Annotated in this window: 30 protein-coding genes (2 of these 30 only partly in view); 8 read left to right on the top strand and 22 right to left on the bottom strand. The window is 71.2% G+C overall.

Annotated elements, in window-relative coordinates:
- A protein-coding gene (locus HNR30_RS33870) for a poly(ethylene terephthalate) hydrolase family protein (protein WP_181614188.1) crosses the window boundary here: on the bottom strand, window positions 1-601 show its 5' portion. 260 nt of this gene lie to the left of the window's left edge; only the first 601 of its 861 coding nucleotides appear in the window; its start codon is at window positions 599-601; its stop codon lies beyond the left edge, outside the window.
- A 130-nt stretch (window positions 602-731) separates the two neighbouring features.
- Between HNR30_RS33870 and HNR30_RS33865 the strand changes: the two genes are divergently transcribed.
- Window positions 732-1,301 (top strand): TetR/AcrR family transcriptional regulator, encoded by a 570-nt coding sequence (locus HNR30_RS33865; RefSeq protein ID WP_181614187.1) that lies wholly within the window; start codon window positions 732-734, stop codon window positions 1,299-1,301.
- On the opposite strand, the gene HNR30_RS33860 is transcribed toward HNR30_RS33865, so the two are convergent.
- The 3 genes from HNR30_RS33860 to HNR30_RS33850 form a co-directional block, all read right to left on the bottom strand.
- On the bottom strand, window positions 1,288-3,183 hold the full coding sequence (locus tag HNR30_RS33860) for a hypothetical protein (RefSeq protein WP_181614186.1): 1,896 nt from the start codon (window positions 3,181-3,183) through the stop codon (window positions 1,288-1,290). The two genes, HNR30_RS33865 and HNR30_RS33860, sit on opposite strands and share 14 nt — an antisense overlap.
- On the bottom strand, window positions 3,180-4,748 hold the full coding sequence (locus HNR30_RS33855) for a hypothetical protein (protein WP_181614185.1): 1,569 nt from the start codon (window positions 4,746-4,748) through the stop codon (window positions 3,180-3,182). The genes HNR30_RS33860 and HNR30_RS33855 overlap by 4 nt, the downstream gene beginning before the upstream one ends.
- 63 nt (window positions 4,749-4,811) lie before the next feature.
- Window positions 4,812-5,816 (bottom strand): LacI family DNA-binding transcriptional regulator, encoded by a 1,005-nt coding sequence (locus HNR30_RS33850; RefSeq protein ID WP_181614184.1) that lies wholly within the window; start codon window positions 5,814-5,816, stop codon window positions 4,812-4,814.
- Between the two features lie 113 nt (window positions 5,817-5,929).
- Between HNR30_RS33850 and HNR30_RS33845 the strand changes: the two genes are divergently transcribed.
- Genes HNR30_RS33845 through HNR30_RS33820 form a run of 6 tightly spaced genes read left to right on the top strand, consistent with a single transcriptional unit; the run spans window position 5,930 to window position 13,164 of the window.
- Window positions 5,930-7,177 carry an ABC transporter substrate-binding protein gene (locus HNR30_RS33845; RefSeq protein WP_312894821.1) on the top strand — a complete coding sequence of 416 codons (1,248 nt, stop codon included), beginning with the start codon at window positions 5,930-5,932 and terminating at the stop codon, window positions 7,175-7,177.
- Entirely contained in the window at window positions 7,177-8,037 is an 861-nt protein-coding gene (locus HNR30_RS33840) for a carbohydrate ABC transporter permease (RefSeq protein ID WP_181614183.1), read from the top strand. Before HNR30_RS33845 ends, HNR30_RS33840 begins: the two co-directional genes overlap by 1 nt.
- Window positions 8,034-8,852: a carbohydrate ABC transporter permease gene (locus tag HNR30_RS33835; protein ID WP_181614182.1), complete on the top strand. Its 819-nt coding sequence runs from the start codon at window positions 8,034-8,036 to the stop codon at window positions 8,850-8,852. The genes HNR30_RS33840 and HNR30_RS33835 overlap by 4 nt, the downstream gene beginning before the upstream one ends.
- Window positions 8,849-9,838 carry a serine hydrolase domain-containing protein gene (locus tag HNR30_RS33830; RefSeq protein ID WP_181614181.1) on the top strand — a complete coding sequence of 330 codons (990 nt, stop codon included), beginning with the start codon at window positions 8,849-8,851 and terminating at the stop codon, window positions 9,836-9,838. The genes HNR30_RS33835 and HNR30_RS33830 overlap by 4 nt, the downstream gene beginning before the upstream one ends.
- Window positions 9,835-12,408 carry a family 78 glycoside hydrolase catalytic domain gene (locus tag HNR30_RS33825; protein WP_181614180.1) on the top strand — a complete coding sequence of 858 codons (2,574 nt, stop codon included), beginning with the start codon at window positions 9,835-9,837 and terminating at the stop codon, window positions 12,406-12,408. Before HNR30_RS33830 ends, HNR30_RS33825 begins: the two co-directional genes overlap by 4 nt.
- Before the next feature lie 39 nt (window positions 12,409-12,447).
- A complete protein-coding gene (locus HNR30_RS33820) occupies window positions 12,448-13,164 on the top strand; it encodes a PIG-L deacetylase family protein (protein ID WP_181614179.1) in 717 nt (238 codons plus the stop codon).
- A gap of 8 nt (window positions 13,165-13,172) precedes the next feature.
- Here HNR30_RS33820 and HNR30_RS33815 read toward each other — a convergent pair whose 3' ends face one another.
- The 7 genes from HNR30_RS33815 to HNR30_RS33785 form a co-directional block, all read right to left on the bottom strand.
- A complete protein-coding gene (locus tag HNR30_RS33815; protein ID WP_181614178.1) occupies window positions 13,173-13,853 on the bottom strand; it encodes a Crp/Fnr family transcriptional regulator in 681 nt (226 codons plus the stop codon).
- A 100-nt stretch (window positions 13,854-13,953) separates the two neighbouring features.
- Window positions 13,954-15,096 carry an alpha/beta fold hydrolase gene (locus HNR30_RS33810; protein WP_181614177.1) on the bottom strand — a complete coding sequence of 381 codons (1,143 nt, stop codon included), beginning with the start codon at window positions 15,094-15,096 and terminating at the stop codon, window positions 13,954-13,956.
- A gap of 5 nt (window positions 15,097-15,101) precedes the next feature.
- Entirely contained in the window at window positions 15,102-16,016 is a 915-nt protein-coding gene (locus tag HNR30_RS33805; protein ID WP_220134297.1) for a chlorinating enzyme, read from the bottom strand.
- A gap of 42 nt (window positions 16,017-16,058) precedes the next feature.
- Window positions 16,059-17,816 (bottom strand): amino acid adenylation domain-containing protein, encoded by a 1,758-nt coding sequence (locus tag HNR30_RS33800; protein WP_181614175.1) that lies wholly within the window; start codon window positions 17,814-17,816, stop codon window positions 16,059-16,061.
- The gene (locus tag HNR30_RS33795; RefSeq protein ID WP_181614174.1) at window positions 17,813-18,739 is read right to left on the bottom strand and encodes a DUF6039 family protein; all 927 of its coding nucleotides are present in this window, start codon (window positions 18,737-18,739) and stop codon (window positions 17,813-17,815) included. Before HNR30_RS33795 ends, HNR30_RS33800 begins: the two co-directional genes overlap by 4 nt.
- An 87-nt stretch (window positions 18,740-18,826) precedes the next feature.
- Entirely contained in the window at window positions 18,827-20,011 is a 1,185-nt protein-coding gene (locus tag HNR30_RS50395; protein WP_220134296.1) for a cytochrome P450, read from the bottom strand.
- A gap of 10 nt (window positions 20,012-20,021) precedes the next feature.
- Window positions 20,022-21,530, bottom strand: coding sequence for an MFS transporter (locus tag HNR30_RS33785; RefSeq protein ID WP_181614172.1), 1,509 nt, complete (start codon window positions 21,528-21,530; stop codon window positions 20,022-20,024).
- A gap of 128 nt (window positions 21,531-21,658) precedes the next feature.
- Here HNR30_RS33785 and HNR30_RS33780 point away from each other — a divergent pair, with 128 nt between their 5' ends.
- Entirely contained in the window at window positions 21,659-23,059 is a 1,401-nt protein-coding gene (locus tag HNR30_RS33780) for a class I adenylate-forming enzyme family protein (protein WP_181614171.1), read from the top strand.
- Here the strand turns inward: HNR30_RS33780 and HNR30_RS33775 are convergent.
- The 11 genes from HNR30_RS33775 to HNR30_RS46995 all read right to left on the bottom strand — a co-directional run.
- Window positions 23,045-23,581 carry a DUF1697 domain-containing protein gene (locus tag HNR30_RS33775; RefSeq protein ID WP_181614170.1) on the bottom strand — a complete coding sequence of 179 codons (537 nt, stop codon included), beginning with the start codon at window positions 23,579-23,581 and terminating at the stop codon, window positions 23,045-23,047. The two genes, HNR30_RS33780 and HNR30_RS33775, sit on opposite strands and share 15 nt — an antisense overlap.
- Window positions 23,582-23,587: 6 nt before the next feature.
- Window positions 23,588-24,661 carry a flavin-containing monooxygenase gene (locus HNR30_RS33770; protein WP_181614169.1) on the bottom strand — a complete coding sequence of 358 codons (1,074 nt, stop codon included), beginning with the start codon at window positions 24,659-24,661 and terminating at the stop codon, window positions 23,588-23,590.
- Between the two features lie 102 nt (window positions 24,662-24,763).
- A complete protein-coding gene (locus HNR30_RS33765) occupies window positions 24,764-25,162 on the bottom strand; it encodes a DUF3224 domain-containing protein (RefSeq protein WP_181614168.1) in 399 nt (132 codons plus the stop codon).
- A gap of 44 nt (window positions 25,163-25,206) precedes the next feature.
- Window positions 25,207-25,869, bottom strand: coding sequence for a 4'-phosphopantetheinyl transferase family protein (locus HNR30_RS33760; RefSeq protein ID WP_181614167.1), 663 nt, complete (start codon window positions 25,867-25,869; stop codon window positions 25,207-25,209).
- Entirely contained in the window at window positions 25,862-27,109 is a 1,248-nt protein-coding gene (locus HNR30_RS33755) for a beta-ketoacyl synthase N-terminal-like domain-containing protein (RefSeq protein WP_181614166.1), read from the bottom strand. Before HNR30_RS33755 ends, HNR30_RS33760 begins: the two co-directional genes overlap by 8 nt.
- Window positions 27,106-27,357, bottom strand: a complete 252-nt coding sequence (locus HNR30_RS33750) for a phosphopantetheine-binding protein (RefSeq protein WP_181614165.1) — start codon at window positions 27,355-27,357, stop codon at window positions 27,106-27,108. The genes HNR30_RS33755 and HNR30_RS33750 overlap by 4 nt, the downstream gene beginning before the upstream one ends.
- Window positions 27,342-28,574, bottom strand: coding sequence for a hydroxymethylglutaryl-CoA synthase family protein (locus tag HNR30_RS33745; RefSeq protein WP_181614164.1), 1,233 nt, complete (start codon window positions 28,572-28,574; stop codon window positions 27,342-27,344). The genes HNR30_RS33750 and HNR30_RS33745 overlap by 16 nt, the downstream gene beginning before the upstream one ends.
- Window positions 28,571-28,807, bottom strand: coding sequence for a phosphopantetheine-binding protein (locus tag HNR30_RS33740; protein ID WP_181614163.1), 237 nt, complete (start codon window positions 28,805-28,807; stop codon window positions 28,571-28,573). The genes HNR30_RS33745 and HNR30_RS33740 overlap by 4 nt, the downstream gene beginning before the upstream one ends.
- Complete coding sequence (locus HNR30_RS33735) at window positions 28,794-29,711, bottom strand: LnmK family bifunctional acyltransferase/decarboxylase (RefSeq protein ID WP_181614162.1); 918 nt, start codon at window positions 29,709-29,711, stop codon at window positions 28,794-28,796. Before HNR30_RS33735 ends, HNR30_RS33740 begins: the two co-directional genes overlap by 14 nt.
- Window positions 29,708-50,746 carry an SDR family NAD(P)-dependent oxidoreductase gene (locus HNR30_RS33730; RefSeq protein ID WP_220134295.1) on the bottom strand — a complete coding sequence of 7,013 codons (21,039 nt, stop codon included), beginning with the start codon at window positions 50,744-50,746 and terminating at the stop codon, window positions 29,708-29,710. The genes HNR30_RS33735 and HNR30_RS33730 overlap by 4 nt, the downstream gene beginning before the upstream one ends.
- 4 nt (window positions 50,747-50,750) lie before the next feature.
- A protein-coding gene (locus HNR30_RS46995) for a non-ribosomal peptide synthetase (protein ID WP_220134294.1) crosses the window boundary here: on the bottom strand, window positions 50,751-57,671 show its 3' portion. Its footprint extends 5,331 nt past the window's final position; only the last 6,921 of its 12,252 coding nucleotides appear in the window; its start codon lies off the right edge, out of view; the stop codon is at window positions 50,751-50,753.

The raw sequence follows: 57,671 nt of genomic DNA, 5'->3' as shown, positions 1-57,671 counted from the left end.
TGGCACCGCTGAGGAAGAGCACGGGGACGGTCAGGTCGGCGACGGAGAACTCGTCGCCCTGGCTCGCCATCCAGGCGGCGGGCGTGGCGATCGGGACGACGGTCTTGATCAGCCCGGCGGAGTCGTTGGCGGCGTTGATGGATCCGCCCGCGCCCTGGGAGTGGCCGACGGCGGCGACCTGGGCGGTGTTCAGCTTGCCGTGGAAGGCGCTGGCGGGCTCCCCGTTGAGGCCGGCCAGGTGCTGGGCGGCTGCGAGGATCTCGGCGCCGGTGCCCGTGGTGGTGTCGGTGGAGGCGACCACGGCGAAGCCCCACGAGGCGAGGTGGTTGAGCAGGCCGGGGTAGTTGTCGGGGGTGGCCCACGAGCCGTTGCCCCAGGTGACGATCGGATGCGTGACGCCGCCCGAGCCGAGGGCGGCGGGGTGGTAGAGCCGGTGGCCGCCCGAGGTGCCGGTGGCGACCGCCCACGGCCCGGGGGCCTTGTAGATCGTCTCGATGGTGGAGGCCGCGTGGGCCTCGGTGGTGGTCAGCGACAGGAATCCGGCGGACGCGAGGCCGAGGGCCCCTGCTCGCAGTGCCTGCCTGCGGGTGATGTTCTCCATGGTCACACCTCGTAGGTTATTTGGAGACGTGAACGTCTCCAAGAGAGAGAAGTACGATCGGTGAGCGATGTCAAGAGATGAAGAAGTCCGTCCGCTTCCGAGGGGAAAACATGGTCTCTCCCCCGACACCGTGCGCAATTCGCAGCGGGAGCGCCTGGTGGAGGCCATGCTGCGGCTCGTCGCCAGGCGCGGCTACGCCGCCACGAGCGTGCCGGACGTGATCGCCGCCGCGCGGGTCTCGCGCAACGCCTTCTACGCCCAGTTCGCCGACAAGGAGGCGTGCTTCCTGGCCGGATGCGAGCGCGACCTGCCCGACATGATCGACACGATCTACGCCGCCGCCTCGGAGGCGGGCGACGACTGGACCGAGGCGCTCCGGCTGGGGCTCCTGGCCTATCTGCGCTGGTGGCAGGAGCGGCCGGAGTACGCGCAGGCGTACTTCGTGGAACTCCCGAGGGCCGGCGAACGTGCCGCCGCCCAGCGTGACGCCGCCTACCGCCCCTTCCTCGACATGCTCGCGGCCCTGGCCGGCCGGGCCAGGCCGGAGAGCCGGCCGCTGGGTGACGCGGTGCCCCGCCTGATCGTCTACGGGGCCACCGAGTTCATCGCCTCGGAGGTGCGGGCGGGCCGCGCGACCACCCTGGAGTCGTCGGCCGGCGACCTGTTCCACTACACGGTCACCCTGCTCACGGCATCGTGACCACCCCCTCCGCCTGGACCCGCCAGCCGTCGGGGAAGCACCGCGAGGCCGCCAGGTGGGCGACGGCCGCCAGCAGGCCGCCGTTGCCCGGCAGGTAGAGGGGCAGCAGGCCGGGCCACTGGTGGTTGTGGCCGCTGGCCAGGTAGGTGTTCTTCGGCGCCTCCATCATCAGCGCGTCCACGGCGGTGCCGGGCTCGCCGAGCCTGGCCGCGCACATCGCGAGCATCGGATAGTCCCAGCCCCAGGTGCTCTCCAGGTCCCAGTCGGCGAGCACGTCGTGCAGGGTGCGCCGCATGGTCTCGGGGTCGATCAGCGGGGTCGGCGGCACGAACCCGAGCGCGCCGGTCATCGAGGGATGGTCGGTCCTGATCGTGTACGGCTCCACGCCGATGGCCGCGTAGACGCCGTCGCGCACCAGCGGCCTTTCCAGGCCGTCCATGACCCGCGCCCATTCCGGTTCCGGCGCCAGGCCGAGCAGGGCACGCCAGCGCTGGGCCGTCTCCAGCCCCCACCACCAGTACGCCAGCTCGAAGGTGGGATCGCGCACCGTCCGCCTGGACTCGTGGTACGACTCCTGCGCCGGGACCAGCGGCGGCCCGAGATGCCCTCCCGCCGCGAACGACGCCATGAACTCGGCCGTCTCGAACACCAGGTCCCGGTAGTCCTCCAGCGCTCCCGGGCGAGCTCTGCGCAGCAGCTCGGCGAAGTAGATCAGGTGCGGCTGCTGCCACACGATGAAGGCGCCGATCTCGCTCGGGCTCTCCCTGCCCTCCGGACCCACCTGCTTGGGCCAGCGGGCGCCGCGGAACCCCTGCCGCCTGGCGGTCTCCCTGGCCCGCGGCAGGATCGAGCGGTACCACGGTAGGCTGCGCTCCAGCAGCTCGGGCCTGCCCCACAGGACGAAGTGGGCGGCGTGCCACCAGTGCATCTCCAGGTGGAACTTGCCGCTCCAGGAGTTGACGACCAGCCCGGTCTCCTGCGGAGGGGTGGAGCCCGCGCAGTTGACCGCGGTGAGGTACTGCGAGAGCACGACCCGGCGTTCGAGCTCGGGGGCTCGCGGGTCGCCGCTGCCCTCGAAGCTCACCGCTCCCCCGCTCGTCCAGAACCGCTCCCAGTGGGCGGCGGCAGCCGTACGGACCCGGGAGAAGGACGGGAGCGGGCCGGGGGGCCGGCGGCAGAACTCGACGACGAGTTCCAGCTCGTCGCCCTGGATCACGTATTCGTGCGCGCCGGGCGAGGTGAAGCGTGCCTGCCCCGTCCATTCGGCGGCCACGTAGTAGTGGTCGGCGTCCAGGACGCGGATGAAGTCGCACCGCGAGCCGTTCAGCGCGTGCGTGGTGGTGTGCCGGTCGGGTCTGCCCCAGTCGGCGGTGGTGTGCCAGCCGTCGCTGGCGTAGGGGAAGGTGATCCTGATCCCGGCGCCGCCCGCGACGCGCACGGCCAGCAGGTCGCGCTCCGGGTGGCAGACCGTCTCCACCTCGTACGGCACGCCGTCGAGCTCGAAGGAGCTGGACAGCAGGCCGGTCCACAGGTCGAGGATCTGCTTCGACCGGCCGATCGCGGCGCCCGGGGCGACGTCGAGGCCGATCCGGCCGAGATGCAGGCGGTGCGGGTTCACGTGCAGCCAGCCGCCGGCCTCCGTGGCCGGGTACAGGTCGGGGTATGTGACGCCGTCGTAGTCGGTGAGCGCGTCGTCCAGCACGTGGTCCTTGGGGTTGGGCATGGTGTGCCAGCCCCACTGCGCCTGGGTGCCGAGCGGTGCGAAGGTCTGCAGTCCGGTGGCGTCGGCGGTGAAGGCGAACTCGCCGTTGCCGACGGTGAGCGGGCACCCGGCGTCGGTCACGGTGTGCCGGCGCACGAGCGCCTCGCGGTCGATGCTCACACGCACCCCGGCGTGCCGGAGGCGCGCATCTGGCGCATGGAGGTCACATCCCCCGCCACGGCCGACTGGGCCATCGGGCCGAGGTCGAGCACGACGTCGGTGAAGGCGAGCGAGGCCTTGCGCATCGCCGCCACATCGATCGCCTCCGCGCCGAACTGCGGCGAGAACAGCGTCTTGGGCGCGGCGATGGGGGCGATGACGGGCAGCAGGTGCTGGTTGTACGGCGTGCCCTCGCCGCCGAAGGAGCAGTGCCGCGGCACCTTGGTGAGGTCGGCGGCCGACAGGCCCTTCAGGACCGCGGTGCGCCGCACGTCCCAGTGCTGGATGTGGCCCTTGACCAGCTCGCGCAGCTGCGTGCTCTCGCTGACGGGGACCATCAGCAGCTCGGTGAGGGTGGTGTTGGCCACGAGCTGCTTGCCGGGCAGGCCGCCCGGCCGGGCGACCGCGTCGTAGCGCCTGGCGCCGAGGTGCTCCAGCACCACGACGGAGGAGACGAGGCCCTGGTCGTATTCGGCGTCGAGCTGGGCGGCGAGCTGTCCGGCGCCGCCCTCGCGCACGTCCGGGCCGGTCAGGTGCTGGTAGAGGTGGCCGGTCACGAAGGCGAACTGCACGGTGCGCGGACGGCACGCCACCGGCAGCGACGACAGGTAGCGCGCCATCTCGATCATGGTGAGCGGCCCGTTGTCCCACACCGGGCTCATGCCGTCGGTGTGACTCTCGACGACGATCTTCTGCGCGCTCCCGCCGGGCAGGGTCGCCAGCAGGGTGCGGGTCGTCGTCGGCGTCCATGCGGCGTCGACGGACAGCGTGGCCTGGACCTGCTGCCCGGAGGCGAGCGCGTCCTTGATCTGCTTGCCCTGGTCGGCGCCGACGTAGGCGCCCGGCAGGCCGTACGGCAGGCCCTCGTAGGGCGCGTACATGCCCTCGATCTGCGCGTGCGGCAGCTGGCTGACCTCGATCACGCCCAGCGCGCCCGCCGCGGCGGCTGCCTTGAGGTCGGCGTCGGCGGCGGCCGGGGCCTCCATCGACTCCGAGCCGAGCAGGTTGATCGTCAGGCCGGGGTCGTACATGGAGTAGCCGAGGCCGCCGAGCGGATAGAACAGCAGGTTCGGCACGTTCGTCCACGGCAGGTCCCGCACGACGATCTTGCCTGCGGCGTTGGCCGCGGTGATGTTCGTGCCGGCCGCCAGGTGGACGAGCGGCGCGGTGACGTTGGCGGGGGCGGAGAACGGCACGGGCGCCGCGACCTGCACCGCCGTACCTCCGACGGTCAGGGAGGTGCCGAGGCTGTCCCAGCGGTCGATGGCGTAGGGCAGAGAGGAGAACTGGAGGCCGGGGATGGCCGCCAGCTCGTCCTCCAGCCAGTCGATGTAGCCGGCGTGCGCGGTGGAGCCCGTCGGCCTGGGGCCGAACGCCTCCTGCTGCTCGGCCAGGGTGGTCAGGCGGGTCTCGGAGGCGAAGGCGGCGGGATCGACCCGCACCGGGCAGGTCGTCGCCTGGGCGAGCGCGGGCTGGGCTGGAGTGATCAGAGGCAGGAGAAGGGCGAGGAGAGCGAGTCGTCTCACGAGGGGGTCCTTCGATCGAATCGTTTTAATGAATGGCCCGCAACAGTCCCCCGACATGCGGTCTCAGAGTGGTCCCGTGCTCCCGCGGACGATCAGCGTCGGCGACACCGACGACGTCACGGAACGGGTGCGTCCTTCGATGCGCTCGACGAGCAGGCGCGCGGCGGTCGCCCCGATGACCTGGCCGTCCTGGTCGACGCTGGTGAGCGAGATGCGCTTGAGCGAGGCGATGCCGATGTTGTCGTACCCGGCGACGGACAGGTCCTCCGGCACCGACAGGCCCGCCTCGTCGGCGGCGCGCAGCACGCCGAGCGCGGCGATGTCGGCGCCGGCGAAGATCGCGGTGGGCCGGTTCTCGCGCGCGAGCAGTTCCCGCGCGCCTTCGTAGCCGCCCTCCTCGGTGAAGGAGGTGGCCACCATGTCGTCGGCCAGCCCGTGGGCGCGCATCGCCTGGCGGTAGCCTTCGGCGCGCACGGTGTGGGGCAGGCCCTGGGCACGGGCGCGCTCCAGGTGGGTGATGTGCGCGATCCGGGTGTGCCCGAGCCCGACCAGGTGGTCGACCACGAGCCGCGCGCCCATCACGTCGTCGTCGACGACCGAGTCGTAGGCCGGGGCGCCGCCGTGACGGCCGATCACGACGACCGGGGTGCCCGCCGCGATGGCCGCGAGTTCGGCGTCCGTCGTGACCGGCGAGATCAGGATGAGGCCGTCCATGCTCCGGTCGATCATGGCGTCGGTCATCCTGGCCTGCGTCTTGGGCTCGATGCCGCCGGGCCCGAGCAACACTTGGTACTCGGTGTCGCGCAGGTGCCCGGTGACGCCCTCGATGATGTCGGGGAAGAACGGGTTGCGGGTGTCGGAGAGCATGACGCCGAGGGTGTAGGTGCGTCCACGCATGGCGCGGGCCGCGGCATGCGGGCGGTAGCCCAGCTCGTCGATGGCCTGCGACACCTTGGCCTGCATCTCCGCGCTCACGCCGTAGGCGCCGCGCACCACCTTGGACACGGCGGCCGTGGACACACCGGCCCGCCTGGCCACATCGGCGATGGTCACCCGTCCGCTCGTCACAGGCCGTCCTTCTCGTAGAACGTTTTCTGATTGGTGAGGTTAGTCGACCTCTTGACATCTGGCTAGATAGTGGAGAACGTTCTACACAAATTTCCACGAACAGGAGCACGAGTGTGAGAGCTCTGCTTGGTGTCGCCATCGCCCTGTCCCTCGCCGGCTGTGCGGCGTCCGCTCCGGAAGAGGTGAAACTGACCCTCTGGCACAACAGCGCGGACCCGGCCCCGCTGCTGGAGATGTACAAGAAGTTCGAGAAGCAGTCCGGCCACCGGATCGAGCTCGTGTCGATCCCCTCCGACGGCTTCGAGGACACCACCCAGACCAAGTGGGCCACCGGCGAGCGCCCGGACATCCTGGAGTACCACGCGACGGTCAGCGGCCTTCTCGCCCTCAACCCGGCCGAGAACCTGCGCGATCTGACCGGCGAGGCGTACATCGCCAGGTCCGGCGACCTCTACCAGGCCGCCGGGTCGGTCAACGGCAAGGTCTACGCCGCCATCACCGGCTTTCCCCAGGTCTTCGGCCTCTACTACAACAAGAAGCTGCTGCCCGAACCGCCCAAGAGCTTCGCCGACCTCTCGACGGCGTGCGCGACACTCAAGTCGTCGGGAGTGACGCCCGTCTTCGAGGCCGGCGGCTCGATCTGGCCCACGCAGATCCTGCCCATCCTCTACCTGGCCGACGCCAACCAGGCCAACGCCTACGGCAAGGCCATCGCCGGCCACAGCAGCACCCTGGCCGACTCCGGATCCCCCTTCGTCGCGGGCCTTTCCGCCTACGCCAAGCTGAAGGCCGACGGCTGCTTCAACAAGGACATCGTCACCGCCAAGTTCGAGGACTCCATGAAGGCCCTCGTCACCGGCAAGGCGGCGATGGTCGCCCAGCACTCCGACATGCTCCCCGCCCTCCTGGCGGCCGCGGGCGGCGATCAGAAGATCGTCGACGAGAACGTCGGCTTCGTCGGCCTGTCGAGCGGCAAGCCGCTCGTGACCTACGCGCCCGGCCCGATCGGCACGTTCTACCTGCCCAAGACCGGTGACGCCGCGCGGGAGAAGGCGGCGCTCGACTTCGTTCGCTTCATGACGGGACCGGCCTACGCCGAGTACATCGCCGCCTCCAAGACTTTCCCGGTGCTCAAGGACGTGCCGGACCCCGAGGGGGTCTCGTCCGTGCTGCAGGACGTCAAGAAGGCCTACGACGGCGGCGCGGTCATCGCCTTCAACTCCGACATCCCCGGCATGGGCGGGCTGGCCCAGCTCATGTCCGAGCTGATCGCCGGGCAGAAGGACCCGCAGGCCGCGGCGACCCAGCTCCAGAGCCAGGTCGAGCAGGCTGCCAAGGCGGCGGGGCTGCCAGGATGGTGATGAGGAACAACCGGGCGGCGCCGCCGTGGGCCCACAGGTGGGCGCTGCCCGCGATGGTGCTGGTCACGGTCTTCTTCGTCGCCCCGTTCCTGCTCAACGTGCGGTTCGCGTTCTCCTCCTGGACGAGTTTCCGTGCCGAGATCACCTGGAACGGCCTGGAGAACTTCGGCACCCTGATCGACCAGGACCTGCTGGCCAACGCGGTCACCGTGACCGTGCTGTACGCGGTCCTGTGCATGGCGATCCAGAACACCGTCAGCCTCTCGCTGGCCCTGGCCCTGCAGCGCACCAGCCGGATCAACACGATCTTCCGCTCGGCGTTCTTCCTGCCCACGCTCATCTCCCCCCTGGCCGCCGGCTACATCTGGCGCGGGCTGCTGGCCCCCGACGGGGCGGTCAACTCCTTCCTCGGCATCGAGTGGGCGTGGCTGGGCGAGCCGTCCACCGCTCTGCTCGTGGTCGCGTTCATCGACGCGTGGAAGTGGAGCGGGCTGATCACCCTCGTCTACATCGCGGGGCTCAACTCGATCCCCAGGTCGTTGCTGGAGTCGGCGACCGTCGACGGGGCGGGGCCGTGGACCAGGTTCCGCCGGGTGGTCTTCCCGATGCTCGCCCCGGCGCTGACCTTCAACGTGGCGGTCACGCTGGTGGGCGCGCTCAGCGCCTACGACGTGATCGCCGCCACGACCGGCGGAGGGCCGGGCGACCACACCCGCGCGCTCAACGTGGTGATGCGCCAGCAGTGGGGCCAGGGCTTCTTCGGCTCCGCCAGCGCGCTGGGCTTCACCGTGACGCTGCTGGTGATCGCCACCGCGGTGCCGCTCGTCTGGTGGCTGCGGCGCAGGGAGGTGGCAGGGTGAGAACGTTCGTGAAATACGCGGCGCTGACGCTCTTCGCGATCCCGTGGGTGCTGGTCCCCGTCTGGCTCGTGGTCGTCAACTCCTTCAAGCCCGCGGGCGAGGCCGCCGAGCTCGGCCTGGGCCTGCCCCGCACCTGGGCGATCGCCGAGAACTACGCCACGGTGCTCGACCGGGGCGGCTACGTGGCCGGGCTGTTCAACAGCCTCAAGGTGACCGTGCCGATCGTGCTGGCGGTGGTGTTCCTCGGCGCGGCGGCGGCGTGGGCCTTCGGGCGCAGCCGGTCGCGCTGGCTGCAGGCGGCCTACTTCGTGACGGGACTGTCGATCCTGCTGCCGCCGTCGATCATCCCGACCGTCTACCTGCTGCGCGCGTTGTCGCTGGACGGCGGCACGCTCGGCTACGTGCTGACGATGACCGGCTGCCGCCTGGGCATCGTGATCTTCCTCGCGACCGGGTTCGTCAGGGCGTTCCCGCGCGACCTGGAGGACGCCGCCGCCATCGACGGCGCCTCCCGCCGGCAGATCTTCGTCCGGATCCTGCTGCCCCTGCTGCGCCCGGTGCTGTTCGTCGGCGGCGTGATCCTCGTCATCAACGTCTGGAACGACTTCTTCTTCGCCCTCTTCCTGCTCCAGGGCAGCTCCAACGCCACGCTGCCGCTGGCGCTGTTCCAGTTCGCCTCCGGCACGCTGCAGAGCCTGAACTGGAACCTCGTCTTCGCCCACGTCCTGCTCACCACGCTGCCCCTCGTGGCGGTGTACGTCGTCGCGCAGAAGCGCGTCCTGGCCGGCCTTACGGAAGGTGCTCTCAAGGGATGACCACTCACGACATCGCGCTCGACTGGGTCAGGCGCGAGATCAAGGAGGGGCGGCTGCCGTGCGCGGTGTTCGGCGCCGCCACCTCCGGCGGGATCCAGGTACTGGAGGCCTTCGGCGAGCACGACGGCCGCGCGACCAGGACCGGCGACCACTTCGCTCTGTTCTCGGTGACCAAGCCGCTGACCGGGCTGCTGGCCCTGCGGCAGGTCGAGCGCGGCCTGCTGTCGCTGCGCCGCCCGCTACGCGAGGTGCTGCCGCGCTTCCCGCGCCCCGACGTGACGCTCTGGCACCTGCTCACCCACACCGCGGGCATCGCCGAGCAGACCCTCACCCCCGACGACCTGGCGGAGCACCTCGTCACCGCGCCGTCGCTGTTCGAGGCGGGCACGCTCAGCCACTACTCCAACCTGGCCTTCGCCGGGATCGCCGCGATGGTCCGCGACGTCACCGGCCACGACCTGGCCGACCTGGTCGACGCCGACCTGAACACGCTGGTGCCCGGCGGCGGGCAGATCACCTTCGACCCGGCGTGCGAAGCGGCCGAGGTCCACCACCTCGACCTTCTCGCACCCGGCTTCGACTTCGAGAAGTTCGTCCGGCTCCGCCACCCGGCCGGCGCGCTGTTCTCCCGCGCGGAGGACCTCCTGGCGCTCGGTTCCGCGCTGCTGCGCGGCGACCGCGCGCTGATCCACCCGACCACGCTGGCCGCCATGACCACCCCGCAGACGACCGGCCTGGTCAAGCTTCAGCCGGACCCGGTCAACGCCGGGCAGGACTGGGGGCTGACCTGGAACCTGCGCCACTCGGCTCCCGGACTGCTGGAGCGGCGGCTCTACGGGCACGGAGGCGCCTCGGGATGCCAGTGGTGGATGTACCCGGAGCAGGACGCGTGCTTCGTGCTGCTGATCAACGTCATGGCTCCCAGCGTGTCCGGCGTCGACATCGACGGCCTGCACAACGCCTTCACCACCGGGCTCGATGCGTGAAGCGGCAGGTCAGCGGTGCGCAGACGCCCTACATCGGTACGGCCTCGCGCGGCCTGCTCCCGGGTCTGACGTGCGGTCTGGTGGATCCGGTGGGTGTGGAGGAGCCCCGGCTCTCCTGGGCGGCCCGGCTGCCCGAGGCGGCCGCCGTCACGGTCCACGCGGGCGGGCGTGAGGTGTGGCGGACGATCGTGCCGCCCGGAACCTCCGTCGTGGACGTGCCCGGCGATCGGCTCGATCCGCTCGTGCCGTACACCTGGCGGGTCGAGGGGTACGCGACCGGCACGTTCACCACGGGACTGCGCGGCCGGTGGGACGCGCCGTGGATCGCGGGAGACCCCGAAGCGGCGGTGAGCCTGCGCGGGCCGTTCACCGCGCGGCCCGGCCGCGCGTGGCTGGCCGTCACCGCGCTGGGCGTCTACCGGGCGCTGCTCAACGGCGTACGGCTCGGCGACGAGGAATTGGCGCCCGGCTGGACCGACTACGCGCACCGCACGCGCTACCGGCTGCTGGAGCTCACCGACCTGCTCGTTCCCGGTGAGAACGAGCTGGAGTTGTGGCTCGCACCCGGCTGGTACGCCGGGCACGTCGCCGGAGGCGGGCCGTTCCGCTACGGCGATCGGCCCGCCGCCAGCGCCCAGGTGCTCGTGCGCGACGACGACGGGGTGCGCCGCGTGGCCGCCACGGACTCCGCCTGGACGCTGCACGACCTCGGCCGCCCGCGCGCCGACCTGATCATGGGCGAGACCGTCCGGGCGCCTTCCGGGCTGTCCTGGCCCGCTTCCCGGATCACGTCACCGGAGATCGCCGTGGAGGCCGACCTCACGCCCCCGGTGCGGGTCATCGGCACGGTGCGGGCCGTCACCGTGACCGAGCCCGCACCGGGCATCCAGGTCGCCGACTTCGGACGCAACGTCGTCGGCCGGGTCCGGCTGCGCGCCGAGGGCCCCGCGACGATCGAGGTACGGCACGGCGAGGAGCTGACCGCCACGGGACGGCTCTACACCGACAACCTGCGCACCGCCGGACAGCGCGACGAGTTCGTCCTCGGCCCCGGCTCGCACGTCGTGGAGCCCGCCTTCACCCTGCACGGCTTCCGCTACGCGGAGATCACCGGCTGGCCGGGCGCGCTGACCCCGGACGATCTCGAAGCGGTGCTGCTGTCGTCCGCGCTCCCCGTCACCGGCACGCTGACCGTGAGCGACCCCGCCGTACGGCAGCTGGTCGCCAACATCGGCGCGTCGGCGGACGGCAACCTCGTCAGCGTGCCGACCGACTGCCCGCAGCGCGACGAGCGGGCCGGCTGGACCGCCGACATCTCGGTGTTCGGCTCGACGCTCAGCTTCCTGCGGCACACGCAGGCGTTCCTGTCGGGATGGGTGACGACGCTGATCGACGGGCAGCGGTCCGACGGCGCGGTCCCGCACGTCGCGCCGGTGCTGCCCGAGTACGGCTACGACTCCCCCGTGTGGTCCGACGCGCTGGTCGAGGTGCCGTGGCTGCTGTGGCGGCGCTACGGCGACGACCGCACGCTGCGCCGCGCGTACGACCCGATGCGGCGCTGGGCCGCCTACTGCCTGGCCCAGGCGGACGACGGCGTCAGGCCGGGCAGGGCCCTGGGCGACTGGCTGGCGCCCGGCATCGTCGAGACGCCCAGGAGCCTCATCGCCACCGCCGCCCTGGCCCGCAGCCTCCGGCTGATCGCGCACGCGGCCGACGTCCTGGGCGAGCCGCACGCCCAGGAGTACGGCGAGGCCTTCACCCGCGTGTCGGGCGCCTTCCAGCAGGCCTTCCTCAACGGGCCGAGGCTGCGCACCGAGACGCAGACCGGCTACGCCGTCGCCCTGGCGTGGGATCTGATCCCGCCCGAGGACCGGGCCGCGTCGGCCCAGGCCCTGGCCGACCTGGTCCGCGACGGCGGTCACCGGCTCATGACGGGCTTCGTCGGCACTCCTTTGCTGCTGCCGGTGTTGTCGGAGACCGGTCACCACGACGTGGCGTGCCGGATCTTCAACCAGGAGGGCTACCCCTCGTGGCGCTACCAGCTGCGCGCCGGGGCGACGACCATGTGGGAACGCTGGGACGCCTGGCACCACCGCAACGGCCTGCAGACGCCCGCCATGAACTCCTTCAACCACTACGCCTACGGCTGCGTGGGCGACTGGCTGTTCCGTCACGTGGCCGGACTGGGCGACGACCCGCGCGGGACGGGCGGCGGCTTCGGCGAGTTGCTGCTGCGTCCCGGCCCCGTCCCGCTGCTGCGCCAGGCGCACGCCCGCTACGAGAGCGCGGCGGGCACCGTCGAGTCGGGCTGGCGGGCCGGGCCAGACGGGGTGCAGTTCACCTTCGACGTCCCGGAGGGCGTGAGTGCTCGCGCGGTGCTGCCCGTGCGCGGCGCCTGGGACGGGATGACCGTCAACGGCACCTTCCTCATGGGGCTCAACGAACAGCTGCCGACGACCAGGCTCGCCGACGGGGGCTGCGCCCTGAGCCTGCCGCCCGGCCGCTGGTCGTTCACGGCTCCGGGACCCGCCGTCGATCACCTGCTCCAGGCCTGGGACGAGCTGGGTTGAGCCGCGTTTATCGCCAGGAGGTGTGGTCAGGGGAAAACCATGACCGAGAATCTGCAACCCATGCCCAACGACTGGACCCGGGCCCTGGCCGTGGCGGCCCACCCCGACGACATGGAGTTCGGCTGCGCCGGTGCGGTGGCGGCCTGGACGGGATCGGGGAAGCAGGTGAGCTACCTGCTCGTCACGCGAGGGGAGGCCGGCATCGACGGTATGACGCCGGCCGAGGCGGTCAAGGTCCGCGAGGAGGAGCAGCACGCGAGCGCGGCGGTCGTCGGCGTCGATGCGGTCGAGTTCCTCGACTACGCCGACGGCGCCGTGGAGTGCACGCCGGGCTTACGCCGGGACATCGCCGCCGCGATCCGCCGTCACCGGCCCGAGCTGGTCGTGACGTTCAACCACCACGACTTCACCTACACGGGGAAGTGGAACTCTCCCGACCACAGGAACACCGGGCGCGCGGCCCTGGACGCCGTGCTCGACGCGGGCAACCGGTGGATCTTCCCCGACCTCGACGCCAAGCCCTGGAACGGGGTGAAGTACGTCGCGGTGGCGGGTTCGATCCAGCCGACGCACGCGGTCGACGTTACGGGCTTCCTCGACGCCGCCGTCGCCTCCGTCGAGGCTCACCAGGCCTATCTGGCGGGGCTGGGAATTCCGCCGGGCGCCGCACGCGGCCCGCTGGAGGGCTTCGCCCAGGCCACGGGTCAGAGGTTCGGCGGCCGCCCGGCCATTCCCTTCGAACTGCTTGAATTCTAGATGCGATTCTAGAAGAACGGCCATACGTCCACGTATTCGGCCAGCCGCTTTTCGTCCACCAGCAGGAAGGGTTCGGACGTCGGCAGCACGAAGCCGGCGTCCTTGAACCTTTTGAGGAAGAAGCCGACCCGCGATCGCGTGGTGCCGACCATTCCGGAGAGTTCTTCCTGGGTGATTCGGTCCTCAATGGCGCGGAGATTATGCGCGCAGCGTTTCCCTATTTTGCGGGATAAATTTAGGAGCACGAAAGCCAGCCGCTGCTCGCTGTCCATGGTCACCATGGTCGCTATGACGTGCTGCTGCTCCGCCAGCCGCTGGGCGAGGTGGGCGATGAAGGCGTCCAGCAGGCCGCTCTCGGCGAGAGCGGCCCGAAACCGGACGGCCGGGATCTTCCTGACCCAGGAGGTCCGCATGGCGGTGGCGGTCTCGAAGCGCTCCGGGCCGAGCAGCGACTGCTCTCCGAAGATGTCACCCGCCGTGAAGATCGACAGCAGGCATTCCTTGCCGCATCGGGCGTACATCTGGGTCTTGATCTGGCCGCTCTCGACCAGGTAGATGTTCCCGTCGCGCTGACCGCAGTTGTAGATGTTGGTTCTTTTCGGCACCCGAACCGAGGAGGCCTCTACCGAATCTCGTGCGATGAAGGTTCGCAGGTCGTCCCTGAACTGTGTAACTTGTGCAGAAGTCATCCCTTGCCTCTACATCCGTCCCCGGCGTCTTTTCCCGTCCCCCTACCCTTCAACCTAACGCCAAACGTGACAAATGCGAAATCTGCACGTGAGCTATTCTTTAGCAGTTCTGGATGAAATCCCTGGCCGTCTTCATCAGATCTTTGTCGCCCTGGAACAGCGAAATATGATCGCCGTGCGGCCTGACGTGGAGCTTCGCGTCAGGAAGCGCCTCCGCCACGACCCGCGACCCGTCGGGATGGGCGGTCTCGTCGTCCTCGCTCGTGACCACCAGGACCGGCCGGTCCAGGCCCGCCAGCCAGGGCGTCACATCCGTCTTCATGATCTCCCCGTTCAGCCGGCAGTAGCGGAACAGGAGGTCCGCCGTGGCATACGGGTAGACCACCAGGTGCGCCAGGTCCGGCGGCACCGTCGAGAGCATGGTCTGGCACAACACGGGATGGATCGCCGCGGCACGGTCACGGTCGGCGGCGCCCATGTCCATCAGCGCCACCAGGTTCTGCTGATGGTGGGTCTTCTCCGCGGCCGCGACGGCCGCGAAGTCCCCGTGCCACAGGCTCAGCGACGACACCCTCGCCGGGTCCCGGTGGGCGGCCGCGAGCCCGATCACCGCGCCGCCGCACAGGCACATCAGGTGGGCCGTGCGCACGTCGAAGTGATCCATGACGGCGAACAGGTCACCGGCCTGCGCGTCGACGTCCGTGGCCGGGTCCGCGCCGTCCGTGCCGTCCGCGCCGTCCATGCCGGACCCGAAGAGACCACGGGTCTCCCAGGTCACCACGTGGTGGTCGGCGGCCAGGAAACGCACCCACTCCTCGCACAGTTTGGCCGGCATGCCGCAGGCGGCGACGATGACCACGGCGGGAGCGCCCTGCTCCCCCGCGCTGTAGACGGGCAGCGGCGGGCCGCCGCCGGGCAGGGGGATCTCGTGGCGGGCGCACAGCGCCTCGAAGCCGCCGGCGGCGGCCTCGTCGGCCGCCCTGTCGATCTCGGTCGGCGCGAAGCGCGGATCGAGACCGCGGTGCCGCAGACCGAGATGGTCGCTCACCACCCGCTCGAACGTTCCCAGGCCCTCGTGGTCGTCGGTGAGGTGGAACTCCGGTGCGCCCAGCCCAGCCGCCATTCTGTTCACCAGGGAGGCGATCTCAACCGGGCCGGCCAGGCGCACCGGGTGCTCCAGGACGTCCACCAGCGGCCGCACGGACAGCACGGCATGGGCCAGACGTGTCAGTTCCGCTGTCACGAGCATCACCGTGTCGTGAAGGGGTGACCCGTGGTCGTGGAGACCGCGATGCGGTTGTGCGGGTTGTCGTTCCTGCCCGCGACCAGCACGGCGCCGTACTTGTCGAGGCTGACCCGCCCGCCGTACTCCTCGATCTCGTCGGTGCCCGGGTAGACGTTCACCCGCGTGGGCACGTAGCGGCTGGCGAAGCCGAGCCGCATCTCGTCCGTCTTGCCGTTGTGCGGCAGCGAGGCGTGCATCAGCGTCGACCAGAACAGGATGGCCTCTCCAGGACGCATGACCATCGACACGGCCTTCGACTCGTCCGGCTTCCAGTCCGGGTCGATCTGCAGCTCGCGGTAGTCGTAGCCGAAGAAGCCGCGGCGCACGCCGTCCTTCTCCGCGCTGTTGATCTGGTTGGGGTCGTAGTGCATCCGCTTGGTCTCGTCGTAGAACATCGTCTGGTGGGTGCCGGGGATGAACTGCAGGCACCCGGTGTCCTCGTTGGCCTCGGTGAACGCGGTCCAGACGGTGACGGTGCCGCCGAACTCCTCCGCGTCGGGCCAGACGATCTGCGGCTTGCCCGAGGCGTTGGCGAAGGTGTCGGCCTGGTGCCAGTCGGTGCCCTCGTCGCCCGGGTACTTGGGGAAGAACTCGGTGCGCCAGCACAGCACGTCGGGCCCGAGCACGCTCGTGACCCTGTCGACGATCTCCGGCCGGCTGATGTGGTCGGCCAGGAACTCGGAATCGAGGTGCCGGTCGTAGTTGGCGATGTTGGTGTTGCCCGCCGCCGCGCCCTCGTCGCCGTAGGCGGCGTTGCTGCGGTCCATCAGGCGCAGCCGTTCGCGCCGCCACATCGCGCGCATCTCGTCGATCTCGTACACCTTGAACGGCCCGAAGTAGCCACGCTGGTGGAAGTCCTTGAGCTCCTCCCTGTTCATGGCGTGGGCACCTTGTACACGGCTCTGTTGCATGATCGTTCCCTACGCGGTCAGTTGGTGGTCGACACAGGAGGCCAGGCAGGCCACCGAGGCGTCCTCCTCCAGCTCGCGGCCGGTGAGTGACACCCCGAATCGCTCGTTGACCTGGGCGATGATGCGGGTGAACGCGAGCGAGGTGGCGCCGAGGTCGAACAGATCGACCTTGGGCGGGATCTCCTCGCGCTGGAGCACCTCCTCGGCTATACGCCGCACGACCTCCAGGGTCGCGCTGTCATCGGCGCTGCTCGTCACGTTGTCGACGAGGGCCGTACGGTCTGCCTTTCCCTGCGGTGTCATGGGGATCTCCGGCACGATATGGAATTCGGACGGCCGCGCGTGCGCGGGCAGCTCATCCGCCGCGCGCGCGGCAAGCTGACTTGCCAGGTCGCCGCCGGGCGAGGCGCCCGTGTCGGGCACGACGAACGCCAGCAGGCGCACGTCACCCTCGCCGTAGTCGCGTGGTGCGACCACCGCGGCGGCCACCTGCGGATGGCCCTGGAGGCACAGTTCGATCTCCCGGGGCTCGATGCGGAACCCCCGCACCTTGAGCTGCTCGTCCGCGCGCCCCCGGTAGACCAGTTCACCCTCGGGCAGCCGCGCGGCCAGGTCACCCGAGCGGTACAGGCGTTCGCCGTCCGGCCCGGTGACGAAGCGCCGGGCGGTGAGCTCGGTCCTGTTGAGGTACCCGCGGGCGAGTCCGGGACCCGAGACGTACAGCTCGCCCTCCGAGGCCGGGTAGCCCCCGGCGTCGAACAGGTGCAGCCGCAGGTCCGGGATCGGCGTGCCGATCGGGCTCAGTTCGGGGTGCTTGAGGTCCTCGTCGGTGACGCGCCGGTAGGTCACGTGGACCGTGGTCTCCGTGATGCCGTACATGTTGACGAGGTGCGGGCGCTGGTCGCCGTAGCGCGCGATCCACGGCCGCAGCGCCTCCACGTCCAGGCGCTCGCCGCCGAAGACGATGTGACGCAGCTCGTACGGCGAGGGCCCCTCTCTCCTGACGTCGGCGGTGACCAGCTGCCTGAAGGCCGACGGCGTCTGGTTGAGCACGGTGACGCCCTCGGCGATCAGCAGTTCTCGCAGCTCTTCCGGCAGGCGCGCGGTCATGCTGGGCACGATCACGAGCCGCCCGCCGTACAGCAGGGCACCCCAGATCTCCCAGACGGAGAAGTCGAAGCTCACCGAGTGGAAGAGGGTCCAGACGTCGGTCTCGTCGAAGCCGAACCAGGGGTGGGTCTGCTCGAAGAGGCGCACCACGTTGCGGTGCTCGATGAGCACGCCCTTCGGGGTGCCGGTCGAGCCCGAGGTGTAGATGACGTAGGCCAGGTCGGCGTCGGTCGCCGCGGGGAGCGGCCCGCCCGCGTCGTCGGCGTCGTCGGTGTCGTCGTCGATCCAGACGACCCGGGACGTGCAGTCCTCCAGGTGGCCGGCGACCCCGGTGGTGGCCACCACGGTCGGGACGGCGCTGTCGTGCAGGAGGAACTCGATGCGTTTGGCCGGGTAGGCCGGATCGACCGGAACGTAGGCCCCGCCGGCCTTGAGGATGCCGAGCAGGCCGACGATCATGTCGATGCCGCGCTCGGCGCAGAGCCCCACCAGGACGTCGGGGCCCACTCCCACGGCGGCCAGGCGCCGCGCGAGCCGGTCGGCGCGCCGGTCGAGCTCGCCGTAGGTGATGTGCTCACCGGAGGCCGACACGGCGATCCGATCGGGCGCGCCACGGGCGCGCTCGGCGAAGATCTCGTGCAGACACTGGCCGGTCATGTGGCGTACATCCCCCAGTGATGCGGGGTGAGCGCGACGTCCACCATGCTGCCGGGGACGAACATCCTGGCCCACGTGCCGCCGCCCCGCTCGGGGGCGATCCGCTCCTGGAAGTACAGGTCGCGGATGCGCTCGTCCTTCACGTGCAGGGCGAGCACCTTGTAGTAGGTCGTGAGCGACTTCATGTGGATCAGCCAGTGGATGCGGTCGGCGGCGCCGAACGCCTCCTCGTAGACGAAGACGGTCGCCTCGCCCGGCAGGTTCTCGTTGATGGACTCCGCGGCCTCCCTGGCGAACGTGCGCCCCTCGGACCTGAAGTCGTATTCGAGCTGGGCCGTACGGTGCAGCAGCAGCCCGCAGTTGCCGGAGTGCACGAGCTGCTCGACGGGGAGCGGCACCTGCTCCCTGGCCCCGGGAAGCCCCGTGAGCGGGCCCTGCTGCTGGTAGACCGAGGTCTGCTTCTCGCGCTCGCCGTCGACTTTGGTGCCGTACATGCCCCAGAACTGCGGCATGAGCACGGTCTCCTGCATGCTGCCGTCGACGAAGATCTTGTCCCAGCCGCCGCCGCCCTTGTCCTGCGAGACCTGCTCGGACGACACGTTGCCGCGGTACTCCTGGTCCGAGGTGCCCATGTGGACCATGGCCTCGTAGGCTTCCAGGGAGCTCAGATGGATGAGCCAGTGCAGCTTGTCCTTGATCCCGAAGGTCTCCTCGTAGACGAAGACGCTCGCCACGCCGACCTGCTTGACGTTGACGAACTCGGCCATCATGCGGGCGAACTTGCGTCCTTCCGCGTGGAAGCCGTTCCTCACCTGCGCGGTGCGTTCGACGATCACGCCGGCGGTCGAGGAGTTCAGCAGGTCTCCTGCTTCTACGGAGGTCTGCTGCTCGGCCGGCGGGATGACGATATTCGGTTGGGTCATCGCTACGCTCCGTCCATCTATCGGCTATTTCGTCACGCTAATCAGGACCGCGGAGACCGCCTGCTCAATAGTGAGCAGGCGGGGATTTCACCAGGTCACGGGCAACGCGTGCACGCCGTACACGAACATGTCGTGACGGAAGGGCACCTTCTCCACGGGAACGGCCAGTCGCAGGCCGGGGATGCGCCGGAACAGCGTCGACCACGCCGCTTCCAGCTGGGTACGGGCCAGGAGCTGGCCCATGCACTGGTGGATGCCGTAGCCGAACGAGAGATGGTCCCGTTGCTCGCGGTCGAAGTCGAGCCGGTCGGGATCGTGGAAGATCTCCTCGTCGCGGTTGGCCGAGGCGAGCACGACCACCACGCCCTCGCCCGCCTTGATCAGCTCTCCGCCGACCTCGACATCGGCCGTGGCGGCGCGGCGGGCGCCGTAGTCGATCACGGTCTGGTGGCGGATGATCTCCTCGATCGCGGCCGGCAACTTGTCGGGATCGCGTCGCAGCTCCTCCACCCGTTCCGGGTGTTCCAGCAGGACCAGGGTGCCGACGCCGATCTGGTTGGCGATCGTCTCGTAGCCCGCCACCATGAGCAGCGTGGCGATGCCGACGACCTCCTCGCGGCTGACCCCGGCCTCCTCCCTGCGCTGACCCAGGCGGCTCAGCATGTCGTCGACCGGCCGCGCCTCCTTGCCCGCCACGAGCTCGTCGAGGTAGGTCTTGAGGTCGTTGCGCACCTTCATGCGCTCCTCGGGGTCGACGCTCTGGTCCCCGATGGTCTTCGTCGTGAAGTGGAAGTACTCACGGTCCTCGTACGGCACGCCGAGCAGCTCGGTGATCACCTGCGAGGGCAGCGGCAACGCCAGCGACTCCACCAGGTCGACGGGCGGCGAGGCGCCCGCCATGTCGTCGATCAGCGAGTCGGCGATCCGCTGGATCGCCGGGCGCATCTCCTGCACCCTTCGCCGGGTGAACTCCGGCAGCAGCAGGCGGCGCAGCCGCGAGTGGTCGGGCGGGTCCATCCGGATGAACGTGCCGGGTCCCGGGGGCTGCGCGGTGAGCCGCGCGGGGAAGCCGGGCGTGGAGAAGTCGGAGCTGAACCTCGGGTCGCCGAGGATGGTCCGCGCGTCCTCGTACCTCGTCACCAGCCACACCACGCTGTCGTCGAAGTCCAGCGTGATGCGGGTGATGGGACGTCCGGTGCGGAAGAGCTGGTACTCCGGCGGCGGATCGAGCGGGCGGCTCCTGGCGATGGGATAGGAGGCGGGTAAGGTCACGTGATCCATGTCAGGCCTTAGCGGTCCGGTTCGTCGGGGCCTTCTGGGCCGGCTTCTTCGACATCGCCGACATGTCGCGCAGCGGGATCTCCTTGAGGAAGAAGGTCGCCACCAGGCCGATGGCCGTCGCGATCGCGCTGGCGAGGAAGAGGTCGCTCATGGCGTCGGCCAGCTGCGCGGGGGACACGCCTCCGCCGCCGAGGACGTCGCCCTGCGCCGCGACACCGATCTGGGCCGTCAGGATCGAGCCGAGAACGGCCAGCGCGACGGGTCCGGCGATCATCCGCCAGAACTGCACCTGGCTGGTGCCGACACCCACCTGGCTCATCGGGACGGCGCTCTGCACGACCGAGGTCGCCATCGGGAAGGCGATGCCGATGCCCACGCCGATCAGGACCATCGCGGTGATCGGCACGCCCTGTCCGGTCTCGGGGCCGACGGTCGACAGCAGGAGCAGCCCGCCGGTGATCGCCAGCATGGCGATGACGCCGAGGATCCGGTAGCGCGACATGGCCGTCAGGGCCTTACCCGCGATCGGGCCCATGAGCATCAGGCCGAGGGTCATGGGGATGAGCAGGGTGCCCGAGTGCGTGGCGCTCACGCCCATCACGCCCTGGTACTGCAGGGGCACAAAGAACGTCACGCCCATCATGGCGAACGCCGAGAAGAAGGCCACCACGGCCATGATCGCGAACTGGGGGATCCTGAACAGCGGGAACGGCACGATCGGATTGGCCGCGACACGTGTCTCCACCAGGAAGAACACCACCAGCATGATCGCCCCGCCGATCAGCAGGGCCAGCACCTCAGGAGAGGTCCAGGGGCGCCCGTCACCGGTGAGCGTCAGCCCGATCAGGATGGGCACGACGCCGGCGACCAGGGCGAGAACCCCGCCGAAGTCGATGTCGCGCCAGCTGGCTCCCGAGCGCACGAACGGCACGCCGACGACCACCGCGAGGATGGCCAGCAGGCCGATCGGCACGTTGACGTAGAAGACCCAGCGCCAGCTCCAGCTGTCGGTGATGAGGCCGCCGACCGGCGGGCCGATCACCATGCTGAGCCCGGCGACGCCGAAGAACACACCCTGCATCTGGGTGCGGCGCTCGGGGGTGTAGATGTCGGCCAGCAGCGTGAAGATGTTGGCCATCAGCACGCCGCCGAACAGGCCCGCGAGCCCGCGGAAGCCGACGAGCTGCGGCATCGTCTGGGCCGCGCCGCACAACCACGACGCGACGAGGAAACCCGCCAGCCCTACGAGGAGGACCGGTTTGCGGCCGAACATGTCGCCGAGCTTGCCCGCGATAGGGACCACGACGGCCGCGGCGACCGCGTACGAGACTCCGACCCAGGCGTACAGTCCCAGGCCGTTGAGGTCGTCGGCGATCCGCGGCATGGCCGCGCCCACCACCGACACGTCGATCGACGCCAGCGCGAGCGCCAGGAGGGCCCCGATCGTGGCGAACAGCTGGGCGCGTGGCGACACCGCTGGTGGTCCTGTGCTGGTACCGGGGTTACTCATGGGACATCGCCTCCCTAGGCGGCTCTCGAGTGCTCCCGCTTCTTCCCCTCCAGCCAACAAAAAGTCGGGACGCGAGTCTGCTCAACACTGAGCATCCCGGGCGGCGACCGGTTCCTAGGATCGGCCGCATGACCACGACGCTGCCGGAGTTGGTGCGTGACCGCGACGGCGACCACGTCGCGCTGACCGTTGACGGGGACCGTTCGCTGTCGGTCGGGGAGTGGCTGCGCGAGTCGGAGGACCTGGCCCGCCGCCTGCCGCCCGGCCGGATCGCGTTGCTCTTCGACGACTGGATCGGCTACGCGATCGCCGAACTGGCGGTCCGCATGGCCGGCGGAACGGTCGTTGGCCTGTCGCCGAAGCTGCCCGCCCGCACGTTACGTTCGCGGCTGGCCAGGTGCGAGGCCGCGGGCCTGCTGCACGGCCCCGAGGTGCGCCCGCCCGCCACCGGCTTCGCCGGATGGACGGCCACGCCCGAGACCCTGCGGAAAGGAGCCGGTACGGCCGGCGGCCCGCCCGACGACCTCGCCGAGATCCTCTTCACCTCAGGCACCACCGGCGGCGCCAAACCGGTGGCGGTCAGCCTGGCCAACCTCACCTTCGGCCACGAAGGACGCGGCCGGTTGTTCAACGGCATCGACGGCGTGCTCGCGGCCGTCCCCGTCGGGACCAACGCCGGGCACAGCGCGATGATGACCGCGATGACGGCCCCGGCCACCGTGCACGTGCTGAGCGGCCTCGACCCGGAGACCGTCGCCCGCATGATCGAGAAGCTGCGGGTCCCGATGGCGATCGTCCCGCCGTCGATCGTCACGCGGATGGTGGCGTACGGCTGGCACGAGCGACACGACCTGAGCGGGCTGCGCGCCCTCATGCTGGGCTCGGCGCCCGTCCCGATGGCGACCGTGAGCCGCCTGGCGCAGGCGCTGCCCGAGACGAGGATCGTCATCGGCTACGGCTCCACGGAAGCCGCTCCCGCCTTCGTGAACCGGCCCGTCGACTCCATGGAGGAACACCTGGGCGGGCCCAGCGGCGGCACGGAACTGATGATCCACGGGGACGACGGGCCGCTCCCGGCGGGGCGGCTGGGCGAGATCTGCCTGCGGTCCGAGGCGCCCCAGCGTTCCTACTTCCGCGATCCGCGCGCCACCGCCCGCGTCTTCAGGGACGGCTGGACCCACATGGGCGACCTCGGCCACGTCGATGAGGAGGGTCGCCTGCACTTCTTCGACCGCGCCGTCGACGTCATCACCGTGGACGACAGGACCATCTCCTCCACGAAGGTGCAGCACGCCCTGCACTGGCATCCCGAGGTGGTCGAGGCGGCCGCCTTCGGCGACGCCAAGGGCGTGTGCGCCGCCGTCGTGCTGCGCTCGCCCGTGCCGGAGAAGGAGCTGCACCGCGTGGCCGCCGAACGCCTGGAGTCGCACGAACGGCCCGCGCGGATCGTCGTGGTGGACGAGCTGCCGCGCGGGCCGATCGGCAAGATTCGCAAGGGACTGCTGCGGCGACGGCTAGCCGTCCGCTAGCTCCAGCAGCTTGGTCACGGTCCGCCAGTTGCGGGCCGTGGCCGTGACGCCGAGGAGCTTCTCCCAGAAGGAGTACGTGAGCTTGGTGTTGCGCACCCCGTTGGGGCACCAGACGTAGATCTCCTGCCCCACGTGCTTGAACACGTCGGGCTCGTACTTCTCGGGATCCACTTCCTTGATCTTCTTGGCCTCCGGCTTGCCGGACAGGAACGTCACCAGATACAGGGCGGGATCGGAGGCCACCTTGCCGAGCGGATCGGCCTTGGCGATGGCGGCGAGCTCCGTCTTCGTCCTGACCAGCACAGGCACCTTGACGCCCAGCTCCTTGGCCAGGGCCTGCTCGATCTCCTTGGCGGCCCGGTCGGGCGCCTTGCCGGAGCTGTAGACGACGTTGCCGCTCTGCAGGTGGGTCTTGACGTCCTCGAAGCCCAGGCCCTCCAGCAGTTCGCGGAGGGCGGGCATGCCCACCTGGTTGCGGCCTCCGACGTTCACGCCACGCAGCAGCGCCACCTGTCGGCTCATCTCGGCTCACCCCTTCCGGCTGGGAACCCCCGCCGTACGGTGGCGGCGCTCCCTGATCCGTTCGACGAGATACGCGGCATCATCTTTTACCCACCAGATGAGGGCCGAACCATAGGAGTACTGGCACTGCATGCCGAGGATGTACAGGCCGGGGGCGTCGGTCACGCCGCGTTCCTGGATCGGCGCGCCACCTTGGTCGAGCACGGGAGCGTGCATCCAGGAGTAGTCGTAGCGGAACCCGGTGGCCCACACCACGGCGTCGGTCTCGACCTCCCGGCCGTCCTCGAACCGCATGGTGCGGCCCTCGGCGCCGATCGTGCGCCCGACGAGCTCGAAGCCGTGCCGCTTGGACAGCTTCTTCAGGCTCGGGCCGACGAGGATCGTCTTCTTGTGCAGGCGGTCGCGCTCGCCCTGCAACGGCTTGGCGATCAATCCGAACTTGTCGCCCCACCAGTGCAGGCCCTTGCCGAGGAAGCGGCGGCCGAAGTGCGGCAGCGGCGAACCCTGCGACAGCAGGACCCGGTGGGTGGCGGCGAGCTCCGGGGCGATCTGGGCGCCGGAGTTGGCGGCGCCGACGACGACCACGGTCCTGCCGGGGATCTGCGACGGCTCGCGGTAGGTGCCGGTGTGCGTCTGGTACACCTCGTCGCTCAGCCCGGCCGCGATGGGCGGGACCTTGGGCAGCCGGTAGGCGCCGGTGGCGACGATGACCTGCTCGGCCTCGAAGGTGCCGGCGGTGGTCTCCAGCCGGTAGCCGCCGTGGGCGGGCTCCAGCGAGGTGACCTTGGTGCCGAGCCTGATCGGCAGGTCGAACTCCCGCGCGTAGGTCTCGACGTAGTCGGCCATCTCGTCCTTGCCCGGGAAGCGGTTCTTGCTGCCGGGGAAGCGCAGGCCTGGCAGCGCGCAGTACTCGGCGATCGTGAAGAGCTCCAGCGAGTTCCAGCGTTTGCGCCAGGCCTGACCCACCCTGTCCTCCTCGTCGAGAATGAGGAACGGGATTCCGGCCCGCTTGAGGTAGTAGCCGGCCACCAGGCCACTCTGGCCGCCACCTATCACGATCACTTCCACACGCTCAGCCATGGTCTACGACCCCCTTCGACGTCTGTCGAGCCATCGTCGCCGACCATGGAAGGGCGGGTCTGCTCAGTGTTGAGCAGACCCGCCCTTCGCTGGAATCGGGGGTCAGCCGTTGGTGAAGTTGAGCGTGAAGTCGGCGGACCCGTCGCTCTTGGAGACGTATCCCCCCTTGCCCTTCAGCCCGGCCAGCTCCTCGGTGCCCGAGTCGGGCACGACCGACCAGTCGGCCTTGGCAAGGCCCTCCTCGAACGTGCCCGTGGCCTGCAGCACGAAGGTGCCCTTGCGGCCCTTGACGCTGCCGACGACCTGCTGGAGACCGACGAAGGTGGCGGAGGTGTCAGAGGGGTAGACCATGAGGTACTCAGAGGTGCCCTCGCCCTCGATGTCTCCGGTGAAGGTGTTGGTGAAGTGGGCCTTGGTGAGTTTCGCCTGTCCCTTCTTCTCGGAGTAAGGCTTCTCGTCCCACCCCGTTACCTGATACGTCCCCTTACCTTGCGTAGTCATGGTGTCTCCTTCCGTTTTTCGTGCCTTACCCGTCACTTCGCTACCTATGTGTCGTGCAGGATGATCCGGCGCTCACCTCCAGCACCGCCCGTGCGCAAGGCCAGGGCCGCCACGCTGTCCGGGCGGGGACTCCATTGGGCGAACTGCCAGGCTCGGCCGCCGTCGGTGCCGAGGCGGATGCCTGGACGCAGTTGGAAGGCGATCCGGTCGAACTCGACCGTCATGCCCAGGCCGCGCGCCTTGACGTAGGCCTCCTTGAGGGTCCAGAAGCGGAAGAAGCACGCGGGCCGATCGGGTGGGGGCAGCGCCATCATGGCCGCGCGCTCGGCGGGCGCCAGGGCGCGGCGGGCCAGCCGTACCACGTCCGTCGCGCGGTCGGTCGTCTCCACGTCGAGGCCGCAGTCGATCCGGCGGGCCACGGCCACGGCCACCAGCCGGGAGGTGTGCGACAGGCTGAAGCGCAGCTCGTCGTCACCTTCTACCTCCGGCTTGCCGTACCTGCCCTTCACGAACCGCCACGCGCCAGGGGGCACCGACGGACGGCAGCGGCTCAGCGCCAGGCGGGCCAGGCCGTGCGCGACCTCGTAGGACCTGCGGTCCCTGGCCAGGTGGAACCGGCCCATCCTGGCGCGCTCGTCCGGCGACAGCACCGGCAGGAACGCCGGGGCGCCGGGGTCGGCGACCCACACGTGGACGTCGTCATCCATCGGCACGCCTCAGCACGACGCTGGTGTTGAAGCCGCCGAAGCCGAAGCTGTTGGACAGGGCGTGCCCGATGCGCGCGGGCTGGGCGGTGTCGGGCACGAACCGGCAGTCGTAGTTGATCGGCCGGTTCAGGTTCAGGTTGGGATGGACGAAGTCGTGGCGCATCTGGATGATCGTGGCGACCGCCTCGACCACCCCCGCCGCGCACATGCAGTGCCCGACGAGGCCTTTGGTGGAGTTCACCCACGGCTTGCCGAAGGCCTGGCCGAGAGCCCGGCGCAGGGCCAGGACCTCGATCTCGTCGCCGCGCGGCGTCGCGGTGGCGTGGGCGTTGACGTAGTCGATGTCGTCAGGACCGATCCCGGCCATGGTCATGGCGTTGGCCATCACCCTGGCCTCGCCGTCCTCGTCGGGCTCCGGCATGCTGGTGCCCGACAGCTTGAGGTCGTATCCGGCCAGCTCGGCCAGGATCCGGGCGCCGCGCGAACGCGCGGACTCCTCGTTCTCCAGCACCACGCAGGCCGCCCCCTGCCCGGCCACGAACCCCTCGTGATGCTCGTCGAACGGGCGGCAGCCCGCCTGCTCGGGATCCTCGGTGTCGGCGCCCGCCACGGCCCCGATCGTCGCCAGGCCGCGCTTCTCCATCGGCGACATGTCGGTCATCGCGCCCACGACCAGGCAGGCGTCGACCGCGCCCGACTCCACCAGCCGGCTGCCGTTGACCAGGCCGACGTTGCCGCTGGCGGAGGCGCCGCCCACGGTGTAGCCCTCTCCCTTGATCCCGAGCACCTGGCTGACCGTGCCGACCCGGTCGGTGTCCATGAAGTGCAGCGCGAACCTGGCCGGCAGGTGCGCCGGGTTGTCCTCGTACTTGGGATGGAGATCGTGGACGTAACCGGAGCTGAGGTTGTGCCCCGACACGACCAGCCCCAGCCGGTCGGCGGGCGGCGCCGAGCGGTGCAGCCCGGCGTCCTCGAAGGCCTGCATCGCGGTCACCAGGTCCATCTGCAGCGGCTCCGGCGAACGGTGCGCGACCCGCAGTGCGACCCGCCCCGCCTCGAAGGCGGAGGCCGCCTCGGAGAAGCAGAAGTCCCTGACCGGAGCCGCGAGGCGCGGCCCGCCGTCACCCGGATCGGGCATCGGGACGATCCCGCAGCGGCCCTCGCGCAGCGCGTCGGTGAAGGAGGGCACGTCGGGGGCGACGGAGCACAACACGCCCATGCCGGTGACGACGACCCTCATGAGTGCTTCTTCAGCAGGTCGACAAGGGAACGGATGTCGCTGACGTCCTGGAACTCCGCAACAGGGATGACCATGCCCAGGTCCTCCATGGTCATCGTGACCACGTCCGCCCGGTCGATGCTGTTGGCGCCCAGGTCGCTCAGTGTGCCGTCGATCGTGACCTCGTCGGGCGTGAGCTCTGGCAGAACCTTGAGCACATTGCGCCTGACGGTCTCGAAGATCTCGTCCTCGTTCATCGTGAAAGCCATTCGTAGGTCCGGCGGTAATCTTTCGTCCCCGTGTTCACCAGCAGGTCGCGCTCGACATGGGCGCGGCCGACGATGTCGTCGTAGGCGGCCACGTCGACCTGCCTGTCCTGCTCAGGCACCAGGCAGGTGAGATTGCCCGGCAGCACGCGCGTGTACTCCTCGAACGTCAGCTCGCAGCGGCCGGCCAGGTGCTCGCCGATGCGCATCGCGGCGAGCTCGTCGGCGGAACCCCGGTCGACGAGGCCGCTGAAGAACTCCGAGGAGCAGCCGGAGCCGTAGGAGTAGAGCCCGACCCTGGCGCCGCCGTCGAGCGCGCCGTTGTCGATCAGGCTGCACAACGCCAGGTACACCGAGCCCGAGCAGAGGTTGCCCACCCTGCTCGGATAGGTCAGCGACGGCAGCACCCGCCTGGTGAAGTCCGCCTCCGCGGAGGCGGAGCCGGCGAACTCCCGCATGAGCTTGCGGTGCGCCGCCTTCACCATGCCGGCGAACGGGGTGTGCATCGCCAGGTAGTCGAAGGTGGTGGCGAAGTCGACGTCCTCGACCTTGGCGCGGTAGCTCTCGAAGCAGTTGGTGAGGCAGTCGAGGTAGGCGAAGAGCGAGCGGTCGGAGTCGGCGATGTCGAAGGAGGGCGACGGTCTGGCCGAGTCCATGGTCTCGTAGCTGTGGTTGCCGAAGGCGCCCAGATCGACGGCGAGCACGCGCGGGTCGTCACTCACCAGGACCGCGGCGGCCCCCGCGCCCATGGCCGGCTCCGCGTAGGCGGCGCGCTCGTCGACCAGGGCCACGTCAGTGGCGATGACCAGCGCCTTGGCCCCCGGCGACACCCCGGAGGCCACGTACCCCACCGCCAGCTGGACGGCGGCCGTGGCCGCGTAGCAGGCCTGCTTGACCTCCACCACGCGGCAGTTTCGGCTCAGGCCCAGGTGCTCGTGCACGTACGAGGCCACCGACTTGGAGTAGTCGAGACCGGACTCGGTCGAGGTGATCACGATCTCGATCCGGTTCTTCTGCTCCTCCGTGAGCCGGTCGACGACCGGTTTGGCGGCGTTCACCGCATTGGTCACGGGATCCTCGAACGGCAGGCCGACCGAGCGGTTGTCCATCATCAGATTGCCCATGCGCTCCTGGTCCAGCCCCCTGCCCTCGAAGAGGGTGCGCACGGGGATCTGGGCCAGCCCGCAGTAGACGTTCAGTGCCTCGATGCCGACGTTCATCGCACACGCTCCACCAGGAAATCGACCAGGGCGTTGATGTTCGGGATCTCGCTGAAGCTCGACAGGGGCTCCTCCACGCCGAGCCGGTCCAGGACGCCGAGGATGATCTCGACCCGGTCGACGGAGTCGGCGCCGAGGTCACGCAGGTGCAGATCACCCTCGATGCGTGCCCCGGGCAGGATGTCGGTGATGCCCTCTCGCACGGCCGACCAGACCTTCTCACGCGCCGTCATGGGAACCTCCTGTCGAGACCACGTGCAGGGTGCTGACCGCGATCGTCCGGCCGTGGTTCTTGATGACCACGTTGAAGAGCTCGTCACCCGGACTGCCCCACGCGTCGACGTCGATGCGCAGCACCGCGTCGGCGTCGGCGTTGCCCAGGTAGCACAGCTGCTGGTCGAGGACGACGCGGCGCAGGTAGCTCTCGGTGCTTCTGCCCCGTTCGCGCCACAGCTGGAGCAGGGCCCAGTCGGTGATCGAGAAGTAGCTCGCGAAGTAGAGCAGGCCCACCCCGTTGAGGTCGCGCGAGGCGTCGACCCGGTAGTCGACGCTGAGCCGCTCACGGTCGGGCGGGACGGCGTCGAGGAAGGTGAGCCGGCTCCTGGCGTGGTTGTAGACCCGGCGGGGTGAGTAGGCGTCGGGCAGTCGCGGCAGGTGATCGTGCCTGAAACCCACCGGCGACGACTTGACCAGGCCCTCGTTGCTCCCGGGCGCGCTCCTGGTGATCCAGCGGTTGAAGTTCTCGACGTAGACGGCCTTGGGGTCGTCGAAGCGGTAGAACTCCTCCGGCTCGACGGCCAGCGCGCCGCCGCCCACCGGCGACACCTTGTGCAGGGCCAGAATCGACTCGCTCCCGAAGCCGAACAGCCGCGAGGTGACGTCGAGCCGGTCGCCGAAGGTGAGCCCGTTGACGTGCATGTCGCGGCCGGCCTTGATGCGGAAGTAGTAGAAGGACAGGTAGGTCGGCGAGCCGTCCTCGTTCCTGGCGTCGAAGGCGTTGACGTCGCACAGCGCGGTGACCGTCTCCCAGGTCCAGTCGCCGAGCTGGCCGGCGAACAGCGAATTGGGCCCGCACATGCCGGGCGTCACCAGCGCCGTCCTCGTCACGGTGCTCTCGTCGAGCCTGGTCGCGTTCATCGCGTCCTCCCGAGGAACCCGGCGATGATGTCGTTGACCTCGTCGGCACTGCTGAGCTGGGGGAAGTGCCCGGCATCGGCGACCTCGGCGTACTCCGCCCCCGGTATCGCGCCGTGCAGCAGGTGGGCGGTCTTCTGCGGGATGACCGTGTCGTGCCTGCCCTGCACGATCAGCGTCGGCACCTCGATCTCGGGGAGCCTGGCCAGGAAGTCGGGGCGCTCGGCGAACACGTCCAGGTAGCGCAGGCCGATCTGCGGGTTCATGCTCTCCGAACGCAGCAGGATCCTCTGCAGCTCGTCGCGCTCGCCCCGCAGCCGCTCGGAGCCGCTCTCGGCGATGACGTGGTCGAAGTCCTCCTTGGCGACCACGTCGAGCCGGTTGATCTCGCCGACCCGGTTGCCGATCCGGTGGGAGCTGCCGATGAGCACCAGCGACGCCGTGTCACGCGGGTAGGCGAGGGCGAAGGCCAGCGCTGACAGGCCGCCGAAGGAAGCGCCCGCCACGTGCACGGGGAATCCCCCGTCGAGCACGTCGTGGCAGAGCGTCGCGATGCCGTCCAGGGTGATGTCAGCCGCGGCGGTCGTGGCGCCCACGCCCGGGTGGTGGACGCACACCAGCCGGTACCTGTCGGTCAGTGACGCGAACTGCTTCGCGTACACGCCCGCGCCGATGTTGAACGGAGTCATCAGCAGGAGCGTGGGGCCCGACCCCGCGCTGAAGACCTCGACGCCGTCGACGACGCGCTGCTCCACGCGAGCGTTGTGCTCACGCAGGACGTTCAGGTTGTCGTTGTCCGGGCGGTGCTGCTCGCGCAGGGCCTCCTGCACGTCCTCGGGCACCGTCTCAGCCGGGCGATACTCGGCCTGCGCCCCGCCCGACCCGTCGGTGACCAGGTGCGGCACCTCCGCCATGCCGGCGAACGCCTCGGCCAGGCGGCCGGCGACCGCCTCCGCCCGCTCCACGCCGAACCCGACCGGTACGGCCAGCCGGATGAGCCCCTCGCGCCCCAGATGCGGGCCGCCCCTGACGCCGGTCTGCCGGTACATCCAGGCCAGGCAGGACATGACCGGATGATCGTGCCCGGCGAAGGCCTCCATGCGGCCCACGTCGATCAGCACGCAGTGACCCGCCACCGGCTCGACGACGGGCACGCCCGCGTCGGACAACCGCTGCCATAGAGCGGCCACGGCCTCCATCCTGGCGCCGACCTGGGCGGCCACGGCGTCGGTGTCCTCCAGCGCCGTCGCGATGACCTTCCTGGTGGCCAGGTCGACGTCGCGCCCGTGGGTGGCGATACGCTCCCTGATCTGGGCGGCGACCGCCTCGTCACGCGTCGCCACCAGGCCGCCCGACGTCACCCCGAAGTCCTTCGACAGGCTGACGGTGGCGCAGTCTGCCAGGGCGAGAATGTCGGAGACGACGTCCCACACCGGCCTCCGGCCATCGGCGGCGAACAGGGCGTTCTCCACGATCCGGGCGCCGTCGATCACCAGCGGCACGCCGTACTGGGTGCAGAGCTCCCTGACGCGGCGCAGGTTCTCCAGCGACGCCGGGTAGCCGCCGGCCGCGTTGTTGCTGACCTCGACGCAGACGAACGACACCCGGTCGCGCTCCGCCAGGGCGTGACGCAGCGCGTCCGTGTCGACGTCACCGCCGGACCCGGGGATCTGGACGGGCTCGAACCCGGCGTCGACCAGGCTCGGGTACCAGGTGGGGAAGAGCCCGTTGTGCACGACCGCCCCGCGCGGGCCCGGCCACGACCTGCACAGCAGCGCCTCGGCCGAGCGTCCCGACCCGGTCGGTACGGCGAGCGGGAACGGCAGCCAGCTCACCCCGGCCGCCCCGGCCAGCTCGGGCGCGTCCGGGCGGCCGGCGGAGCGGTCGGCCAGGTCGCGCATACGCTCGCGGATGAACGGGGAGTCCAGCTCGGCCCACGAGTCGGTGATCAGGTCGAACTCGACGTGCTCGGCGGGCAGCCGCACCGGGTTGTGACCGTGGGCGGCCAGGACATCGTGCGACCCGGCCCCTCTTTCGGCCACGGGAGCCTTGGCGCTCGCGGCCTTCGCGGCCTTCGTGGCTTTCGTGGCCTTCGCTGCCTTCGTCGTCTTCGCGGCCTTCGCTGCCTTCGTCGTCTTCGTCGTCTTCGCGGTCCCCGTCGCCTCCGTCGCCTCCGTCGCCTCCGTCGCCTTCGTCGCCTTCGTGGCTCCCGTCGCCTCCGTCGCCGGGGGCTCGGCTGTCGCGGTTTCCGCTGGCTGATCCTCGACCGGCGGGTCGGCGATCATGAGGATGACGTCCGACACCGACGTCCTGTCCTCGCTGTCCGGCTGGCACAGGTAGATGGGGATGTTCGCCGGCCGGAACTTGTTCTTGAACTGGAAGTTCCCCTCCCCGAAGATGCCCATCGACCGCAGCTCGTCGAGCGCCTCCTTAACGTCGGGAGCGGCGTTCTCGCCGTCCTCCACCTCGACCCCGAAGCTGGCGCCGAAGCTGAACATGGTGATCCCCTCGGCCACCAGCACCTCGATGATCTTCGTGATCGCGAACTCCAGCCCGCCGAGCGGCATGTCCTTGGAGTAGAACTCCACGTCGAGCAGGTAGGCGTTCTCCGACGGGATCTTGGTGATGACGATCGCGTTGACGAGCGTGTCGTCCAGGTAGGTGAGGAAGACCCGGTGCCGCCGGTCCAGCCGGCCCTCCGCGATCTCCTGCTTCACCACCGCGACGTAGGGATTCACCATCTGCTTGCCGGCCGCCCACCGGTCCACCAGCTCGGCGGCCTCGCGGTCCAGCGCCGGGTCGTCGCCCGAACGGTACTCGACCGTACGGCAGCCGCCCGCCCTGCCGAAACGCCGCACCATGTACCGCAGCCGCTCCATCCGGCCGCCCTTGAGAGTGAACTCACCCAGATTCTCCAGCCGCTGCACGGCACCGAACGGCGTCGCGGTGTACGGCTTGCCGGCGACCTCGGTGACCGGGATCAGCGAGAGGAAGTTGGGCTTGAGACCGTTGCCCTGGGCGTAGGCGACGTACTCCTCGACCACGGGCAGGAAGTGGTCCTCCGGTCCCGCGTAGCTCCAGGCGAGCAGGTTGCCGTCGATGCGGGAGAAGTTCAGGTAGCCCTCCCTGGCGGAGCCGAGGAAGGCCAGCGGAGCGATGTCCCGCCCGGCCAGACCGCCCTCCTTGGCGTGCTCCCGATCGATCCTGTCGATCACCTCGCGCAACTCGGGACGTTGCGGGAGACGGCGTTTGGCGATGACCAGCGGCTCGCCCTCGCGTTCCTCCTGCTCCTGATCGTCGAGGTCGGGGGCGCTCTGCTCCTCGATGCCGTGCAGCGCGTCCGCCCCGAGATGCGCGGCGAGCGCCTCGACCGTGGGGTGGTCGAACAGCAGGGTCTTGTGCAGCGCACCGGCACGCTTCTCCAGGGTGCTCACCGTGCGCAGCATCTCGAACGAGGTCAGGCCGTTCTTCTCGAAGGTGAGGCCCGGGTCCAGGGGGCGGCCGATGATGGAGCTCACCAGAGACGTGAGCGCCTCCTCGGCACCCGGCTGCTGCTGCGGTTGCTGCGGCGGCTCGGCGGGGGCTGCGCTGCCCTCGTCAACGGCCTCCTCGCTCGGCTGCGGCTCGGCGGGGGCCGGGCCGCTTTCGTTGATCGCCTCTTCGACCGCGCGGGTCAGACGGTCCACGGTGTCGTACTCGTAGAGCTCCGAGGCCTGCAGGTCCAGGGAGAAGGCGGTGTTGAGGCTCTTGACCAGCTCCATTCTGAAGATCGAGTCGAGTCCCAGCTCGCCGAAGGGCGTGTCGGGCGCCACACCGGACGGGTCGGTGTCGAGGATCGTGGCGAGCCGCTCGCGCAGGAGCTCCTCCACGCCACTCGCACCCCCGGCGCTACCGGCGGGCACGGCGGGAAGCTGCTCCGTCGAGGGAGGAGCGCCGTTGCCCGTCGGCTTCGCGGCCCCGGCTGTCTTCGCCGTGCTCACGACGTCCGCTGCCGATGCAGCGTCCAGGCTGCCGTTCCTGTCGCCGGAGCCGGTCGCCTTGCTGCCGGTGCTCGCGAGCCGCGTGCGCCGGCTGCCGTCGGGCGCGCTCGAGGCTCCCTCACCGGCGGCGCGCAGGCGAACCTTGGGCCTGCCCGCCGAGTCCTGACGCAACGGCTCCTGACGCGAGGGCTCCTGACGCGAAGGCTCCCGACGCGACGGCTCCCGACGCGAGGGCTCCTGACGCGAAGGCCCTCGCCGAGACGGCTCCCGACGCGGCGCCGACGTCTTGAACCAGTGCTTCGTCCGCTCGAACGGGAAGCTGGGCAACGAAGCCCGCAGCGGCCGCGGCTCGGGCCAGCGTTCCAGCCACTCGACCTCGGCCCCCTCGACCCAGGCCTGAGCCAGCTCATCCAGCCCATCACCCGCAGGCCCCGAGGCCCCCTTGCCCGCACGTCCACGCCGGAGCTGCGGCGCCCCGGCCTCGCCCGTCAGAGCACGGACGGCCTCGTCCCGATCCTCAACCACGACGGCGAGCCGCTCGCGCATCGGCTCTCGCCCCACCTGGAGCGTGTAGGCGACCCGGTCCAGCCCGATCTCCGGATGTTCACCGAGGAACCGCGCGACCTCCCGCGCGTACCCGTCGAGCGCCTCCGGAGTCCGCGCCGACAACACGAGCACCTGCGGCCCGCCCTCCGACGAGGAGGAGGGAGACGGAGCAGGCGGCCGCTCGTACGCCTCCAGCACCACATGCGCGTTGGTCCCGCCGAAGCCGAACGAGCTCAGCCCCGCCCGCCGTACAGGAGCACCGTCCTCACCGGCCACCCCGTCCCACGGCCTGAGCCGGTCGTTGATGAAGAACGGCGTCCCCTCCAGCCGCAGGTAGGGGTTGGGCTGGTCGTAGTGCAGCGTCGGCGGCAGCTCGCCGTACTTCATGCACAGCAGCACCTTGAGCAACCCGGCGATGCCCGCCGCAGCCTCCAGGTGCCCGATGTTGGTCTTGACGGACGTCACCGCGACGTGAGGCTCGCCCGGCGCGGGAAGGTCCCAGTCCGTGTACAGCTCGGCGAAGGCCTTCTTCATGCCCTCGATCTCGATCGGGTCGCCCAGCCGGGTGCCGGTCCCGTGCGCTTCCAGGTAGGTCACGGTCGCCGGGTCGATCCCGGCCTTGCGGTAGGCGTCGACGAGGACTCGCGCCTGAGCCTCGGGGTTGGGGGCGGTGAGCGAGCTCGCCCGGCCGCCGTGGTTGACGGCGCTTCCCTTGATCACGGCCAGGACCTGGTCGCCGTCGGCCAGTGCCGCTGAAAGCGGTTTCAGCAGTACGGCACCGCAGCCTTCGCCGCGGCCGTAGCCGTCGGCGCGCTCGTCGAAGGTCTTGCACGTCCCGTCGTCGCTGATCATGCCGGACTTCCCGAACGCGATGTACAGCCCCGGGCTCAGCGTGAGGTTGACCCCGCCGGCGATGGCGGCCTCGCACTCTCCCGCCTCGATCGCGCGGGCCGCGCGGTGCAGGGCCACGAGCGAGCTGGAGCACGCCGTGTCGATGGCCTCGCTGGGGCCGTGCAGGTCCAGGAAGTGCGAGACGCGGTTGGCCAGGATGCATCCGGCGACGCCGCTGGCGGTGTGCGCCTCGACGGGGACGCCATGCTCCCTGAGCAGGTCGTCGTAGTCGCAGGCGGACACGCCGGCGAAGAGCCCGGTCCGCGTCCCCGCCAGGGCGGAGGGCCGGTATCCGGCGTCCTCGATGGTCCGCCACACCGTCTGCAGGAACAGCCGCTGCTGCGGGTCCATCAGCGCGGCCTCCTTCGGCGAGATGCCGAAGAGGGCGGCGTCGAAGGAGCCCACGTCGTCGAGGAAGCCGGCGCGGACGTTGGCCGTGTCCGGGTTCTCTCGCAGGTCGGCGCGGTCCTCGGGGACGTCGCGGATGAGGTCGTCGCCGTCGGCCAGGTGCCGCCAGAAGGTGTCCAGATCGGGCGAGCCTGGCAGGGTGCCCGCCATGCCGATGATGGCTATCCCGTCGGTGTGCTCAGGGGAAGCCTCGGCGCCGGAGCGCGGGGACGGATGCGTGACCTCCGGCGCCGAGACAGGCTCAGCGGGTTCTTGCGGCTTGGCTTGGGTGCGGGGTGCTGCGTGGACCTTGGCCAGTTCCCGACGGTGGTTGGCGACCAGGAAGTCGCCGAACGCGGCCAGGGTCGAGGCCTCGAACGCCACCGTGGGCAGCAGGTCGAGGCCGTACCGCTCGTTGACCTGGTCGACCAGCTCCGAGAGTGAGATGGAGTCGAAGCCGGAGTCCATGAGGTTGGTGTCGAGGTCGACGTGTTCCTCGCCGACGAGCAGGAATCCGGCGGCGGCGCGGCGGAGCTCGGCACTGACCAGCTCGCCGTAGTCGATGTCGCTGTCGTCGATGTCACTGTCGGCGATGTGGCTGTCGTCGGCGCCGTCGGCCTGGGAATCGCTGACCCTCGGCTGGCTGGTCGCGCGGGAGTCGGTCCTGTGGGAGTCGGTCCCGTGGGACGGGCCCTCCATCACGGCGAAGGCGCTTTCCGCCCCCGCCAGACCGCGGGCGAACGCCGTGAGACCAGCGGCCGTGCTCATCGGCACGCTCCCCCAGCGGCGCTCGAACAGCCGCCGGGTGGCGTCGTCCACCGTCATCCCGCCCTCTTCCCAGAGCGGCCAGCCGATGGCGACGGTCCTGCCCCGCCTGCTCCGCTCCCGCATCTCGGCGTAGTGGTGAAGGAAGGCGTTGGCATACGCGTAGTCGACCTGCCCGATGTTGCCGGTCTCCGCGGCGACGGAGGAGAACAGCACCAGGAAGTCCAGCGGCTCCTCGCCCAGCGCCTCGTCCAGGAGCACGGTGCCCAGAACCTTGGGCGCGAGTACCGACTCGGCCTCCGCTCGCTGCTTCTGTACGGCTCGCGCATCACGATGGACGCCTGCCGCGTGGATGACCCCGTGGAAGGGGCCGTGCTCGCGGACCAGCCGGGCGAGGTCGCCACCGGACTGCACGTCGGCTCGCACGTAGGTGGCGGGAAGAGCCTCGACGCGTGCCCGGGTGGCGTCGTCGAGCTGGGAGCGTCCGGTCAGCACCAGGTTGACGCGTCCCTGACCGGCGAGGAACTCGGCGACGGCCATGCCGATGGCGCCGGCGCCGCCGGTGATCAGGTAGCTGCCTTCGTCCCTCAGCCGCAGGTCGGGCGGGCTGGGCTGGAAGGGCTCCAAGCGCCTGTGCCAGCGCGCGCCGCTGCGGTAGCGCAGCTCGTTGACCCGGTTCTCCGGTGCGGCGTCCTGGTCGGCCGCGCGGAGTTCGGCCAGGATGTGCTCGGCCGTCTCGCGCGGGGCCGAGGTGTTCTCCAGGGCGACGGACGCGCCGCTGAAGCCGCTGTGTTCCAGGGCGAGCGTGCGCAGGACGGCGGCCAGCGCGGCGTGGTGCGGCCGCGGCTCGTCGGGCGGTCCTGCCTGGGCGACCACCGCTCGCAGTCGCCCGCCCGAGCGGTCGAGGATCGCGGTCGCCGTCCACAGCAGGGTGTAGAAGCTGCGGTCGAGTCCTGCCGCCAGGGCGGTGGGGTCCGGGCCGGGGAAGGGGTCGGACAGGATGTGCACGAGGGCGTCGGGCAGCTCGCCGCGCGCGTCGAGCTCCTCGGCCAGCCGCTTGGCGTCTTCCGGTCCGCGAGGGTCGAGGTCCGCGGTGATGCAGCGGGTGCCTTGGGCCTCCAGGACGGCGGCGAGCTCGGCCTCCGGTTCGCCGTCGCCGATCACCAGGACGGCGTTGGGCGTCCAGTCGCCTTCTGCCTGGGCGGCGCGCTCCCAGACGGGGCGCAGGTAGGTGCATCGAGCGTCCGCGGCCTCGTCGGCGAGGGTCGTGCCGGGCTGGGTGGAGGCGGCATGCGACCAGCCGCTCACATCCTCGGCCTCCGCGCCGCCCGCAGCGGGAGGCGGCGTGGCGGTGCTGGGCTCGGTCGTCGCGGGGCTCGGCTCGGTCACGGCGGCGCTGGGCTGAGTTGCCGCAGGCTGCTGCCCTGTGGGCGGGTCCTCCGGGAGCCAGTAGCGGCGGCGGTCGAACGGGTACGACGGCAGGCTCACCCGGCGAGGCCGCGGCCGGGGCCACAGCTCCGCCCAGTCCACGTCCGCCCCCAGAACCCACAGCCGTCCGAGCTTGGCGAGCTGCCGCTTGGCCGCCAGCGTGCGCAGGAAGGCGATGCCGTCGCCGTCGTCCAGCAGCTCCGGCCCCGTGGAGTCGGCGCCTGCCGTACCCGCCATGACCCCGTCCGCCGCCTCGCCGGTCGAGGCGAAGGCGCGCAGGCGCGAGGCCAGCTCGTCCACGCCGGTGGCGCGGACGGCGAGCCGTTCCGTCATCTCCGCCCTGCCCACCTGGCTGGTGTATGCCAGTTCGGGCAGTGAGGGGCCGCTCTGCGCCATCTCGGCGACGCTTCCCGCGAGCGCTCTGAGCTGGTCGCGGGTGCGGGCGGAGAGCACGACGAGCTGCTCCCCCGACGAGCCGGGCGAGCCCGCCGAGTCCAGTGAACCCGAGGAGGCCGCGGTCCCCGAGCCGGTCCGCTCGGGCGCGTACTCCTCCACGACGAGGTGCACGTTGGCGCCGCCCGCCCCGAAGGAGCTCACCCCTGCCCGCCGCGGGAAGGTCCGGGTCCCGCCGTCGACGTCGAGCGTCGGCCGCGGCCATTCGGCCTGCTCGGTAGGCGGGTAGAACGGCGAGCCAGCGAAGTCGATCTTCGGGTTGGGCGTGCCGAGGTTCGCGCAGGGAGCCAGCCGCCCATGCCGCATCTGCAGCAGCACCTTGGTCAGCCCCGCGATGCCCGCGGCGCCCTCCAGGTGGCCGATGTTGGCCTTCACCGAGCCCACCGCGCACCGTTCTGGCGCACCGCGGAACGCCTTGGTCAGGCTGGCGATCTCAATGGGGTCGCCGAGCGCGGTGCCGGTGCCGTGCGCCTCGACGTAGGTGACGGTCCGCGGGTCCACCCCGGCGCGTTCCATCGCCTGCGTGACCAGTTCGGCCTGGGCGTTGGGGTTCGGCACGGTGTAGCCCGCCGTCTTGCCTCCGGCGTTGGCGAAGGCGCCCTTGATGACGCCGTGGATCACGTCGCCGTCGGCCTCGGCGTCGGCGAGCGGCTTGAGCAGCACGGCTCCGACGCCCTCGCCGGGCACGAACCCGTCGGCCGACTCGTCGAACACCTTGCAGGCGTCGTCGCCGGACAGCATGTTGAGCGAGCACAGCGACACGTAGTGGGCGGGGTGCAGGATGAGGTTCACGCCCCCGGCGATCGCCAGGCGGCACTCGCCGCGCCGCAGGCTCTCGCAGGCCAGCTGGACGGCGGTGAGCGAGGAGGAGCAGGCGGAGTCGACGGCGAAGCTGGGGCCTTGCAGGTCGAAGAAGTACGACACGCGGTTGGCGATCGACCAGTACGCGGAGTGGGCGCCGGCGAACCTGCCCTGCGGCCAGCCGGCGGCCGCCGCCATCCGGCCGTACGACCCGTACATGGTCCCGACGAACACGCCCGTGCGCGACTCCTTGGTGTGGCGGCTCAGGTAGCCGGCGTCCTCCAGCAGGTTCCAGGTGGTCTCGAGGAAGAGCCGCTCCTGCGGGTCGGTGATCTCCGCGTCCCTGGGCAGGATCCCGAAGAATCCGGCGTCGAACTCGTCGGCGCCCTCGATGAATCCGCCCCACCTGCTGTAGGTGCGCTGCTTGCGTCCCCGCTTGGGGTCGAACAGCTCGTCGAGGTCGAAGCGCTCCTTGGGCACCTCGGTGATGCAGTTGACCCCTTCGGCCAGGTTGTTCCAGAACGTGTCGAGGTCGGGCGAGCGAGGGTAGCGTCCGGCGATGCCGACCACGGCGATGTCGAGCGAGCCGCTGGGCTGCTCGGGCTGCTCGGGCTGCGGTCTCCGCGGCCGCTCCACCGGTACGGCAGGCGCGGGCGGGTCGGCGGGCGGGTCGGCGGGCCGGAGCAGGTCACGCAGTCGCTGTTCGTGTTCGGTCATCAGGTGCCCGGCCAGTTCCTCGATGGTCAGGTGCTCGAACAGCAGGGTGGAGCCGAGCTCGCCCAGGTCCTGCTCGAAGCGGTGGATGATGTTCTGGCTCACCAGGGAGTCGACCCCGAAGTTCTCGAAGGTCAGGTGCTCGTCGAAGTCCGCGTTGCGGTACTTCAGCACCTCGGCGAAGACGTTCTTGACGTAGGTGCGGACGGAGGCGCCGAGGTCGTGGGCGGCGGCGGCCTGCCGTTCGCCCGTGAGCACGCACTGCTCCATCTCCTCGACCGGCGTGCCGGGGATGCCGCGCGTGCGCGACACGGGCAGCCCGGCGGCGGCGAGCGCCTCCTGCCACTGCGCGGGCGAGAGCAGCGGTCCGTGCGGCAGCCGCCGCTGCCCGTCGGCGAACCTCCACCAGCCGGGCGTCAGGCCGAAGGTCAGGGTCAGGAAGTCGGCGAGCCGGGTGACCTCGTTGATCAGCAGCACTCCGCCGGGCCTGAGCAGCCTGGCCGCGTTGGCGAGCGTGCGCTGGATGTCGGCGGTGGCGTGCAGCACGTTCGTGGCCAGGACGACGTCGTAGCCTTCTGCCTGGAGCCCCTGCTCGGCCGGGTCGCGTTCCACGTCGAACGTGGTGAAGGAGACGAACGGGTACCGCTCGCCGTACTCCTGCTCGCCGTGGCGCAGGAACGCGGGCGAGATGTCGGTGTAGGTGAAGTCGACCGGCTCTCCCAGCTCCGCGAGCTCCGGCAGGATGAATGCCGTGGAGGCGCCGGTTCCCGCCCCGATCTCCAGGACGCGGGCGCCCCTGCCGCGCAGCCGCCGTACGGCGTCGGCCGCCTCTCCGGCCAGGACGCGGTTGAAGTAGTCGGAGGCGGACTGCCCGCGATACACCTGCTCGACCAGGCTCGTCGAGCCGCCGGGGAACAGCACCTCGACCGGGTCGCGGTCGCCGGAGAGCACCTCGGTGAGCGCGTCGACGCAGGTGCTGAGCAGCCGGACGTGCGGCTCCAGGTCGGGGAAGCGCGACAGGAGTGCGGCGGGGTCCGGCTCATCCGCGGGTTCGGCGCGCACGACCAGCTCGTCGCCCTCCCGCCGGATCGCGCCGGAGGATTCGAGCACGTGCAGGACGGCGTCGAGGAGGCGTCTGCGTTCCGCCGTCACGCGCAGCCGCCGCTCCAGGTCCGTGACGGAGGTGCGCTCGTCGGGGAGGACGGGCGAGAGTGTACGGCGGAGCAGGGCGCGGGCCAGCTCGTCGAGCGCGGCGAAGGCGGCCCTGGCGCGCTCCAGCCCGGCTGCCTCGGCGGCCGTGTCGGTGGCGCTCCCGGCGGTCTCGGGAGTCCCGGCCTTCCCTGCGCTCCCGGAGTCCTCTGCCCTGCCGGATCGCGCAGGTCTGATGCCGATGCGGGCCAGGCCCTCGGGCTCGCCCTTGACCACCAGCGCCTGCCGTACGCCCGTCTGGAGGATCGCGGACAGCGCCGCCATGCCCTCCTCGGGCTCGATGGAGCCGATGCCGATCGAGGCGAACCTGTCGCCGTAACCCTCACCGGCGACGGCGCCGACGCTGCCCCAGTACCCCCAGTTGATCACGCTGACCGGCCGTCCCAGGCGGGCCAGGCTGAGCGCGTAGGAGTCCTCGAAGGTGCTGGCGGCCGCGTAGTTGGCCTGGCCGCCTGGCTCGACGAACGACGCGGCGGAGGAGAAGTAGGCGAGGAAGTCGAGCGGCTCGTCCCGCAGCGCCTCGGCGAAGGCGGCGGCTCCGGCCACCTTGGGGGCGAGCACCTCGGACAGGTCCGCTTCTTCCATGTTCGCGATCGTCATGTCCCGCAGCACGAGAGCCGCGTGGAAGGCGCCGTGGAGGGGCCCGAACCGCTCGCGCGCCTCGGCCACCGCCCGGCCGAGCGCCGCCGCGTCGGCGACGTCGGCCCGCAGGTAGACGGCCTGGCCGCCGAGGGATTCCACCTCGGCGAGCTGCTGCTCGACCTCCGGCGTGGACGGGCTGCGGCCGATCAGCGCCAGCCGCGCGCCTGCCGTACGGGCCAGGTGCCTGCTGAGCGTCCGGCCGATGCCGCCGGCGCCGCCCACGACCAGGTAGGCGCCGCCCTGCCGGTACGGCCCGGACCCGGCCGCCGGGCGGGGCTCCAGGACGCGGACGAGACGGCTGTCCTCGCGCAGGGCGACCAGCGGTTCGGCGCAGTCCTCCGCGCGCAGCCGGCGGGCGAGATCCCGCTCGTACGGCGGAGCCGCGCCGACGTCCACGCACCCGGCACTCCAGCGGGGATGCTCGGCGCCCACGGCACGGGTCAGGCCGATCAGCCCGGCGGCATGCGGGACGATCGTCTCCTCATCGGTCACCGCGACGGCCCCGGCCAGGACGACCTTCAGGGTGAGGTCGCGCCTGCCGTACCCTGCCTCGATCAATCGCTTGACCAGGCGGAACGTCGCGAGCGTCGTCGGGTCCTGCTCGGCCGGGGAGCGGGGGTCACCGGTGCGCGCGAGCACGTACACGGTGTCGAACGGGGTCTCGGTCAGGTCCGGGATCCGCTCCAGCGAAGCGAGCACGCCGTCGCCGTACTCCGCGGCCAGGGCGCGAGCGAGCGGCTCGTCGGCGGGGGTGTGCAGCACGAGCGCGCGGTCGCCGGGCGGTGCCGTGGTGGCCGCCGCCTCGCGCCAGACCGGCGCGTAGATCAGCTGGCGCTTGGCTCGCAGGGCGATGCCGGTGAACCGGACGCACACCTGCCCCTGGTCGTCGGTCACCTGGACCGTGTACGTGTCCTTGCCCTCACATCTGGCGTGAGCGTACGCGGGGCTGGTGAGGGGGCGCAGGACCTCGACGGACTCGGCGGCGTACGGCAGAGCAGGGGCCGACGCGTCCTCGGGGCGCAGCGCCACGATGGTCTGCAGAGCACCGTCGAGCAGCTCGGGGTGAAGGCCGTCCTCGGATCGCGCCGAGGTGGTCAGCCTGCTCAGCGCCTCGTCCCGGCCGACGTGGAGGTCGCGTATCACGCGGAAGGCCGGGCCGTAGTGGAGACCCCCGTGGTCGAAGGCGGCGTAGACGTCGTCCGGTGAGCGCCGGTCCGGGCAGCGTTCCTCGACGGCGCGCAGGTCCAGGTGCTCGGGCTCGGCCTGGGCGGGCGACACGGATCCGCGGGCGTAGGGGGCGCTCGGTTCGTCGCCGAGCTCGAAGGTCAGTTTGCCGTTGTCGCGGTTGATCGACATGTGGAGGGGGCGGGGCTCGTTCACCTCGAAGGGACGCAACCACCTGACCCCGGACAGGCGCAGGGGCAGCGGCATGCCCGAACGGTCGGCGGCCATCGCCAGGCAGGCCGTACCGGGCAGGACCGGGGTGTCGCCGAGACGGTGGTCGGCCACGATCCAGTCATCGGGCCTGACCTGGTCAGGAGCACCCACGCGACCTTCGGCCGGGCTGTCCACCCAGAATCGCTCGCGGGCGAACGGGTACGTCGGCAGCGGGATCCGCCTTCCCGGGCGCTCCGCCCAGACGGCGGCCCAGTTCACGTCCTCCCCCGCGCGGTACCGCTCGGCGAGCCCGCCGGAGTCCGATGCCGAGCTCCCGCGCAGACCGGCCACCAGCTCGTCCAGGTCACGCGCCACCACCGCGGCCCGCACCGGCAGGTGGGGACGGCCGACCGCGAGCGTGTACGCGACGTCACGCACGCTGACCCCGGGATGGGCGGCCAGATGCCCGGCCAGCTCCCCCGTCAGCCGCGCGAGCGCCGCCTCGTCGTGCGCGGACACCGGGACGACGACCTGCGAGCCGTCCGGCTTCTCGACCGGCCTGTCCGGCGCCTCCGACAGCACCACGTGGCAGTTGGTCCCGCTGAACCCGAAGCTGCTGACCGCGGCGGTGCGCCGGCCAGAGGGCCCCGGCTCCCAGTCCGTCAGCTCGGTGACCACCTCAAGGGCGTCGTTCCCGAAGTCGATCTTCGGGTTGGGCGTCGAGAAGTTCGGCGAGGGCGGCAGCTTGCGGTGCCTGAGCGCCAGCAACGTCTTCAGCAACCCGCCGATCCCGGCCGCCATCGTGGTGTGCCCGATGTTGGCCTTGAGCGAGCCGAGGCCGCAGGGCCGCTCACGCTCACCGAAGACCTGCGCCAGCGCCTTGACCTCGATGGGGTCGCCCAGCGAGGTGCCCGTCCCGTGAGCCTCCACGTAGCCCACGTCGTCGGGCGTGACGCCCGCGAGCCGCTGCACCCGCTTGATCAGCTCGGCCTGCGAACCGGCGCTCGGGGCGGTGATGCCGTTCGTCGAACCGTCGCCGTTGACGCCACCCGCCCTGATCACGCCGTGCACGTGGTCGCCGTCGGCCAGCGCCTGGTCCAGCCGCTTCAGCACCACGGCGCCGACACCCTCGCCGAGCACGATGCCGTCAGCGGACTCGTCGAACGGCGCGCACGCCCCGCTCGGCGAGAGCATCCCGGCGTTGCTGCACCAGATGTGCATCTGGGCGGTCGTCATGACGGCCACACCACCGGCGACGGCCGCGTCGCACTCGCCTCGCCTGATGCTCTCGCAGGCCAGATGCACGGCGACCAGCGACGACGAGCAGGCGGTGTCGACGGCCATGGTGGGGCCGCCGAAGTTCAGCAGGTAGGCGATCCTGGCCGGAAGCACCGAGGACGTGTTGCCGAGGAAGGCCTGGCCGCTGTCACCCAGCCCGGCCTCGGCGAGCCTGCGCGCGTAGTCGCCCGCCGCACAGCCGACGAAGACCCCCCACGGACGGCGCCCGCCCGAACCGCCCGCATAGCCGGCGTCCTCCATGGCGTGCCACGCCTCCTGGAGGAAGAGCCGCTGCTGGGGGTCCATGGCTTCGGCTTCCAGCGGGGACAGGTTGAAGAAGGCGGCGTCGAACTCGTCGACCGCCGAGAGCATGGCGGCGTGCTTGCTGTAGGTCTTGTCGGGCTTCGAGCGGTCGGGGTCGTAGGCGGCGGCGATGTCGAAGCGGTCGGAGGGGATCTCGCGGATGCTGGTACGGCCGGCGGCGAGGTTGTTCCAGAAGGATTCGAGATCGGGGGCGTCGGGGAAACGACCGGCCATGCCGATCACGGCGATGTCGCCGGTCGGTGCCGTGGGGGCGGTGGGGGGCGTTTCCTTGGCCAAGGGGGTGAGCTGGATCTGGCCGGGGTCCGTGACCGGGCGTCGCCGGGCGGGGGGTTGCTGGGCCGGGGGCTGCTGGGCAGCGGGCTGCTGGGCGGCGGGCTGCTGGGCGGCGGGCTGCTCGGCGGGCGGTTGCTCGGCGGGGGGCGGGGCTTCCTCGCGAAGTGGCGGCGGTGTGGCGGCATCCAGGCCGGCGACATGCTCCACCAGGGCGGGGAGCGTGGGGTGGTCGTAGACGGCTACCGAGTCGAGGTCGAGATCGAAGCGACGGTTGAGGTCGCGGACGATTTCCACGGCGCCGATCGAGTCGAGGCCCATTTCGCTGAAGCTCGATGACTCGTCGATCTCGTGGGGCTCCAGGTAGAGGTGCGCCATGAGGGTGGACTCCACAACCTGACGCACTTCCCCGGGGTCCAGCCCGGGCTGCGGCGGGCTTGATGCGCCCTCGGGGGCGCGGGCCGAGGCCGCGGCGGGCTCGGAGGCAGGCTTGGGGGGCTTGGGGGCGGGCGCGGCCGGCTCGGAAACGCGCTCGGCGGACTCGGAAGCGCGCTCGACGGGTGCGAGCTCGACCTGCGCGGGCGCGGCGGCGGCCTGCGCGGTGGCGGCGTCGGCCTGCACGGGCGCGGCGGCGTCGGCCTGAGTGGGCTCAGGAGTGTGGTCTCCCCGGGTGCGGAAGCTCTCCACCTTCGCGAAGTGGTCACGCACCCGAGCCGACGACTCCTCCCCCAGCACGCGGGCGTGCAGATCCACCTCGCCCGCGATCACCCCGTCCAGCCGCTGCAGCACCCGCCCCGCCAGCTCGCCCTTGAGCGCGCGGACGGCGCGGGGTGGCAGGCCGGCGATCGAGCGGGCCTGGCGGAGCGCCACCTTCAGCACCTCCGCCTGCGGCAGCACCGACACGTTCGCGCCGCGCCGCTCCAGCTCCTCGCCGGTGATCTGGCGGCCGGTGAACAACATCTCGTGTGCCAGCGACCGCCCGAACCGCTCTTCGAGGACGTAGGTCGAACCCATTCCTGGGGTGAACCCAAACTTCATGAAGTTCGCGCTGTACACCCCTTCCCTGGCCATGTGCACGACATCCGCGTACAGGCCGAATGCCAGCCCGCCGCCGGACGCGTGCCCCTGGATGGCGGTGATCACCGGCCGGTCGCACTTGAGCAGCCCCTCGTAGAGGAAGGGCACGTCCGTGAACTGCCCCTGGCCCTCCGACAGGGTCTGGAGGGCGTCCGGTGTCGCCCCCATGCTGAACACCTTGTCGCTGCCGGTGACGACCACGGCCTTCACGTCGTCGCGACGTGCGATCTCCGCGAAGGCGGCCTGGAGCCCGTCGATGAGGCCCTGGGTGAACATGGTCGACTCCATGGCCACCAGTGCGACGCCGTCCTGGTCCACGCTGAACCGCACGTCCTCGCCCTCCTTCTGAGTAGCAGGCCGCTTAGCGGGCCCGGTAGCGGGCTGTGTGGCGGGTCCGGCAGCAGGCCTGGCAGCAGGCCCGGTAGCGGGCTGTGTGACGGGCTGTGTGGCGGGCCGGGACGCGGGCTGGGTGGCCGGTCGCTCCGGGCGGTGGTCCTCGCCGCGCCATCGGCCGATCCAGCAGCGTTCCTCCTGGAACGGGTAGGCGGGCAACGAGACGCGGCGCGGCACCTGGTCCCCTTCGCGGCGCGGGTAGCACGCACGCCACGGCACCCTGCCGCCCCGCACCCACTGTTCGGCCAGCTCACGCAGGCGCCCCGTGCGGAACAGCCGGACGTATTCTTCGGGCTCGGCGTCGCCGTCGGAGCCGGCCGTACCGGAGAACCCGACGTCGTCCCCGCGGGCGAACGCCTCCAGCCGGGCCCGGAGCTCGGCCACGTCGGACACGACGAGCGCGAGCCGTACGGCAAGCGCGGTCCTGCCGACCTGCGAGGTGTAGGCGAGGTCGTCGAGGAACGCGTCGGTGCCGCTCGCCAGGTCGTTGACGGTGCTGTCGAGCGTGAGCCCGGTCCCGAGCCGGACCAGCGCGGCCGGGTCGAGCCCCAGGTCGCCGAGCGTCTCGTCGGGGTCGATCTGCGATTCGGGGACGCCGAGCAGCCGCGCCACCCGGGTCCGCGCCGCGTCGCCGCCACCCGAGGCGGAACGATCCTGGAGGAAGGTCACGTAGGCCGCGGCGTAGTCGCGCAGCGCCTCCCTGGTCCGCGCCGACAGCACGAACAGGCACGGCCCGTCCCAGCCGCCGCTCCGCGGTTCCCGCCTGCCGTACTCCTCCAGCAGCACGTGCGCGTTGGTGCCGCCGGCGCCGAAGGCGCTGACGCCCGCGCGGCGCGGGCCCGGCCAGGGCGCGAGCTCGCGCTGGACGCGGAAGCGGGTGGCCGCGAAGTCGATCTGCGGGTTCAGCTCCTCGGTGTGCAGCGAGGGCACGAGCTGTCCGTGCTTCATCTGGAGCAGGACCTTGGTCAGCCCGGCGATGCCGGCGGCGCCCTCCAGGTGGCCGATGTTGGACTTGACCGAGCCGATCGCGCAGGTGTCCCCGCCGGTGTCGAGCGCCTTGCGCATGCCCTCCACCTCGATGGGGTCGCCGAGGGAGGTGCCGGTGCCGTGGGCCTCGACGTAGGTGATGGTCGCCGGGTCCCAGCCGGAGCGGCGCACGGCCTTGTCGATGAGCTCGGCCTGGGAGGCGGGGCTCGGCACGGTGGCGCCGCTGGTCCTGCCGGTGTGGTTGACGGCGGAGGCGGCGATGACGCCGTAGATGTGGTCGCCGTCGCGCCTGGCCCGCGACAGCGGCTTGAGCAGCACCGCCCCGGATCCCTCGCCGGGCACGTAGCCGCTGCTGCCCTTGGCGAACGCGCGACATCGGCCGTCGGTCGACAACCAGCGGCCCTGGGCGAGCTGCAGGTACTTCTGCGGGTGCACGGTCGCGTTGACCCCGCCCGCGAGGGCGAGCGTGCACTCGCCGCGCCGCAGGCTCTCGATCGCCAGGTGCACGGCGGTGAGCGAGGAGGAGCAGGCGGTGTCGAGCGCGAGGCTCGGGCCGTCGAAGTCGAAGGTGTAGGAGACGCGGTTGGCGATCGACGCGTGCATCGCGGTGGGTGCCACGCCGCCCTCGCCGCCCTCGACGAGCTGGTAGTGGTTCCACATGACGCCGGCGAAGACGCCGACGTTCTCGCCGGTCAGGGTGTCGGGCGGGTATCCGGCGTCTTCCAGCGTGTGCCAGCAGGTCTGGAGGAACAGCCGTTCCTGGGGGTCCATGCGCTCGGCGTCGCGACGGGAGATCCCGAAGAAGGCGGGGTCGAAGCGGTCGACGCCGTCGATGAAGCCGCCCCACTTGCCGTAGGTCTTGCCCGCGCGGCCCTTCTCGGGGTCGAAGAGGGCCTCGTGGTCCCACCGGTCGGCCGGGACCTCGGTGATGCAGTCGCGTCCTTCGGCCAGGTTGCGCCAGAAGGCGTCGAGGTCGGGGGCCTGCGGATACCGTCCGGCGAGCCCGACGATCGCGATCCCGTCCTGCTCGTCGTGGGCGGCCGCCGGCTCCTGCCGCACGTCTGCGGCTTGCCGTACGTCCTCTGCCTGCCGCACGACCTCTGCTTGCCGTACGGCACGCGGCAGCAGCTCGGTGACCCGGTCGCCCTCGCCGTGCAGCACGACGAACCGGCCTTCGGCCCCCGCCAGAGCGCGATCGAGCACCTCCAGCGCGTCGCCGGTGGGCAGCGGCGACAGCCCGGTCGCCTTCCGCGCACGCTCCAGCGCCTCGGGCCCGACCTGCATGCCTCCGTCGGCCCAGTACGGCCAGCCGATGGCCAGCGTCCTGCCCGGCCCTTCGCGCCGGAGCGCGAACTCCTCCAGGTAGGCGTTGGCGAAGCCGTACCCTGCCTGGCCGGGGTTGGGCAGCGAGGCCGACAACGAGGAGAAGACCACGAAGAAGTCCAGGTCGTCAGCCTTGGTGGCGTCGTCGAGGTGCTTCACGCCGAGCGCCTTGGGCGCCACGACGGCCTCGATGTCGGCGGCCTGCTGCCGGAAGTAGGCGCCGTCGCGGTTGACGCCCGCGCAGTGGATGACGCCGTCGATCCGCCCGTATCGTGCCCGGACGGTGTCGAGGGCCCGCTCGACCTCGTCCCGGTCGGTGAGGTCGGCCCGCACCTCGGCGCTCCGGCCGATCGCCACGGGCCGGGCGTGGTGGCGTCGTTCCAGGTGTTCGGCGACGTGCCGCCCGATCCCGCCGGTGCCGCCGGCGATCACGTAGACGCCGTCCCGCTTGATGGGGACCTGGCCGGGCTCGGGCTCGTACGGGAGCCACCGTCGCACCATGCGCCCGTCACGGGTGTAGCGGATCTCGGACTCGTCCGAGGGGTCGCGCAGGGCTTGGCCCAGCAGGCCCGGGTCGTCCAGCGCGACGCTCCTGCATCGGATGACGGGCGTCTCCGCTGAGATCGTGCGGGCGAGCGCTGCCACCGCCGCGTGCTCGGGCGACGACTCGTGGACGAAGGTGATGGTGATCTCGTCCTGCGGCGCCTGGTCGACGAGGGCGCAGGCGAGCGACCACACCGTCAGGCAGGCGTCGGCGGCGCTCCCTCCGGGGAGCGGGAAGACCGCGATGTGCCGTGGCGTGCTCCCCAGGTCCGCGAGCATCCGGCCCAGCTGACGCCTGTCGCGCGGATCGAGACGGTAGGCGCTCTCGCCGGACCGGTCGAAGTCGCCGCCGGGCTCCACGCGCACGAACGAGCCGGTCAGCCGCTCCGGTGCCGCGATCACCACCTGCGGCTCCGGCGGGCTCGAACCTTCCGCCTCCTGGGGCACCCAGGTGTCCCGGTAGCAGAGCGTCCTGCCGCTTGAGGTCTCACGCTCCTGAGCGGGCAGCTCCTCGGGCTGCTGGAAGGGCAGGTCCACGTCGTAGGCGTCGGCCAGGTGGGCGGCGAGGCTGTCGATGTCGCCGTGCTCGAACAGCAGCGTCGGGTACAGCCGCCGCCCGAGGAGCTGCTCCAGCCGCTCCCCGATGGCCAGCACCGTCACCGAGTCGAGGCCCAGGTCGTAGAAGCCGACGTCGGTGGGCACCTCGTCGGGGGACTTGCCGAGGTGCTCGGCGACCATCGCGCGCAGGTGTCCCGGCAGGCCGTCCGCCGACGACGTCCCCTCGGTCTTCTGTACGGCGGGCTGCTCGGTCTCCAGCAGCTTCTCGATCAGCCCGGGGAACCTGATGCGCTTGCAGGCCAGCCCGGTGAAGGAGGCGACGAAGCGGCCCCGCTCGTCGTAGATGCCGTAGTCGTTGCTGATGACGTCGCCGGAGGGCGCCAGCGTCTCCGGCCGCGGGGCGTACACGTGGAAGCGGTCGGGAAGCCGCTCGGGCGCACGGAACTCGCTGATGTAGAAGGGGATGAACGGCTCCTGCCCCGACGCCTGGGTCAGGCCGAGCCCTGCGAGCGTGGAGGCGTCGAGCCTGGCGGGATGCAGGTAGAACCGCTCGTGGTCCGGATCGTTGACGATGGGCCGCAGCTCGGCGAGCAGGTAGTCGTCGCCGTGGTGGAGGCGGCCGGCACATTTCATCGGGTCGCCGTGGCTGATGTCCTCGGCCCTGGCCCTGGCGTACAGCTCCTCCATGTCGCTCTGCCGTACGGCGGCGTCCTTTAAGGCCGCCGGGTCGATGTCGGGGAGGGGGTCGCGGTCGGCGAGGACCAGCTCGCAGGTGAGGTTCCTGCGCCAGTCGGACAGCGGCTCGCCCTCGCGCACCCAGCGGCTCTCGGCCAGCACCTCGTGGACGCCGTCGTCCGGCTCGGCGATCGTGACGCGGATCTCGCGGTCGGCGTCGGGCTTGGTGACGATGGCCTCGGTGAAGAGCACCTCTCTGAGCGTGACGCGCCCGTGCTCCCATCCGGCTCCGATGAGGATGCGGTAGACGATGTCGAGGAAGGTCACCCCGGGCATGACGGAGACGTCGTGCACCCGGTGGTTGCGCATGATGAAGTCGGAGTGGGTCAGCAGCGTGTGACATTCGATCGCGGGCATGGATTCACGCACTCCCTCTCACGCGTTCGCCGTTCATCGTGAGATCCAGGTCGAGGATGGAGGTCATACGGCGAGCCGGTTCGTTGTCCTTGGCCGGTTGCCCGGCCGGTTCCTTGTCGAGCCACAGGCGCCTGCGGTTGAACACGGGCGCGGGCAGGGGCCTCCTCTGGGCCGGGGCGCCCTCGCGCAGCTCCGGGTCGAGCTGGCTCAGCACGAGGTGGGCATTGGTGCCCCCGAGGCCGAACGAGCTCACCCCGGCGACGCGCACCTTCCCGGCATCGGCCCAGTCGCGCGGCTCGGTGCTCGGCCGGAAGGGTGAGGCGTCGAAGTCGAAACGCGGGTTGGGCCGCTCGCACGACAGCGTGGGCGGGATGCGCCCGTGCTCCACCGCGAGGGCGGCCTTGAGCAGTCCGGCGATTCCCGCGGCGCTCAGCGTGTGCCCGATGTTGGACTTCACGCTGCCGATCGCGGTGGCGCCCTTCGCGTCGGTGCTCTCGCGGAACACCTGCGTGAGGGCTCGCAGCTCGATCGGGTCGCCGATCAGGGTGCCCGTCCCGTGCGCCTCCACCAGGCCGATCTCCGCGGCGCTGCGGCCGGCGGCGGCCAGCGCTCGCCGTACCACGTCCGCCTGGGCCTCGGGGTTGGGCGTGGTGATGCCCATCGTGTGCCCGTCGTTGTTGACGGCGACGGCCTCGATGACCGCGTGGATGCGGTCGCCGTCCGCCAAGGCGGCGGCCAGCGGCTTGAGCAGCACGACGCCGCAGCCCTCGCCGGGGACGAACCCGTCGGCGCTCTCGTCGAACGTGTGGCACCTGCCGGTCGGCGACAGGGCCTTGGCCGCGCTGAGCTGGAGGTAGTCCTCCTCGTCCAGCAGCACCTCCACGCCGCCCGCCAGGGCCAGGCGGGACTCGCCGGCGAGCAGGCTGCGGCCGGCGAGCTGGACGCTGACCAGCGAGGAGGAGCAGGCGCTGTCGACCACGAGGTTGGGGCCGTGGAAGTCGAAGTGGTGGGCGACCCGGGCGGCGATGAAGTTCTGGTCGGAGGCGAGCCCGCCCGCCCGCACTCCTGCGCGGCGCCCGTAGCCGGACATCCTGGCGCCGGCGAACACGCCGACGTCGGAGCCTCGCAGCTCCGCCGGGTCGTATCCGGCGTCGCTGAGGGCGGTGGCGCAACATTCGAGGAACATGCGGATGGCGGGGTCGAGCGCCCGCGCCTCCTGCTCCGTCATGGCGAAGAAGCCGGCGTCGAAGCCTTCGATGTCGTCGACGAAACCGCCCCACTTGCTGATGCTCCGGCCCAGGCGCGGCTCGGGGTGGTAGAGCTCGCGGTGGTCCCAGCGGGACTCGGGGACCTCGCCGACGGCGCAGCGGCCGGAGGTGAGGTTGTCCCAGAAGGTGTCGAGGTCGGGGGCTCCTGGGAGGCGGCAGGCCATGCCGATGATCGCGATCTTGCCTTCCGCGTCAGGCGGGGCTGACGCGGTGGGCGCGACACGCTCGACGACTCCGGCCGTCGCCGCCGGCCCGGCCGCCTCGACCGCCTCGGGGGTCTCAACCGGCTCGACCGGCTCGACCGCCTCGGGGGTCTCGACCGGCTCGACCGGCTCGACGGTCTCGCCGAGGTGTTCCCTCAGCTGGTCCAGCGTCGGGTAGTCGAGCAGCACGGAGGGCTCCAGGTGCCTGCCCAGCCGCCCCTCGATGCCCTTCACCAGCTCGGCCAGCATCACCGACTCCACGCCGAGCTCGCCGAACTCGGCCGTGGGGTCGAGCGACTCCAGCGGGATGCCGAGCATCTCGGAGAACAGCGGCGCCAGCCAGTCCCGCTCCTGCCGTACAGGTTCGGACGGCCGGGTGGATGTCGCCCGAGAAGGCAGGAGCAGAGCCTCGACATCCACCGAGCCGTCCTCGGCCGGACAGGGCAGGATGCTCGCCCCGCCCGGCAAGGCCAGGACCCTTTCGAGGATCCGCAGACCCTCGTCGTCACCCAGGGTGGCCACGCCCACGGGGGCGCAGACGTTGGGCTCGCCACGGGCACCGCCCGACTCCTGCCACTGCGGCCAGTCGACCGACCGGAACTCGGGCCGGCCGGAACGCCGCTGGTAGCCCGTGAACAGGTCCACGAAGGTGTTCGCGGCCGCGTAGTCGGCGACGCCGGAGGCCAGCCGCGGGACCACGGCGCAGATCGAGGAGAAGGCCAGGAAGAACGCCGGCCGGTCCTGCGAGCAGAGCTCGGCCAGCACCTCCAGCCCGCCGGCCTTGGGAGCCATCACCTGCTGGATGTCGGCCAGGTCCTTGTGGACCAGCGACGGCCTGCCCTGGCTGCTGCGCCCGGCGCAGTGCACCACGCCGCCGATCGGGCCCAGGCTGGTGCGGGCCTTGTCCAGGAAGGCAGCGATGTCCGAGCGTTCGGTCAGGGGCCCGGTGTGCACGAGCACGCGTGCGCCGCCGCCCTCCAGCCCCCGGATGACGTCGATCGTCTCGCGGGCGGCGTCGGGCAGGCCGGGCCTGTTCCACTGCTCGCGGGGCGGCAGCGGGCGGGCGCCGATCAGCGCCAGCTTCCTGGCTCCCCGTTCCACCAGATGCCGGGCCACCAGCGCGCCCAGGCCCCTGGTGCCTCCGGTGACCAGGTAGACGGCTTCGGGGTCCGGCCGCAGCTCGGTGTGCGGGGCGGCCACCTCTTGCAGGCGCGGCCGGTGGCGCCGCCCGTCGCGGTAGCAGATCTCGGTGTAGGCGTCGGTCGCGCCCCACTCCGCGAGGAGCTGCGCGGCCGTGGGCCGGTCGGTGTCGACGACCGTGGCCGTCACGTTCGAGTACTCGGCGGAGAGCATCCGGACGAACGAGGCCTGCCGGGCGCCGCCCAAGCTGGGCGGCGGGCCTTCGAGGTCGAGCAGGCCGCTGGTCACGTGCAGCACCCGCAAATCGGTACGGCCGCGCAGGGCACGTTGCAGCAGCGCGAGCCGTGCGGTCTCGTGGGCGGTGCCGACCTGGTCCAGGTCGCACAGGTCGATCCAGCCCGACGGCTCGAAGGGCAGGTCGGCGCCCGGCTCGGACGACAGGGTGACGCGGTCGGGGCCGATGGCCCCGGCCAGCTCTCGGGCGAGGTCCTCGGTGCCGGGGGTGAACAGGCACAGGACCTTTCCTGTGATCTCGCGTGCCTGCGGTTCCTCGGCGGCGACCCAGACCTTCTCGTAGAGAGGGGTCTCCCGCCGCGGCTCAGGGGTCTCCGGTTCCTGCCGTGCCGGTGTACCCGAAGGCTCCTGTCGTGCCGGTGTACCCGAAGGCTCCTGTCGTGCCGGTGTGCCCGAAGGCTCCTGTCGCACGGGTGTGCCCGAAGGCTCCGGCACCCAGCACCGCATCCGCGCGAAGGGGTAGGTGGGCAGCTCGATGACCCGCGAGGCGCCGCCGTGCAGCCGTTCCCAGTCGACGTGCCCGCCCGAGACCCAGTGACGCCCGATCGCCTGCAGGTCGGCTCCCTCCGGTTCCCGCTGGTCCGACGCCGTGGCCCGGCCGCGCAGCACGCCCGCGTCGTCGCCGCCGGCGAACCGCTCCAGCCGGTCGCACAGCTCCGGGACACCGGTGACCACCACGGCCAGCCGTTCGCGCAGCGGCTCGCGCCCGGCCTGCAGCGTGTAGGCGACATCGGCCAGGCGGGGCCCGGCGCCCTCGTCGAAGGTCCGCACGAGGTGCGCGGCGAGCGCGTCGCCGGTCATCTCCGTGCCTGCCTGCCCGGAGGCCACGCGCCGCAGCTCCCGCAGCAGCCCTTCCGTGTCGGTCGCGCCGCCGGTGCGGCGCAGGTGCGCGGCCAGCCTGGCGGCCGACGCGCGCAACCGCTCCTCGTCGTAGGCGGACAGCACGGCCAGTTGCGGGCCGCCGGAGCCGGTACGGGGCGCCGGCCCGGACGTGTACTCCTCCAGCACGGCATGCGCGATGGTGCCGCCGGCGCCGAACGAGCTGATGCACGCCCGCCGCGGCCCGCCGGGCCAGTCGGCCAGCTCCCGCTGCACGCGGAAGGGCACCCGGTCCCAGTCGATGTTCGGGTTCAGCTCCTCGGCGTGCAGGGAGGGCACGAGCTTCCCGTGCCGCATCTGCAGCACGATCTTCGTGAGCCCCGCGATGCCCGCCCCGGCCTCGACGTGACCGATGTTCGACTTGACGGAGCCGATCGGGATGCTGCCGAGCGGAGCGTCTCCGAACACCCGGAGCATGGCGTTGACCTCGATCGGGTCGCCCAGCTCCGTGCCCGCGCCGTGGCACTCCACGTAGCCGATGGAGGCGGGGTCCACGCCGGCGTCGGCGATGGCCCGGCGCACGAGCTCGCCCTCGGCGGCCGGGTTGGGCACCACCCAGCCGTTGGTCTTGCCCGAGTGCAGCACGCTCGTGCCCCGGATCACCGCGTGGATGCGGTCGCCGTCGGCCTCGGCCCGTGAGAGCGGCTTGAGCAGGACGACGCCGGCTCCCTCGCCCGGCACGAACCCGTCGCCTCCGGCGCCGAAGCTGCGGCACACGCGGTCCGTGGCCGTCAGTTTCATCCGCGAGTGCTGGATGAACTTGTTGGGATGCAGCGAGAGGTTGATGCCGCCGACGAGGGCCAGCCCGCACTCGCCGTACCTGAGAGAGCGGACCGCCAGGTGCAGCGCGGTCAGCGACGACGAGCACATCGTGTCGACCGTCATGCTGGGGCCGGTCAGGTCCAGGTGGTAGGAGACCCGGTTGGCGACGCCGCCGGTGGTGGCGCCGGTGTCCTGCGGCGATCCCATCAGGGTCTGCTCGACGCCGAAGAAGGGGTACTCGTTGTACATGACCCCGGCGTAGACGGCCACGTCGGAGCCGCGCAGGCGTGCGCGCGGGTATCCGGCGTCCTCGAGCGCCTCCCAGGCGACTTCGAGGAAGAGCCGCTCCTGCGGGTCCATCAGCGCGGCGTCGCGAGGGGTGATGCCGAACAGCAGCGGGTCGAACCTGTCGACGTCGTCGAGGAAGCCGCCCCACATCCGGTCGACCGGCCAGCCGTCGCGGGCACGTTCCTGCGGGATCCTGGTGACCGAGTCGCGCCCGGCGGCCAGGTTCTCCCAGAAGGCCGCCAGGTCGGGCGCCTGCGGGTAGCGTCCCGCGATGCCGATGATCGCGATCGCGTCGTCGTCCGCCGGGCGGGAGACGGCCGGAGCCTGGGCGCGCTCGCCCCGGCCGAGCGCGGCGGCGACGCCCGCCAGGTCGCGGTGCTCGAAGAACAGCGTGCGCGAGCGCTCGCCCAGGTCACGCTCCAGCCGCGCGTTGAGCTGCGCCACGATGTTCGACGTCAGCCCGTACTGCTCCAGCGGCACGCGGACGTTGAGCTGGGCGGCGGGGATGCCCGACACCTCGGCGTAGGTCTCCTTGAGGTAGTCCTCCAGGTCGTCCACCGGCCTGGGCGCGGCCGTCGCCGGCCCGTCCTGGGAGATCCAGTACGGCTGCGCCGCGAACGGATACGTGGGCAGCTGCACCCGCGCGGCGGGCGTGGTCCAGTACTTCTCCCACGGCACGTCCTGCCCCGCCATCCACGCGTCGGCGGCCTCGGCCTCGCTGCCGGGATCCGCGGCGGCGCCCGGCGCCTCCACGACACCAGGCTGCCGCTCGCCCGCCAGGAACGCCTCCAGTCCTTCCCGCAGCCCGCGCAGGTCGGAGCAGGTCACGGCGATCCGGTACGGCAGGGCCACCCGGCCTGTCTGGGTGGTGAAGGCGATGTCGGCCAGGGAGTCGTCGGTGTCGGTGAGGTGGTCGAGCATCCGCCTGGCCAGGGTGGACAGCTGCTCGTGGCCCGCCGCGGAGAGCACGACGGCGTGCTGACGCCCGTCGGGGCGTGAGGGCTCGCGCGGCGCGGCGGCCCGCAGCAGGGCGTGCCCGTGGGTGCCGGTCGCGCCGAAGGCGTTGATCAGCGCCCGGCGCGGCTCGCCTTCCCACGAGCCGAGCCGGTCGGCCACCTGGACGGGCCCGCCGTCCACCGGATGGCCGGCCGCGAGCGTCGGGGCGATCTGGCCGTGCCGCATCTGCAGCAGCACCTTGGTGAGCTGCGACAACCCTGAGGCGGCTTCGAGGTGGCCGATGTTCGGCTTGACCGTGCCGACCGCCACCGGCCGCGGCCTGCCGTCGAAGACCTGGGTGAGCGCTTCGAGTTCCGCGGCGTCGGCGAGGGTGGCACCGGCCGCGGCGCACTCGACGTAGGAGACGTCACCGGGCGTCGTTCCCGCCCGCTCGAGAGTCTGGCGCATGGAGGCGGCCATGGCTTCGGCGCTGGGCGCGGTGAAGCGGCTGCTGTGGCCTGCGTGCGCGATCCACGTGCCTTCGATGATGCCGTGGACCACGTCGCGGTCACGCCCGGCGTCCTCGGCCGGGCGGAGCAGGAGGGCTCCGACGCCCTCACCGACGGTCCAGCCGGGGTGGTCGTCGTCGAAGGCCCGGCCGGCCGGGTCGTCGGTGAGCAGGTCCAGCCCGTCCAGCAGGCTCGCGTGGTAGGGGTCGGCGACAAGGCTGACGCCGCCGACGACGGCCGCGTCGCACTCCCCCTTCCGCAGGCTCTCCGCGGCCAGGTGCAGGGCCGTCAGGGCGGAGGAGCAGGAGGTGTCCACCGCGATGCTCGGGCCGGTGAAGTCGAAGAAGTAGGAGATCCGGTTGGCCGCGTCGGAGGAGGTGGCCGACACGAGGGCCTGCCCGCCCTCCTTCCAGGCGGCGGCGCCCGCGTGCTGGTAGTCCTGCCACATCGAGCCGACGAACACGCCGACCCTCGGCGCCGCCCGTCGCAGGGACTCGGCCGTGTGACCGGCGTTCTCCAGGCATTCCCACACGCTGTGCAGCAGCAGCCGCAGCTGCGGGTCCAGCTGCGCGGCCTCCTGCGGCGCGATGTGGAACAGCAGGCTGTCGAACCGGTCGATGTGCTCCAGGTAGCCGCCGGGCACCGG

This window comes from Nonomuraea soli, assembly GCF_013761175.1.
In the GTDB taxonomy this organism is placed as follows: Bacteria; Actinomycetota; Actinomycetes; order Streptosporangiales; family Streptosporangiaceae; genus Nonomuraea; species Nonomuraea soli.
Note: the sequence above shows the minus strand (reverse complement) of the source record. Positions and strands in the feature narration are given on the sequence as shown.

Excerpts from the sequence above, each read along its gene's own strand:
- HNR30_RS33840 (WP_181614183.1), top strand. The coding sequence starts at position 7,177 with ATGAGGAACAACCGGGCGGCGCCGCCGTGGGCCCACAGGTGGGCGCTG.
- HNR30_RS33830 (WP_181614181.1), top strand. The coding sequence starts at position 8,849 with ATGACCACTCACGACATCGCGCTCGACTGGGTCAGGCGCGAGATCAAG.
- HNR30_RS33820 (WP_181614179.1), top strand. The coding sequence starts at position 12,448 with ATGACCGAGAATCTGCAACCCATGCCCAACGACTGGACCCGGGCCCTG.
- HNR30_RS33815 (WP_181614178.1), bottom strand. The coding sequence starts at position 13,853 with ATGACTTCTGCACAAGTTACACAGTTCAGGGACGACCTGCGAACCTTC.
- HNR30_RS33805 (WP_220134297.1), bottom strand. The coding sequence starts at position 16,016 with ATGAACAGGGAGGAGCTCAAGGACTTCCACCAGCGTGGCTACTTCGGG.
- HNR30_RS33800 (WP_181614175.1), bottom strand. The coding sequence starts at position 17,816 with ATGACCGGCCAGTGTCTGCACGAGATCTTCGCCGAGCGCGCCCGTGGC.
- HNR30_RS33795 (WP_181614174.1), bottom strand. The coding sequence starts at position 18,739 with ATGACCCAACCGAATATCGTCATCCCGCCGGCCGAGCAGCAGACCTCC.
- HNR30_RS33785 (WP_181614172.1), bottom strand. The coding sequence starts at position 21,530 with ATGAGTAACCCCGGTACCAGCACAGGACCACCAGCGGTGTCGCCACGC.
- HNR30_RS33780 (WP_181614171.1), top strand. The coding sequence starts at position 21,659 with ATGACCACGACGCTGCCGGAGTTGGTGCGTGACCGCGACGGCGACCAC.
- HNR30_RS33775 (WP_181614170.1), bottom strand. The coding sequence starts at position 23,581 with ATGAGCCGACAGGTGGCGCTGCTGCGTGGCGTGAACGTCGGAGGCCGC.
- HNR30_RS33770 (WP_181614169.1), bottom strand. The coding sequence starts at position 24,661 with ATGGCTGAGCGTGTGGAAGTGATCGTGATAGGTGGCGGCCAGAGTGGC.
- HNR30_RS33765 (WP_181614168.1), bottom strand. The coding sequence starts at position 25,162 with ATGACTACGCAAGGTAAGGGGACGTATCAGGTAACGGGGTGGGACGAG.
- HNR30_RS33760 (WP_181614167.1), bottom strand. The coding sequence starts at position 25,869 with ATGGATGACGACGTCCACGTGTGGGTCGCCGACCCCGGCGCCCCGGCG.
- HNR30_RS33755 (WP_181614166.1), bottom strand. The coding sequence starts at position 27,109 with ATGAGGGTCGTCGTCACCGGCATGGGCGTGTTGTGCTCCGTCGCCCCC.
- HNR30_RS33750 (WP_181614165.1), bottom strand. The coding sequence starts at position 27,357 with ATGGCTTTCACGATGAACGAGGACGAGATCTTCGAGACCGTCAGGCGC.
- HNR30_RS33745 (WP_181614164.1), bottom strand. The coding sequence starts at position 28,574 with ATGAACGTCGGCATCGAGGCACTGAACGTCTACTGCGGGCTGGCCCAG.
- HNR30_RS33740 (WP_181614163.1), bottom strand. The coding sequence starts at position 28,807 with ATGACGGCGCGTGAGAAGGTCTGGTCGGCCGTGCGAGAGGGCATCACC.
- HNR30_RS33735 (WP_181614162.1), bottom strand. The coding sequence starts at position 29,711 with ATGAACGCGACCAGGCTCGACGAGAGCACCGTGACGAGGACGGCGCTG.
- HNR30_RS33730 (WP_220134295.1), bottom strand. The coding sequence starts at position 50,746 with ATGCCCGCGATCGAATGTCACACGCTGCTGACCCACTCCGACTTCATC.